The 55903-nt window shown below is 72.4% G+C and carries 53 protein-coding genes and 2 pseudogenes (2 of these 55 only partly in view); 24 read left to right on the top strand and 31 right to left on the bottom strand.

The features are described 5' to 3' along the window. The 7 genes from AB0K05_RS38780 to AB0K05_RS38750 form a co-directional block, all read right to left on the bottom strand. Positions 1 to 842, bottom strand: the 5' portion of a protein-coding gene (locus AB0K05_RS38780) for a pyridoxal-phosphate dependent enzyme (RefSeq protein WP_364236127.1). The gene continues 217 nt to the left of window position 1, outside the view; only the first 842 of its 1059 coding nucleotides appear in the window; it begins with the start codon at positions 840 to 842; the stop codon falls past the left edge of the window. A 17-nt stretch (positions 843 to 859) separates the two neighbouring features. Then, a complete protein-coding gene (locus tag AB0K05_RS38775) occupies positions 860 to 2467 on the bottom strand; it encodes an FAD-dependent oxidoreductase (RefSeq protein ID WP_364236125.1) in 1608 nt (535 codons plus the stop codon). An 83-nt stretch (positions 2468 to 2550) separates the two neighbouring features. Beyond that, positions 2551 to 4173: a SulP family inorganic anion transporter gene (locus AB0K05_RS38770; RefSeq protein ID WP_364236199.1), complete on the bottom strand. Its 1623-nt coding sequence runs from the start codon at positions 4171 to 4173 to the stop codon at positions 2551 to 2553. Between the two features lie 56 nt (positions 4174 to 4229). Further along, positions 4230 to 4574, bottom strand: coding sequence for a metalloregulator ArsR/SmtB family transcription factor (locus tag AB0K05_RS38765; RefSeq protein ID WP_148031654.1), 345 nt, complete (start codon positions 4572 to 4574; stop codon positions 4230 to 4232). Next, entirely contained in the window at positions 4571 to 4756 is a 186-nt protein-coding gene (locus AB0K05_RS38760; RefSeq protein ID WP_148031653.1) for a hypothetical protein, read from the bottom strand. Before AB0K05_RS38760 ends, AB0K05_RS38765 begins: the two co-directional genes overlap by 4 nt. A gap of 73 nt (positions 4757 to 4829) precedes the next feature. Further along, positions 4830 to 6065: a sigma-70 family RNA polymerase sigma factor gene (locus AB0K05_RS38755; RefSeq protein ID WP_364236121.1), complete on the bottom strand. Its 1236-nt coding sequence runs from the start codon at positions 6063 to 6065 to the stop codon at positions 4830 to 4832. Beyond that, entirely contained in the window at positions 6062 to 6472 is a 411-nt protein-coding gene (locus AB0K05_RS38750; protein WP_246640304.1) for a YciI family protein, read from the bottom strand. Before AB0K05_RS38750 ends, AB0K05_RS38755 begins: the two co-directional genes overlap by 4 nt. 121 nt (positions 6473 to 6593) lie before the next feature. Between AB0K05_RS38750 and AB0K05_RS38745 the strand changes: the two genes are divergently transcribed. Continuing rightward, positions 6594 to 10097 (top strand): BTAD domain-containing putative transcriptional regulator, encoded by a 3504-nt coding sequence (locus tag AB0K05_RS38745; protein WP_364236119.1) that lies wholly within the window; start codon positions 6594 to 6596, stop codon positions 10095 to 10097. 637 nt (positions 10098 to 10734) lie between these two features. Here AB0K05_RS38745 and AB0K05_RS38740 read toward each other — a convergent pair. Continuing rightward, positions 10735 to 11322: a TetR/AcrR family transcriptional regulator gene (locus AB0K05_RS38740; RefSeq protein ID WP_364236116.1), complete on the bottom strand. Its 588-nt coding sequence runs from the start codon at positions 11320 to 11322 to the stop codon at positions 10735 to 10737. A gap of 60 nt (positions 11323 to 11382) precedes the next feature. On the opposite strand from AB0K05_RS38740, the gene AB0K05_RS38735 reads away from it, so the two are divergent. After that, positions 11383 to 12870 carry an ABC-F family ATP-binding cassette domain-containing protein gene (locus AB0K05_RS38735; RefSeq protein WP_364236196.1) on the top strand — a complete coding sequence of 496 codons (1488 nt, stop codon included), beginning with the start codon at positions 11383 to 11385 and terminating at the stop codon, positions 12868 to 12870. Next, on the top strand, positions 12864 to 13700 hold the full coding sequence (locus AB0K05_RS38730; protein WP_271276531.1) for a virginiamycin B lyase: 837 nt from the start codon (positions 12864 to 12866) through the stop codon (positions 13698 to 13700). The genes AB0K05_RS38735 and AB0K05_RS38730 overlap by 7 nt, the downstream gene beginning before the upstream one ends. On the opposite strand, the gene AB0K05_RS38725 is transcribed toward AB0K05_RS38730, so the two are convergent. Further along, the gene (locus AB0K05_RS38725) at positions 13688 to 13924 is read right to left on the bottom strand and encodes a DUF3224 domain-containing protein (RefSeq protein WP_271276532.1); all 237 of its coding nucleotides are present in this window, start codon (positions 13922 to 13924) and stop codon (positions 13688 to 13690) included. The two genes, AB0K05_RS38730 and AB0K05_RS38725, sit on opposite strands and share 13 nt — an antisense overlap. A gap of 583 nt (positions 13925 to 14507) precedes the next feature. Next, positions 14508 to 14873, bottom strand: a complete 366-nt coding sequence (locus AB0K05_RS38720; RefSeq protein ID WP_148034591.1) for a glyoxalase superfamily protein — start codon at positions 14871 to 14873, stop codon at positions 14508 to 14510. A gap of 44 nt (positions 14874 to 14917) precedes the next feature. Between AB0K05_RS38720 and AB0K05_RS38715 the strand changes: the two genes are divergently transcribed. Both AB0K05_RS38715 and AB0K05_RS38710 read left to right on the top strand, forming a co-directional pair. Further along, entirely contained in the window at positions 14918 to 15193 is a 276-nt protein-coding gene (locus tag AB0K05_RS38715; protein WP_148031648.1) for a metalloregulator ArsR/SmtB family transcription factor, read from the top strand. A 151-nt stretch (positions 15194 to 15344) separates the two neighbouring features. After that, positions 15345 to 15707: a nuclear transport factor 2 family protein gene (locus AB0K05_RS38710; protein WP_261808557.1), complete on the top strand. Its 363-nt coding sequence runs from the start codon at positions 15345 to 15347 to the stop codon at positions 15705 to 15707. Between the two features lie 48 nt (positions 15708 to 15755). Here the strand turns inward: AB0K05_RS38710 and AB0K05_RS38705 are convergent, their stop codons facing one another. Further along, positions 15756 to 16961 carry an alpha/beta hydrolase gene (locus AB0K05_RS38705; RefSeq protein WP_364236112.1) on the bottom strand — a complete coding sequence of 402 codons (1206 nt, stop codon included), beginning with the start codon at positions 16959 to 16961 and terminating at the stop codon, positions 15756 to 15758. Here AB0K05_RS38705 and AB0K05_RS38700 point away from each other — a divergent pair. Further along, positions 16936 to 17883 (top strand): WYL domain-containing protein, encoded by a 948-nt coding sequence (locus AB0K05_RS38700; protein ID WP_364236110.1) that lies wholly within the window; start codon positions 16936 to 16938, stop codon positions 17881 to 17883. The genes AB0K05_RS38705 and AB0K05_RS38700 overlap by 26 nt on opposite strands. Before the next feature lie 75 nt (positions 17884 to 17958). Here AB0K05_RS38700 and AB0K05_RS38695 read toward each other — a convergent pair whose 3' ends face one another. The 3 genes from AB0K05_RS38695 to AB0K05_RS38685 all read right to left on the bottom strand — a co-directional run bounded on the left by AB0K05_RS38695 (position 17959) and on the right by AB0K05_RS38685 (position 22236). Further along, a complete protein-coding gene (locus AB0K05_RS38695; RefSeq protein WP_364236107.1) occupies positions 17959 to 20958 on the bottom strand; it encodes a BTAD domain-containing putative transcriptional regulator in 3000 nt (999 codons plus the stop codon). A gap of 159 nt (positions 20959 to 21117) precedes the next feature. Then, positions 21118 to 21597 carry a hypothetical protein gene (locus tag AB0K05_RS38690; RefSeq protein ID WP_148031645.1) on the bottom strand — a complete coding sequence of 160 codons (480 nt, stop codon included), beginning with the start codon at positions 21595 to 21597 and terminating at the stop codon, positions 21118 to 21120. Between the two features lie 66 nt (positions 21598 to 21663). After that, entirely contained in the window at positions 21664 to 22236 is a 573-nt protein-coding gene (locus tag AB0K05_RS38685; protein WP_364236105.1) for a hypothetical protein, read from the bottom strand. A gap of 318 nt (positions 22237 to 22554) precedes the next feature. On the opposite strand from AB0K05_RS38685, the gene AB0K05_RS38680 reads away from it, so the two are divergent. From AB0K05_RS38680 to AB0K05_RS38670, 3 genes are read left to right on the top strand one after another with little or no spacing between them, the layout of a single operon-like run. Beyond that, complete coding sequence (locus AB0K05_RS38680; RefSeq protein ID WP_261808556.1) at positions 22555 to 23688, top strand: fused response regulator/phosphatase; 1134 nt, start codon at positions 22555 to 22557, stop codon at positions 23686 to 23688. Continuing rightward, positions 23685 to 25295, top strand: a complete 1611-nt coding sequence (locus tag AB0K05_RS38675; RefSeq protein ID WP_271276537.1) for a sensor histidine kinase — start codon at positions 23685 to 23687, stop codon at positions 25293 to 25295. Before AB0K05_RS38680 ends, AB0K05_RS38675 begins: the two co-directional genes overlap by 4 nt. Beyond that, complete coding sequence (locus tag AB0K05_RS38670) at positions 25292 to 25738, top strand: response regulator (protein ID WP_148031643.1); 447 nt, start codon at positions 25292 to 25294, stop codon at positions 25736 to 25738. Before AB0K05_RS38675 ends, AB0K05_RS38670 begins: the two co-directional genes overlap by 4 nt. A gap of 6 nt (positions 25739 to 25744) precedes the next feature. Here AB0K05_RS38670 and AB0K05_RS38665 read toward each other — a convergent pair whose 3' ends face one another. Then, positions 25745 to 26143 (bottom strand): VOC family protein, encoded by a 399-nt coding sequence (locus tag AB0K05_RS38665; protein WP_148031642.1) that lies wholly within the window; start codon positions 26141 to 26143, stop codon positions 25745 to 25747. Positions 26144 to 26225: 82 nt separating this feature from the next. Here AB0K05_RS38665 and AB0K05_RS38660 point away from each other — a divergent pair, with 82 nt between their 5' ends. Continuing rightward, complete coding sequence (locus AB0K05_RS38660; RefSeq protein ID WP_271280249.1) at positions 26226 to 27185, top strand: YafY family protein; 960 nt, start codon at positions 26226 to 26228, stop codon at positions 27183 to 27185. A 110-nt stretch (positions 27186 to 27295) separates the two neighbouring features. Here the strand turns inward: AB0K05_RS38660 and AB0K05_RS38655 are convergent. From AB0K05_RS38655 to AB0K05_RS38645, 3 genes and pseudogenes are all read right to left on the bottom strand, one after another. After that, positions 27296 to 27951, bottom strand: a pseudogene (locus tag AB0K05_RS38655) (response regulator transcription factor). Continuing rightward, complete coding sequence (locus AB0K05_RS38650) at positions 27948 to 29021, bottom strand: sensor histidine kinase (protein WP_364236100.1); 1074 nt, start codon at positions 29019 to 29021, stop codon at positions 27948 to 27950. The pseudogene AB0K05_RS38655 and the gene AB0K05_RS38650 overlap by 4 nt, the downstream one beginning before the upstream one ends. Position 29022: 1 nt before the next feature. Then, a complete protein-coding gene (locus tag AB0K05_RS38645; RefSeq protein WP_364236097.1) occupies positions 29023 to 30438 on the bottom strand; it encodes an alpha/beta hydrolase in 1416 nt (471 codons plus the stop codon). Positions 30439 to 30499: 61 nt separating this feature from the next. On the opposite strand from AB0K05_RS38645, the gene AB0K05_RS38640 reads away from it, so the two are divergent. Further along, positions 30500 to 30682 (top strand): hypothetical protein, encoded by a 183-nt coding sequence (locus AB0K05_RS38640; RefSeq protein WP_271280246.1) that lies wholly within the window; start codon positions 30500 to 30502, stop codon positions 30680 to 30682. A gap of 65 nt (positions 30683 to 30747) precedes the next feature. On the opposite strand, the gene AB0K05_RS38635 is transcribed toward AB0K05_RS38640, so the two are convergent. From AB0K05_RS38635 to AB0K05_RS38615, 5 genes are all read right to left on the bottom strand, one after another. Then, positions 30748 to 31965 (bottom strand): sigma-70 family RNA polymerase sigma factor, encoded by a 1218-nt coding sequence (locus AB0K05_RS38635; protein WP_364236093.1) that lies wholly within the window; start codon positions 31963 to 31965, stop codon positions 30748 to 30750. After that, complete coding sequence (locus tag AB0K05_RS38630) at positions 31962 to 32300, bottom strand: YciI family protein (protein ID WP_148031639.1); 339 nt, start codon at positions 32298 to 32300, stop codon at positions 31962 to 31964. The genes AB0K05_RS38635 and AB0K05_RS38630 overlap by 4 nt, the downstream gene beginning before the upstream one ends. A 135-nt stretch (positions 32301 to 32435) precedes the next feature. Further along, positions 32436 to 32870, bottom strand: coding sequence for a nucleoside deaminase (locus tag AB0K05_RS38625; RefSeq protein ID WP_148031638.1), 435 nt, complete (start codon positions 32868 to 32870; stop codon positions 32436 to 32438). Next, positions 32867 to 33682, bottom strand: coding sequence for an LLM class flavin-dependent oxidoreductase (locus tag AB0K05_RS38620; protein WP_364236088.1), 816 nt, complete (start codon positions 33680 to 33682; stop codon positions 32867 to 32869). The genes AB0K05_RS38625 and AB0K05_RS38620 overlap by 4 nt, the downstream gene beginning before the upstream one ends. A gap of 9 nt (positions 33683 to 33691) precedes the next feature. Then, complete coding sequence (locus AB0K05_RS38615) at positions 33692 to 35383, bottom strand: right-handed parallel beta-helix repeat-containing protein (protein ID WP_364236085.1); 1692 nt, start codon at positions 35381 to 35383, stop codon at positions 33692 to 33694. An 18-nt stretch (positions 35384 to 35401) separates the two neighbouring features. Here AB0K05_RS38615 and AB0K05_RS38610 point away from each other — a divergent pair. The 3 genes and pseudogenes from AB0K05_RS38610 to AB0K05_RS38600 form a co-directional block, all read left to right on the top strand. After that, positions 35402 to 35632, top strand: a pseudogene (locus AB0K05_RS38610) (helix-turn-helix domain-containing protein); the annotation flags it as partial. Next, the gene (locus AB0K05_RS38605; protein ID WP_271280068.1) at positions 35618 to 36463 is read left to right on the top strand and encodes a TetR/AcrR family transcriptional regulator C-terminal domain-containing protein; all 846 of its coding nucleotides are present in this window, start codon (positions 35618 to 35620) and stop codon (positions 36461 to 36463) included. The pseudogene AB0K05_RS38610 and the gene AB0K05_RS38605, both read left to right, overlap by 15 nt. A 43-nt stretch (positions 36464 to 36506) precedes the next feature. Further along, positions 36507 to 37463, top strand: coding sequence for a winged helix-turn-helix domain-containing protein (locus AB0K05_RS38600; protein WP_364236082.1), 957 nt, complete (start codon positions 36507 to 36509; stop codon positions 37461 to 37463). A 3-nt stretch (positions 37464 to 37466) separates the two neighbouring features. On the opposite strand, the gene AB0K05_RS38595 is transcribed toward AB0K05_RS38600, so the two are convergent. Next, positions 37467 to 37766, bottom strand: coding sequence for a hypothetical protein (locus tag AB0K05_RS38595; protein ID WP_148031634.1), 300 nt, complete (start codon positions 37764 to 37766; stop codon positions 37467 to 37469). A gap of 35 nt (positions 37767 to 37801) precedes the next feature. Then, entirely contained in the window at positions 37802 to 38389 is a 588-nt protein-coding gene (locus AB0K05_RS38590) for a TetR/AcrR family transcriptional regulator (RefSeq protein ID WP_219546336.1), read from the bottom strand. Between the two features lie 80 nt (positions 38390 to 38469). On the opposite strand from AB0K05_RS38590, the gene AB0K05_RS38585 reads away from it, so the two are divergent. From AB0K05_RS38585 to AB0K05_RS38545, 9 genes are all read left to right on the top strand, one after another. Continuing rightward, on the top strand, positions 38470 to 39462 hold the full coding sequence (locus AB0K05_RS38585) for an alpha/beta hydrolase (protein ID WP_271280065.1): 993 nt from the start codon (positions 38470 to 38472) through the stop codon (positions 39460 to 39462). A gap of 76 nt (positions 39463 to 39538) precedes the next feature. Next, positions 39539 to 40180, top strand: a complete 642-nt coding sequence (locus tag AB0K05_RS38580; RefSeq protein ID WP_148031631.1) for a GntR family transcriptional regulator — start codon at positions 39539 to 39541, stop codon at positions 40178 to 40180. After that, positions 40177 to 41373, top strand: a complete 1197-nt coding sequence (locus AB0K05_RS38575) for a CoA transferase (RefSeq protein ID WP_364236076.1) — start codon at positions 40177 to 40179, stop codon at positions 41371 to 41373. Before AB0K05_RS38580 ends, AB0K05_RS38575 begins: the two co-directional genes overlap by 4 nt. Positions 41374 to 41389: 16 nt before the next feature. Continuing rightward, positions 41390 to 43393, top strand: a complete 2004-nt coding sequence (locus AB0K05_RS38570) for a hydantoinase/oxoprolinase family protein (RefSeq protein WP_364236074.1) — start codon at positions 41390 to 41392, stop codon at positions 43391 to 43393. Continuing rightward, a complete protein-coding gene (locus AB0K05_RS38565) occupies positions 43390 to 45234 on the top strand; it encodes a hydantoinase B/oxoprolinase family protein (protein ID WP_246640292.1) in 1845 nt (614 codons plus the stop codon). The genes AB0K05_RS38570 and AB0K05_RS38565 overlap by 4 nt, the downstream gene beginning before the upstream one ends. Next, positions 45231 to 45818 carry an isochorismatase family protein gene (locus AB0K05_RS38560; protein ID WP_364236071.1) on the top strand — a complete coding sequence of 196 codons (588 nt, stop codon included), beginning with the start codon at positions 45231 to 45233 and terminating at the stop codon, positions 45816 to 45818. The genes AB0K05_RS38565 and AB0K05_RS38560 overlap by 4 nt, the downstream gene beginning before the upstream one ends. Positions 45819 to 45944: 126 nt before the next feature. Next, entirely contained in the window at positions 45945 to 46364 is a 420-nt protein-coding gene (locus AB0K05_RS38555; protein WP_364236069.1) for a hypothetical protein, read from the top strand. A 2-nt stretch (positions 46365 to 46366) separates the two neighbouring features. Beyond that, entirely contained in the window at positions 46367 to 46591 is a 225-nt protein-coding gene (locus AB0K05_RS38550; RefSeq protein ID WP_219546342.1) for a helix-turn-helix transcriptional regulator, read from the top strand. A gap of 9 nt (positions 46592 to 46600) precedes the next feature. Beyond that, positions 46601 to 47617, top strand: coding sequence for an NAD(P)-dependent alcohol dehydrogenase (locus AB0K05_RS38545; RefSeq protein ID WP_364236067.1), 1017 nt, complete (start codon positions 46601 to 46603; stop codon positions 47615 to 47617). 7 nt (positions 47618 to 47624) lie between these two features. On the opposite strand, the gene AB0K05_RS38540 is transcribed toward AB0K05_RS38545, so the two are convergent. Together AB0K05_RS38540 and AB0K05_RS38535 are read right to left on the bottom strand one after the other, a co-directional pair. After that, a complete protein-coding gene (locus tag AB0K05_RS38540) occupies positions 47625 to 48269 on the bottom strand; it encodes a response regulator transcription factor (RefSeq protein WP_364236065.1) in 645 nt (214 codons plus the stop codon). After that, positions 48266 to 49405 (bottom strand): histidine kinase, encoded by a 1140-nt coding sequence (locus tag AB0K05_RS38535; protein ID WP_364236063.1) that lies wholly within the window; start codon positions 49403 to 49405, stop codon positions 48266 to 48268. The genes AB0K05_RS38540 and AB0K05_RS38535 overlap by 4 nt, the downstream gene beginning before the upstream one ends. Before the next feature lie 110 nt (positions 49406 to 49515). Here AB0K05_RS38535 and AB0K05_RS38530 point away from each other — a divergent pair, with 110 nt between their 5' ends. Further along, positions 49516 to 50652 (top strand): alpha/beta hydrolase, encoded by a 1137-nt coding sequence (locus AB0K05_RS38530; protein WP_364236061.1) that lies wholly within the window; start codon positions 49516 to 49518, stop codon positions 50650 to 50652. Between the two features lie 68 nt (positions 50653 to 50720). Here AB0K05_RS38530 and AB0K05_RS38525 read toward each other — a convergent pair whose 3' ends face one another. The 4 genes from AB0K05_RS38525 to AB0K05_RS38510 form a co-directional block, all read right to left on the bottom strand. After that, complete coding sequence (locus AB0K05_RS38525) at positions 50721 to 51533, bottom strand: VOC family protein (RefSeq protein ID WP_364236059.1); 813 nt, start codon at positions 51531 to 51533, stop codon at positions 50721 to 50723. Between the two features lie 87 nt (positions 51534 to 51620). Further along, the gene (locus AB0K05_RS38520) at positions 51621 to 52517 is read right to left on the bottom strand and encodes a hydroxymethylglutaryl-CoA lyase (RefSeq protein ID WP_148031622.1); all 897 of its coding nucleotides are present in this window, start codon (positions 52515 to 52517) and stop codon (positions 51621 to 51623) included. 82 nt (positions 52518 to 52599) lie between these two features. Further along, the gene (gene cydC, locus AB0K05_RS38515; RefSeq protein ID WP_364236055.1) at positions 52600 to 54339 is read right to left on the bottom strand and encodes a thiol reductant ABC exporter subunit CydC; all 1740 of its coding nucleotides are present in this window, start codon (positions 54337 to 54339) and stop codon (positions 52600 to 52602) included. Further along, positions 54336 to 55903, bottom strand: partial view of an ABC transporter ATP-binding protein gene (locus AB0K05_RS38510; protein ID WP_364236053.1) — the 3' portion only. 91 nt of this gene lie beyond the right edge of the window; only the last 1568 of its 1659 coding nucleotides appear in the window; its start codon lies off the right edge, out of view; it ends in the stop codon at positions 54336 to 54338. Before AB0K05_RS38510 ends, cydC begins: the two co-directional genes overlap by 4 nt.

The raw sequence follows: 55903 nt of genomic DNA, 5'->3' as shown, positions 1-55903 counted from the left end.
ACGGCGACGGCCGCGTCCAGGCCGTCACGCAGGTACGGCCAGGCCAGGCTGGACGGGGTGCCGCAGTTGAGCCCCGCCATGATGGTGTCGCCGGTCTCGACGCGCACCGGCCGCCGCTCCAGCAGGCTGGCCAGCACGCACGCGGCGGTCTCCGGCTCCACGGTCATGACGGCGGTGCCGCCCGGCCGGGCCCGGTAGTGGGCGACCGCCGCCTGGGCCAGGGAGCCGACGCCCGCCGGGACCGCCACCAGCCCGGGAGCCTCCCCGAGCTGCTCGTCCAGCTCCGCGAAGAGGGTCGCGTACCCTTCCACGATCCAGCCGGGCGTCTCCTCGTACCCGGCCCAGGCCGTGTCCTGCACGAGCACCGCGCCCGGCTCCCCGGCGGCCGACGCCGCCCGCTGCACCGCCTCGTCGTAGCTGCCGCGCACCTCGGTCACCTCGGCGCCCTCGGCGGCGATGGCCGCCACGGCCTCGGGGTGCACGCCGCCCGGGGTGAACACCCGCGCCCGCTGCCCGAGCAGCCGGGCCATCCGGGCGACGGCCCTGCCGTGGTTGCCGTCGGTGGCGGTGACCAGCGTCAGCGGCCCCTCCCGCCGTTCCAGGATGCGGTGGATCGCCCAGGACGCCCCCAGCGCCTTGAACGCCGGCAGCCCCAGCCGTGACGACTCGTCCTTGACCAGCACCCGCCCCACGCCCAGGTCTCCGGCCAGCGCGGGCAGCTCGGTGAGGGGGGTGGGGGAGTAGCCGGGCAGCTTGGCGTGGAGTTTCCTGGCCTGGTCCGACGGGAGCGCACAGCTCCAGTGGCGGGCGGCGGGATTGGCGTACCAGAACGATGTGAGCACATCTCATGGTCGCGTGATCATCGGCCCGGGTCCAGTCGGCGGATCTTGAGCACGTTGTCGGTGCGGGTGCCGGGGGTGCCGTCGGGCGCGTCCTGGGCGCGCTCGAACTCCTCGCACAGCTCCACCTCCCACTCGCCCTCCGCCAGCTCCAGCGAGTCCAGCACCTCCCGCGCGGACGGTAGGTGCACGTCCGGGTGGTCGTCCTGCCAGGACGGCCACCCGGCGTGGCCGACGATCAGCAGCACACCGCCGGGCGCGACCGCACCGGCTGCCGCGCGCAGGATCCGCTCGCGCGGCAGATCCTGGTACGAGTGCAGGTAGTGCGCCGAGACCAGGTCGTAGGTGCCCGCGGGGAAGGACGCGCCGAAGTCGTGCCGCTGGAAGTCGATCGCATCGGCCACCCCTGCCTCGGCGGCGAACCGGGCCGCGCGCTCCAGCGCCACGCCCGAGATGTCGGCCGCGGTGACGCGCCAGCCCTGACCGGCGAGCCAGATCGCGTCGCCGCCCTCACCGCACCCCAGGTCGAGCGCGGTGCCGGGGGTCAGCGCCGGGACCTCCCTGGAAAGGATCATGTTCGGCCGGCCGCTCCAGACCCGGGTGCTCCCGCTGTAGCGGGCGTCCCACCACTGCTGACCGGACATCTCCTGGTCCGCCGCGTACCTGTTGTGCAGGCGCCGCTTCTGCACGCCTTCGGAGACCCCGCGCTCCGCCTCGGCGGAGAACGGGACGGGACGGGTCTCGGCCGCGTGGCGGGCCTCCTCGGCGATCAGGTCGGCGTTGACCGCACGGGCCGCGCGGACGCCCGCGGCGGCGGCGCCGAGCGCGGTCTCGGTCACGTCGGTGACGCCGCCCGCCGCCCACACCCCCGGCACACCGGTCGCGCCCGTGGCGTCGGCGGCCAGCCGCACGCCGGCCGGGACGCCGGCCACCCGCTGCTCCTCGGTCTCCAGGCCGAGCCCGGCGAGGAAGCCGGCCTGGGCGGATGCGCGCGGGGCGACCACCAGCACCTCGCAGGCGATGACCCGCCCGTCGGCCATGGTGACGCCGGTGAGCGCGTCTCCGGTCACCTCCAGGCCGGTGACCTTCCCGTTGACCAGGGCGATGTCACGGGCGGCCAGCCGCTCGTACTCCTCGCCCGCAGGCTCGGGGGCGGTGTGCAGGAACAGCGTGACGTCCGCGCTCCACTGCCGCCACGTCAGCGCCTGGTGCGCCGCGATCGGGCCGGTGGCGAGCACGGCGACGCGCCGGTCACGCATCTCCCAGCCGTGGCGGTCCGGGCAGTGCACGACGTCCCGCCCCCACCGCCCGGCCAGGCCGGGCACGCCGGGCAGTTCCTCGCTCACCCCGGTGGCCACCAGCAGCCGCCGCGCCACCACCGAGGAACCGCCGGCCAGCGCGACACGGAAGCCGCCGTCCACCCGCCCGACCTCGGTGACCGTCCCGTCGGCGACCTCGCCCCCGTACCGCGCCACCTCTTCCCGCCCCACGCCCGGGATCGCGGGCTCCTCGCGCGACCGGCCCGAGTCCACCACCAGCACCGTCCGCCGCGCCCTGGCCAGCGTGACCGCCCCGCTCAGCCCGGCGACCCCACCGCCGACCACGACCACCTCGTACGTACGACTCATGACACCTCCCCTTCCGGGGAAATGGTCTGCCCGCACCCCACCTGATCGCAAACATCTTTGCCATAACGGCAACCCGTGGGGCCTCAGCCGGTGGTGGCGGGGATGACGCCCTTGTGGTGGAGGTGGTCGCGGGCGGCGGCGATGGCCTCCGGGGTGGTGGCGAACACGCGGCCCTCCTCCGCCAGCCGTTCGATCACGCCCAGCGCGCGCAGCGGCTTGTGGTGCCCGTTCCTGATGCCGGAGACGTACACGGTGATGCCGCGGTGCCGCAGGCGCGCGATGGCGTCGCCGAGGACGAGCGCGCCGCTGGCGTCGATGGTGGTGACGCGGGACATGCGCAGGATCACCACCGACACGTGGGCCACCTCTGACAGCTCCAGCAGGAAGCGGTGCGCGGCGGCGAAGAACAGCGGCCCGTCCAGCCGGTAGGCGACGATGTGCTCGGCCAGCAGGTCGAGCTCCTGGTCGGTGTGGTCGCCGGTCAGGTCGTTGTGGATCGGCATCGCGTCCAGGCGGACGTTGCGCGCGATCGACCGCAGCGCCAGGGCCCCGGCCACGAGCAGGCCGAGGATGACGGCCTGGACCAGGTCGAGCGCCAGCGTGGCGATCGCGGTCAGCACCAGCACCACCGCGTCGCCGCGGGTCGAGCGGACCATCGCCTTGACGGAGCCGACCTCGACCATCCGCACGGCCGTGGCCAGCAGCACCCCGGCCAGCGCGGCCAGCGGGATCTTCGCCACGAGCCCGGCCGCCGTGTAGACGATCACGGCCAGGATGCCGGCGTGCGCCAGGGACGCCAGCCGGGAGGAGGCGCCGGAGCGGACGTTCACCGCCGTGCGGGCGATGGCGCCGGTGGCCGGGACGCCGCCGAACATGGGTGAGACCAGGTTGGCCAGGCCCTGCCCGAACAGCTCGCGGTCCGGGTCGTGCTTGTGGTTGACGCTCATGCCGTCGGCCACCGCCGCCGACAGCAGCGACTCCAGCCCGGCCAGCGCGGCGACCGCGATCGCCGGGGCGATCAGGGACGACAGCGCGGCCGGGTCGATGAAGCCGATCGACGGCGCGGGCAGCCCGGCGGGCAGCTCGCCGATCGTCGCCACCGGCAGGTCCGCCAGCGCGACGGCGACGGTGGCGGCGGCCACGGCCAGCAGCGAGAACGGCACGGTCGGCCGCCAACGGGCACCCACGATCATGATCGCGGCGACGGCCAGCGCGATGCCGACGGCCCACCACTGCGGCCGGGCCGCGAAGTCCCGCACGGCCTCCCAGGCGACGACGACGACCTTCTCGCCCTCCGGCGTGGGCACGCCCAGCGCGGCGGGCACCTGCTGGAGCCCGATCACGCAGGCGATGCCGATGGTGAAGCCCTCGACCACGGGGGCGGGCACCAGCGCCATGTACTTGCCGGCCTTGGCCAGCGCGAGCGCGATGAGCATGAGGCCGGCCAGCACGCCGACGGTCAGCACGCCGGACGCGCCGTGCTGGGCCATGATCGGCACCAGCACCACGGTCATCGCCCCGGTCGGCCCGGACACCTGCAGCCCCGAGCCGCCGAACACGGCCGCCAGCGCGCCGGCGACCACTGCGGTCGCCAGGCCCGCCTCCGCGCCCATGCCGGACGAGATGCCGAAGCCGAGCGCCAGCGGCAGCGCCACGATCGCGACGGTGAGCCCGGCGAGCAGGTCGCGTCGCGGGCGGCGGGTCATCGCGACCAGGTCGGCGCGGGCGGGCAGGAGAGAACGCACCGAGGAGAAGAACTGGTTCACCGGGTCTTGGTCTCCGCCTGCAACAGCTCGCTCAGCAGCTCGTGCTGCCCGGTGAGCAGCTGGGTCAGCAGCTGGCGGGCGGCCCGCAGCAGCTCCGCCACGTCGCCGCCGGCCAGGGAGTAGACGACAGTGGAGCCGTCGCGCTGGGCGGTCACCATGCCGGAGCGGCGCAGCACGGCCAGGTGCTGCGAGAGCCCGGTCGGCTCGACCTCGATGGCGGCCAGCAGGTCGCGCACCGGCATGGGGCGCTCCTGCAGCAGCTCCAGGACGCGGATCCGCACGGGATGACCGAGGAGGCGGAACAGCTCCGCCTTGGCCTCGTAGAGCGGCACCGACCTCACTCGGCCACCGTGCCTTCCGGGCCGAGCTCGATGTCGTGCTCGCGGGCCATCCGCCTCACGTCGTCCCACTCGCCCTCGGCGACGATCAGCGCCTCCGGGTCGTCTTCGGCGCGCGCCGTCTCCAGCGCCGCGTGCGCCTGGCGTGCCCGTTCCCTGATGGCGGCGGCGAAAGGCCCGCTCACATCTCACCCCATATCTACGTCCGACATGAGGAAGGGTACCTCAGCAATTGCGAACATTCGCAATTGAAGTCATTCACTCAAGCCGGGCAGCGCGCCCGTTCAGGTACCGCTGCTGGGGCAGACTGCCGGCGCGGCGCGCCGCCTCCTCGTACGCCTCGCGCGCCGCCTTCCGGTCACCCGCCATCTCCAGCAGGTGGGCGCGGACGGCGTGCGTCCGGTGGTCGCCGGCGATGCGCTCGTCGGCGGCCAGCTCGCCGAGCAGCTCCAGCCCTTCGTGCGGGCCGCGGGCCATGGCGACGGCGACGGTGTGGTTGAGCCTGACGACCGGGGTGTCGGAGACCCGCAGCAGCAGCTCGTACAGGGCCACGATCTGCGGCCAGTCGGTCTCCGCGGCGCTGGGCGCCTCGTCGTGCACGGCGGCAATCGCCGCCTGGAGCTGGTACGGGCCGGTCGGGCCGCGCGGCAGCGCCTCGGAGACCAGCGCGACGCCCTCGGCGACCAGCCCGGCGTCCCACCGGTCGCGGTCCTGCTCGGCCATCGGGACCAGCGCCCCGTCGGGAGAGGTACGGGCCGGGCGGCGGGCGTCGGTGAGCAGCATGAGCGCCAGCAGCCCGGTCACCTCCGGATCGTCCGGCACCAGCCGGCGCACGACGCGGGTCAGCCGGATGGCCTCCGCCGACAGCTCGTCCCGCCGCAGCCGGGGGCCCGACGTGCTCGCGTACCCCTCGTTGAAGATCAGGTAGAGCACGTGCAGCACCGCCCGCAGCCGCTCGGCCCGTTCGGCGGCGGGCGGCAGGCCGAACGGGATGCCGCTCTCCCTGATCTGCCGCTTGGCCCGGGTGATGCGTCTGGTCATGGTCGGCTCCGGCACCAGGAACGCCCGGGCGATCTCCGCCGTGGTCAGGCCGCCCACCGCGCGCAGGGTCAGCGCGATCTGCGAGGCCGGCGACAGCGACGGGTGGCAGCACATGAACAGCAGCACCAGCGTGTCGTCGGCACTCTGCGGCGGCCGGTCGGCCGGCGGGGCCAGCCACTCCTCGGGCAGCCGCCACGCGGCTACGACGTCCTCGCGGCGCCGCCGCGCCTGCTCGGCCCGGAGCAGGTCGGTGAGCCTGCGCGCGGCCACGGTGATCAGCCAGCCGCGCGGACTGTCCGGCACGCCCTCCGCCGGCCACTGCCGGGACGCCGCGAGCAGCGCCTCCTGGACGGCGTCCTCGGCCGTGTCGAAGTGGCCGTAGCGGCGCACGAGCGCGCCGAGGACCTGCGGCGCCAGCTCGCGCAGCAGGTCCTCGACCCCGCCTGGAGTCACTCGATCTCGTCCACCCCGCCGTGGATGGGCCGCACGTCCACATGCCACTCGGAGTCGAGCGCGGCGTAGGGGTACGGCGCGCCGGCCAGCCTCGCGGCGACCTCCGTCGCCCGGTCGAAGCTGTCGCACTCCACGATCGTGTAACCGGCCAGGACCTCCTGCGTCTCGGCGTACGGGCCGTCGGTGACGACCGGTACCCCGTCCTTCAGCCGCACCCGCCGGGTGAGCATCGGGGAGTTCAGCCCCTGGGCGTCGACGAACTCGCCGGACTCGACCAGGTCGCCGTTCCACTTGCCCATGAACGCGTGCAGGGCGCCGATCTCCTCCTGCGTCCAGGCGGGCCTGCCGTCGACGGCCTTGCCGGTGAGCATGTCGTAGTCCCGCTGCGAGCCGTACAGCATGATCATGTACTTCACGGGTTTCTCCTTCTCTCGATGCCTTTCACCGGAGACGTCGGAGCCGCCCGCCCCGTCCGGACACATCCTTCTCGGAAGTTTTACCGGGCGCCAGGGCACTACGTTGGAGGGCATGCGGGTGCACATTCTCGGGCCGGTCGAGGTCGTGGCCGGCGGGGAGCGGGTGCCCGTCGGCGGTGGACGGCTGCGTACGCTGCTGGCCCGGCTCGCGCTCGACGCCGGGCGCACCGTGACGGCGGGGGCGCTCGCCGAGGCGCTGTGGCCCGAAGGGGCGCCGGGCGATCCGGTCAACTCGCTGCACTCGCTGGTGTCCCGGCTGCGGCGGGCGCTGCCCGCCGGGCTGCTGGTGTCGGCGGACGGCGGCTACCGGCTCGACGTCGAGGCGGACGCGGTGGACGCGCGCCGGTTCGAGCGGCTCGCAGGAGAGGGGCGGCGGGCCCTGACCGGCGGCCGGCCGGAGGCGGCGCTGCGGCTGCTGGGGGAGGGGCTCGGGCTGTGGCGGGGCGACCTGCCCGGCGAGGTGCCCGAGCCGGTGCGGCGGCGGCTGGAGGAGCTGCGGCTGGCGGCCCGCGAGGACCACGCGCAGGCGTCGCTCGCCGTCGGACGGTCCGAAGGGCTGGTCGCCGAGCTGGAAGCGCTCGCGGCCGCGCACCCGCTGCGGGAGAGGCTGCGCGGTCTGCTCATCAGGGCCCTGCACGCGGAGGGCAGGCGGGCCGAGGCCCTGTCCGCGTACGAGGACGTCCGCCGGCTCCTGGCCGACGAACTGGGCACCGACCCCGGGCCCGAGCTGCGCGAGATCCACCTGGAGCTGCTGCGCGACGAGCCGCGTCCGCGCTCCGGCAACCTGCCCTCCCCGCTCACGTCCCTGGTGGGACGGGAGGACGACGCGGCGGCGACGGCCGAGGCGCTGCGTGCCGGTCGGCTGGTGACGCTCACGGGGCCGGGCGGCGTCGGCAAGACCCGCCTGGCCATCGAGGTCGCCGGCCACACGCCCACGGCCTGGCTGGTCGAGCTGTCCCCCCTGGGCGAGCCGACGAGCGACCCCACCGCCCCGGAACGCGCACCCACGGCACCTTCCGAGCCCGGCACAGCGGGCTCCCCTGACCTCGCCCGGCCCGCAGCGGGCGGCTCTCCGCCCCACGACGGCTTCCGCGACACCCCCGAGCCCGGCGCGGCCGGCGGCTTCCCGTCCCATGACGTTTCCCATGACACCCCTCAGCCCAGAGAGAGCAGCGCGGCCGGGGGCGCCCCTCGATCCGTGGGGGACCTTGCGGCCGAGAGCTCTCCGTCTCAGGCCCGCGAGGCTCTTCGGTCCCACGGGAGCAGCGCTGCCGGATCCGCTGGTGCTTCGCCTCCACCCGAGCGGGGGCGTGCGGGGCCCTTCCCGGATGCTGGGGAGGGCGGGGTCGTGGTCGCTCTCGCGCGGGTGGCCGGGGTGCGTGAGGGGGCGTTCGGCGGGGGGCGGTTGCTCGATCGGGTGGCCGAGGCGTTGTCGGGGTCGCTGCTGGTGCTCGACGGTTGTGAGCGGGTGGCCGGCGAGGTGGCCAGGGTGGTCACGTACCTGCTGGGCCGCGCGCCGGGGCTGCGCGTGCTCGCCACCAGCCGGGAGCCGCTGGGCGTGCCGGGGGAGACCGTGCTGCAGGTGCCGCCGCTGGAGCCGGAGGCGGCGGCGCGGCTGTTCGCCGAGCGGGCGGCGGCCGCGCGGCCGGGGTTCACGGTGCGCGACCCGGGACTGGTGGACGAGGTGTGCCGGCGGCTGGACGGCCTCCCGCTGGCGATCGAGCTGGCCGCGGCCCGGCTCCGCTCGTTCCCGCTGGACGAGCTGGCGGCCCGGCTGGACGACCGGTTCGCCCTGCTCTCGGGGGTCAGCAGGGCCGCCGAGCCGAGGCACCGTACGCTGCGCGCGGTGGTCGCCTGGACGTGGGACCTGCTGGACGAGGACGAGCGGCGGCTGGCCCGCAGGCTGGCGGCCTTCCCCGGCGGCATCACCGTGGAGAGCGCGGAGGCGGTCGCCGCCGCCCGCCCTGACCTGCTGGCGGCCCTCGCCGACCGGTCGCTGCTGCGGTTCGACGGCGAGCGCTACCGGATGCTGGAGACGATCAGGGAGTACGGGCTGCGCGAGCTGGTCGAGTCCGGGGAGCTCGCCCGGGTGCGCGCCGCGCACGCCGCCTACTTCTCCGGCCTGGCCGCCCGCGCCGAACCGGAGCTGCGCGAGGCCGGGCAGCTCCGGTGGATCACCCGGCTCGCCGCCGAACGCGGCAACCTGCTCGCCGCCCTCCGCTTCGCGCATGAGACCGGCGACGCCGCGGGAGCGCTGCGGCTCTGCGTGGCGCTGGGGGTGTTCTGGCTGGTACGAGGCGACCGGGCGGCCATGGAATCCTGGACGCGCCTGGCCCTGGACACCCCCGGCCGCGCCCCCGCCGAGGCCAGGGCCGTGACGGCCGCCCTCCACCTGCTGGCGTCCACCACCTGGGCGGGCCTGGAAATGGACGCGCGGGACGCCGCCCACGTCCGCCACCTGCTGCCGGAGGAAGCACCCGGCCACCCGGAACCCGGCCTGATTCCGGAGCAGGGGGAGCGGCGTCCCGGAGCCGAGTCCGGGTGGTTTTCGGGGCATCCGCTCGTCGTCCTGGTCGAGCCGGTGCTGGCTGCCGCGTGCGGGGACGAGGCGGCGGCGCTGGACGCGATCGAGCGGCGGCTGTCGCATCCCGACGCCTGGACGAGGGCGATGCTGCGGCTCGTCAGAGCCGTTCTGCGGGGAAATGCGGGCGACGCCGGGGGCATGGGCCACGATCTGGAGGTGGCGGTCGCCGGGTTCCGCGCCGGCGGGGAACGGGCCGGGCTGGCGTGGGCGCTGACGTCGCTGGCCGACGTGCTGACGAACGGGGGCGCGTACGGGGAGGCGGTGGCCGCGCTGGAGGAGGCGGTGCGGCTGCTGCGGGAGCTGGACCCGTCCGACGAGGCCGCGTCCCAGCGGGTGTGGCTGGCCGAGGCCCGGGCCCGCGCGGGCGACACGGCGACCGCCCGCGCCGAGCTCGAAACGCTGGCCGCGCTGCCGGGCGTTCCCGACGGCCTGCCGGTCTACATCCGGGTCACGCTCGGCGACCTGGCCCGCCGAGACGGCGACCTGGCGGGCGCGGAGGCCCATTACGAGCAGGCCGAAGCGCGTCTCCGGCCGTCCGAGGACCCCGTCTTCGCCGTCACGCTCGCGTGCGCGCGGGCCAGACTGGCCATGGAGCGGGACGACCCGGTGCGGGCCGGGGAGCGCTTCGCCCGGGCCTTCGACGCCTGCGCAGGAGAGCCGTCACTGGCCGCCATCACCGCCGCCCACCTGGCACACCTCCTGGCGTTCCAGGGCCGCCGGATCGAGGCGGCTGAGCTGCTCGGCGCCGCCCACGTCCTGATCGGCGCCCTCGAAGCGCTCGACCACGACCTCGTACGCCTCGCCCCCGAACTCCGCGCCGCCCTCGGCGCGCGGCGGTACGAGACCGCCTACGCCCGCGGCCGCACCCCGGACGAGGCGCTCGCGCTGATCAGCGCCAGGGTGGAGGAGCTGATCCGTGTCCCGCGCGCGGCGGAAGCCTCCGACGACCCAGGCGGGCGCCCGGCCCCCTAGGGAGTGCCTGACAATTCGGTGTGGCGGACGCGGGCTTCGACGAGCAGATGCAGCTTGGTGGTCAGTCCGCTGCGGGATCGTCCGAGCGCCTGCCGGTTTTGCGATTGCTTCGTATCGATCGTCCCGCCGTCGTCCCCCTTTTGCGGGCTCCGGCCGCGTGTTGATGGGCGCAGCCGCCACAAAATGCCGTCGACCACCTGCCGGTGATCGCGCCAGGGACAACCCGGCCATCGGTCACCGGCAGCAACGGCTCGATCCGCGACCACGCCTTGTCGGTCAGCTCACCACGTCGCACCACGATCAGTGAGGCTTTTCCGTGCGTCCAGCAGAGCAGGAGGTGAAGCCGTGACGTACTGGTGGATCCGGTTGTTCGTGGGCTCGTCGTCGCTCGCCGGTGGAAGTCCGGCCCGGGTAGCTGCCAGGAGGCCCGGCCGTAGTACCGCTATCAGTCGGCCGGACAACACGACCGGCGGTGAGGGAAGGGCCGCTGCTTCGTCGATGCGCAGCGACTGACCAGGGAGGGGCCCGGTGAGTGCCGCGTGTTCGCCACGCATGCGAGCCTGTCCGGACGCGCAACGGCCCCCGTTGCGGCTTCCTTTCCACCCCTGAAGCTTCTCCACCCCCTGCGTATCGGGCGTCAGGAGTGCAGAACGCCGGCGCGGGCGGCGGCGAGGGCAGCATCCGCCGCACGTTCAGCGTCGCGTTCGGTGACCGGTTCGTGGGTGATGAACAGCCGGTAGTAGATGGGCGCGACGGCCGTTCTGATCACGTCTGCCACGTCAGTGTCCGCAGGGAGCTCGCCCCGCGCGACCGCCCGCCGCACCACTTCGGCTGCCTGTTCGTGGCGGGCGGCGAAGAAGTCGTGCAGCGCCTGCGCGGGCCCGGTGCTCTGTACGGCGGCCGACACGAATGCGGCGGAGATCGGCCCGGCGACCGGATCGGCGAACCCGCTTCGCACCAGCCCGGCGATCTCCCGCAGGTCCTCGCGGAGTGAGCCGGTGTCGGGCAGCGGCCACGGCTCCTCCCTGGCCAGTTCGAGCGCGTCGGCGATCAGGCCCTCCGCGCTGCCCCATCGCCGGTACACGGTGGTTTTGTGCACGCCCGAGCGGATCGCCACGTTCTCCACCGTCAACCTGCTGTAGCCGTGCTCGGCCAGCTCGGTGAGGGTCGCCTGTCGTACGGCGTCGCGCACGCGGGCGCTGCGACCGCCGGGACGTTTGTCCAAAGTCTACTCCAGTTGCGTTAGGAGGGATTTCCATGCTAGCTTAAAGCAACAGTAGTTGCGATTGGAGTACCTCTGACTACACAGCTTTCCCTCCGGGGAGTCTCGAAGTCCTACGGCGAGCACCGCGTCCTTGACCAGCTCACCTTCAGCATCCGGCCCGGCGAGCGCGCCGGAGTCGTCGGCGAGAACGGCTCCGGCAAGTCCACGCTGCTCAAGATCATCGCCGGGGTGGACCAGCCAGACGACGGTGAGGTGACGGTAGCGGCCGCCGGCGGCGTCGGCTACCTGGGCCAGACCCTCAACCTGCCCGACGACCACACCGTCCAGCAGGCCGTCGACGCCGCGCTGGCCGAGCTGCGCGCACTCGAGCGCGACATGCAGCGCGCCGCCGAGGAGCAGGACCTGACCCTGTACGGCGAGCTGCTCACCGCCTTCGAGGCCCGTGACGGATACGAGGCCGACGCCCGTGTCGACAAGGCCATGCACGGGCTCGGCCTGGCCCAGATCGAGCGCTCACGCGAGCTGTCGACCCTGTCGGGCGGCGAGCAGGCCCGGCTCGGCCTGGCCTGCGTGCTGGCCGCCTCACCAGAGATCCTGCTGCTCGACGAGCCCACCAACCACCTGGATGAGGCGGCGCTCACCTGGCTGGAGGACCGGCTGCGCGCCCACAAGGGCACGGTGGTGGCAATCTCACACGACCGGACCTTCCTGGACCGGGTGGCCACGACGATCCTCGAGGTCGAGGGCGGCACGATCACCAGGTTCGGCGGCGGCTACACCGGATTCCTGACCGACAAGGCGGCCGCCCGGCAGCGCTGGGAGCAGGCCTACGCCGCCTGGCGGGAGGAGGTTGAGCAGGTCAAGGAGTTCGCCGCGACCACGGCGCGCCGCGTCGCGCGGGGCCGCGAGATGAAGGACAACAACAAGATGGCCTACGACCGCAACGCCGGCCGCGTGCAAAGCTCGGTCGCCTCGCGGGTACGGCAAGCCACAGAACGCCTGCGCCGCCTAGAAGCCGACCCGGTACCGCGACCGCCCAAGCCTTTGTGTTTCCGCGGCAGGTTCGCGGGCGCCGGCACGCACGTCGACCACGGCAGGTTGCGGATCGAACCGGGCGACCGGTTGCTGATCACCGGGCCGAACGGCGCGGGCAAGTCGACGCTGCTGGCGGCTATCGCGGCCCAGGCCGGTCGGCGGGCAGGTTACCTCGCGCAGGAAGTCACCTTCGACCCCGAAAAGACGGTCATGGAGACCTACGGCGGCGACCCAGAAGCCCTGCTCGCGACGGGCCTGTTCCACCGCGAGGCGCTGCACCTCAAAGTCGGCGCACTGTCCGAGGGCCAGCGGCGGCGACTGGCGCTGGCCGAAGTGCTGGCGGGCGAACACGACCTGCTGCTGCTGGACGAACCCACCAACCACCTCTCGCTCACCCTGGTCGAGGAGCTCGAGCAGGCGCTCGGCGACTACCAGGGCACGCTCGTGGTGGTCACGCACGACCGGGCGCTACGGCGTCGCTTCACCGGTAAGGAGATCGCTCTTTCATGTTGATCGACGGTTCACCGTACGGCATCACCTGCGGCCCCGACGGCGCGCTCTGGTTCACCCTCGTCCATCAGGGCCGCATCGGCCGGGTCGTGCCGGGTGCGGAACCCACGCTGTTCCCTCTCGATCCGGCCGACGGTCAGCCCACGGTCATCACCCCGGGACCGGACGGCGCGCTGTGGTTCACCGAGTTCGCCGGCGGCCGGATCAGGCGGATCACCGTGGACGGCGTTGTCACCACGTTCGATGTGGCCTCGCCGTACGGCATCGCCGCCGGCCCTGACGGGGCCATGTGGTTCACCCAACTGCAGGACGACCGGATCGGACGCATCACCCCAGACGGGCAGGTGTCGTCGTACCCACTGCCCGGCACCGGCGCGATGCCCTCCGCGATCACCGCAGGGCCGGACGGCGCGCTGTGGTTCACGCTCAACCAGGGCAACGCGATCGGCCGCATCACGACCGGCGGCGAGGCGTCGACGTACCCACTGCCCACACCGGGCGCGGCACCGGTCGGCATCTCCGCGGGACCGGATGACGCGCTGTGGTTCGTGGAGATCGGCGCCGGCCAGGTCGGCCGGATCGACACCTCGGGCGCGATCACCGAGTTCCCGCTGCCCGACCGCGCCGCCCGGCCGCACGCCATCGTGGCCGGGCCGGACGGCGCGCTCTGGCTTACCGAGTGGGGTGCCAGCAGGCTGGCCCGTGTCACGACCGACGGGAAGATCGAGGAGTTCCCGCTGGAGGGCGCGGAACCTCACGGCCTCGCCGTCGGTCCGGACGGGGCGATCTGGGTCGCGATGGAGTCCGGTGCCCTGACGCGTCACAGCTTGTAGGCGAGCGTGAGCACCTGGAGCTCGAACTCCATCACCTGGCCGGAGATCCCGGCCAGGTCCCCGGTCCCGGAATTGGGGATGATGTTCCCGTAGCTGGACTGATCAGGGCCGTCGGCCAGGCCGCCGTGCTGGATGACGATGGTGCCGTGCCGACCGTCCAGCACGCCCTCGATCCTTTCGGAGGCCACGTAGCCCCCGCCCGCCGTCGACGCCCGTGATGTCATACAGGGTTCGGGCCATCTCGACGCCGTGAGTGTCCAGGGCCGGTGGACGGCCACCGACCGCGGCGGCAGGCACAAGGACCCCGACCACGTATGCGCGCGACCTACACCCGCACCGAGGGGGTACGGCACCTGTTCGCCGCCCTGAACCTGGGCCGCAACAAGATGTACGGACACATCAAGAGGCGCAAGCGGCGCGGTGAGTTCCTGGAGTTCTGCCGCTACCTGCGCAGCCTCTACCCGACCGACGTCCGGATGGCGATCATCTGTGACAACTTCAGCCCGCACAAGCACCAAGAAGGACGAGCGGCTCGGCGGGTGAGCGCAGGCGAACAACGTCGAGATCGCCTACACGCCGACCGATTCCTCGGGGATGAACCGAATCGAGGACCAGTTCACCGCGCTGCGGGCGTTCACTCTCAACGGCACCGGCCACGCCCGCCACCGCGAGCAGGGCAGCATGGTCCGCCGTTGCATCGCCTGGCGCAACCGCAACACCGACAATCCCCGCCTGTGCCGGATCGTCAGGAGGGCGAACGATGCGGTAGCAGGCCACTCTCTCGATCGCCGTTGGGCGTCAGGGGCCTTAGCTGCCGGCCTGCCGGAGGCTGATGAGATTGCCATCGGGGTCGCTGAGGATGGCGAAGACACCGCCGGGCTGCTGACTCGGGGGGCCGAGGAACGCAACGCCGCGCTCGGTGAGAGCGCGGTACTCTTTGTCAAGATCTTCGCAATCGATGACCAGGCCGCGCAGCGACCCGGGCGGCATCTCATCGAACCAGGTCACGAGGGTCAGGCTGGTCTGAGCGCCGGGGATGCCGACCTGAATCCAGCGCATCTCATCGCCGAAAGTGGACTCGGCGATGAGGTCGAAGCCTAGCTTGTCGAGGTAGAAGCTCTTGGCTCGGTCCTGGTCGCTGACCGGCACCGACACGACGGAGATGAACTGCACGGCGCTCCTTCTATCGGGTTTCGCCGATACCCTATCATTGAGGGATGGGGCGACCACAGGCTGATGGAGATCCGTTTCGAGCGATCGCCGATCCGACCCGACGGAAGATCATCGAACTGCTCTTCGAACGGCCGCGCACGGCCGGGGAGCTCGCGAACAGCTTCACCACCTGCCAGTCGACCGTCTCAGAACACCTGGGCATCCTGCGTCGGGCCGCTCTGGTGAGCTACACCGAGCACGCCGGTCGCCGCATCTACACCCTCGCGCCTTCTCCGCTTGCCGAGATCGCCACGTGGTCCGCGCAATACGCCCGGCACTAGGCCGCCCCAGGCGGGCGCCGGGGTCAGTGCGGGTGCCTTCTGAACCCGGCACCCGCTCACCGACGATCGGAGTCCCTGGATCGGACTGCGAAGATCAGCCGAGCGTGAACGTCCTGGCGCGGGTACGGCGCCGGCTGGGAGGGTGGACCTCATGATGGAGGACTTGCGGGACGCCGAGCGCCGACTCCAGGCCGCGCAGCTCGCTGGAGATGCCGAGGCGCTGGATCGGCTTCTGGATGATCGGCTGATCTTCACCTTCGGTGGGAACGTCGCGACCAAGGCGGACGACCTGGAGCTGCACCGCACTCGGGCGCAGGTGATGACGAAGGTGGCCGAGGAGGAGTTGACCGTGCTCGCCGATGGGCACACCGGGGTGACGTGGTTTCTCGGCACCGTCGAAGGGACCGTCTCCGGTACGCCGTTCGCGGCCAGGATGCGCTACACCCGTACGTGGCTGTACGGCGAGGAGCACGGCTGGCGCATCATCGCCGTGCACGCCGGCACGACCGATTGACCTAGCCGACCACCTTCAGTTCGCGTGAAATCTGGGCCTTGTCAAGATTCACTCATGGTGGGTCCGAGGCTCATGCGTGCTGGAGGGCGACGAGCTTCCGGTGACACGAACCGGGTCGCGAGACACTACATCCTGCTGTTCCAGCCACTTGAGGATCGCTTGGTTCGTGTCTTCGGGCTTTTCCTGCTGGATCCAGTGACCGCAGTCCAGGCCGACCACTTCCACGTTGGGCACGAACTCTGTCAGGTTCTCGGACCTCGGGATCGCCAGGTCCCGGTCGCCGTAGATCATGAGGGCGGGCTGTTGGATGATCGGGTTCACGTCCGCCAGCAGACGCCAGTTGCGGTCGAGGTTCCTGTACCAGTTGATGCCGCCCGTGAATCCCGATGATTCGAATGCCGAGACGAAGACGGCCAGTTCGCTGTCGCTCATGACGGGCTCGCCGAGTGGTGTGTCCGCCCTGGCGAGATTCATCAGCGCCATGCCCGGCTCAGGGGCCGCGAAGGGCACGTTCTTGCGGTACATGTTGCGAAGAAATTGGAAGGTGTTGTCGTCGAATACGGCGTCCGCGACGCCCGGCCGCCGATTGAAGTGGACGAAGTAGAAGTCGCCGCCGAGCATGTCTTCCATGAACTCGATCCACGGCCTTTCTCCGCGCTCCTGGTAAGGCAGGCTCAGGTTGATCACCTTGTTCACACGGTCGGGGTGCAACAGGGTCAGTCCCCAGACGACGAACGCACCCCAGTCATGGCCGACGAAGGTGGCGTCTTGGTATCCGTAGTGGTCGAGAAGCGCGACGAGGTCACCCGACAGGTGTTCGATGTCGTAATCCGTCACCTCCGTCGGGCGGGACGAGTTGCCGTAACCCCGCTGGTTCGGTGCGATGACGTGGTAACCGGCCGCGGCGAGGGCGGGCATCTGGTGACGCCAGGAGAAGGCGTGTTCCGGCCAGCCGTGGCAAAGCACGACAGGCTTTCCCTCGTTTTCTCGGCCTGCTTCGAAGACTTCGAGTTCCACACCGTTGACCGGAATAAGGGTGGGCTCGGGAAAATCGGTTGGATTGAGCATCGCGGGTTCCTCATTGTCTCTGCGGATGATCGGGCGCCGGCGCACCCCTGACAGGCCCGGGTGTTCGCTTGCGGTCGACCTCGCCGGTGAGGTCATATCGCCATCCTGCCGACCGAAACCGGTCACCCCACGACCGGTTTCGTGTGAGAGTTTTGTCGGCGTGCGAACCGACCGGCTGGTGGCCATCCTTCTGATGCTGCAGCGGCGCGAGCAGGTGACAGCAGCAGAGGTCTCCCGAGAGCTGGAGGTCTCCGAGCGCACCGCCCGCCGCGACCTCGACGCCCTGGCCATGGCCGGGGTGCCCGTCTACTCGGTGCAGGGCCGAGGTGGCGGCTGGCGCCTGGTGGGCGGCGCCCGTACCGACCTGTCCGGATTGACCGCGAGCGAGGCCCGCGCCCTGTTCCTGGTCGCCGGCCCGGCCTCGGCTGCGACGCCGGCCGTGAAAGCGGCTCTGCGCAAGCTCGTCCATGCCCTGCCGGAGCCCTTCCGGACGCAGGCCGAGGCGGCAGCGTCGTCATTGGTCATGGACCCGCAGCGATGGGGGTCGAGCCCGGTCGAGCGCCGACCGCCTCGCTTCCTCGACGAGCTCCAGGACGCGGTGATCCGCGGCGTCCAGGTGCGGCTCGGCTACGTCGACCGCGACGGCGCCGAAACCGAGAGAACCGTCCACCCGCTGGGCATCGTCGCCAAAGGCCCGTCGTGGTACCTCGTCTCCACCACCGAGACCGGCCGGCGGACCTTCCGGATCGACCGCGTGTCATCCGCCGACCCGACCGGCGATCCCGTGCACCGGCCCGAGGACTTCGACCTCGCCGAGAGCTGGCGCGAGATCGCCGACGAGGTCGACCGCAGACGAACACCGGTGGAGGTCCAGGCGGTCTGCGTTCCCCACGGGATCGGCATACTCCGGATGGGGCTCGGTGCTCGGCTCGAGGTGGGAGGTTCCACGGCCGACGGCCGCATCGAGGTCGTGATCCGCGGCTACGACGAGTACACGCTCGCCGGCGAGCTCGCCGGGCTGGTCGAATGGCTCGAGGTGACCGGCCCTCCGGGTGTCCGAGACCACCTGGCCTCGATCGGCAACGCGCTCGCCGAACGCTACCGCTGAGACCGTCACCTGACCAGACCGAGTACGTCAGAACCGTAGGGTGGTTTGCTCCAATGATCACATCAGGCGGCGGTCTCAGGGTGGTCGGTCGGCGTCGGGTCCTGCGATGTCGGCCGCTTCGGGCGCGCCCACCGAGGTGAACAGGGTGAGGGCGCGTTTCCTGGCGGCGTCGGCGGCGGTCCGGTCGCCGTGGGCCTCGTGCGCGTCGGCGAGCGCCCGGTACGCCCGCCCGCTCCACAGGGGGATGCCGATCGCGTCGAAGATCCCGGCGGCCTCCGTGAGATGGCCGATCGCCTGACGCGGCTGGCCGTTCCGGCAGTGCAGGATGCCGAGAGCGGTCCGGATCAGGCCCTCGGTCAGCGGTTCGCCGAGGGGCCGGTTCAGCGCCAGGGCCTGCCTGAAGAGGCCGGCCGCGGCGCCGAGCGCCCCGGTGTTCAGGCGGACCAGGCCGAGACCGTAGCGGGCCTCGGCCTCCTCGCGCGGGTCGGCGAGGTCCTCCGCGATCGCGAGCATCTCCTTGAACGCCGACTCGGCCGGTCCCACCTCAGCGGCGGCGAGGTGGAGCTGCCCCAGCCAGTACAGGACCTCGGCGTGCACCCGCCGGTCACCGTCGCGTCCGGCCAGGAGCGCCCGCTCCAGGTGCGGCCTGGCGTGCTCCAGGCGGCCTATCTCCACCAGGAGCTGCCCGAGCGAGCGCAGCAGCAGGACCTCGGCGCCGAGGTCGCCGGAGGCGCGGTGGACCTCCAGCGCCTCCTCGTGCAGCGCGACCGCGTGGTCGTAGCGGCCGAGCATCCCGTCCACGTGCGCCGCCACGCCCAGCGCGTACACCAGGCCCTGCCGCTCGCCGATCTCGCGGAAGAGGCGCATCGACTCCTCCAGCGCCTCGGCGGCGCCGGCGTAGTCGTGCCGGTAGGTGCCCAGCAGCCCGAGCCCCATGAGCATGGTCGCCGTGCCGCGCGCGTTGCCCGCCAGACGGGTGCACGCCAGCGCCGCCCTGAGCGTCTCCTCCCAGTCGTCGTTGTGCCCGCGGGTGAGGAAGAGCGTGTAACCGCTGGCGACCAGGTCCCAGCACAGCTCGTCGAGGCCCGCGGCGGCGGCCTGGTGCACCGCCGTCATCAGGTTGAGCCGCTCCAGGTCGTACCAGGCCAGCGGATCCGCGGGCAGGTCCGGCAGGCCCGCGGTCCAGCGGGGCGCGTCGCTGTGCAAGGTGGCGAAGTCGCCGCCGGACACCGCGATGTGCGCGCGTTCCGTGAGCGCCAGCCAGCCGCCGAGGGCCCTGGCGATCGCCGGCCGCGGATCCTCGCTCCCCGACCCCCTGGCGAACAACCGGACCAGGTCGTGCAGCCGGTATCGGGCGCGACCGGTTCCGGACGGCTGCAGGAGCTGGGCCGCCACGAGCTCGTCGAGCAGGGGGCCGATCCCGTCCGTCGTGGTGTCGAGCAGCGCGGCGCACACCCAGGACGCGAACTCCGGCGCGTACAGGTGTCCCAGCAGGTGGAACAGCCGCCGGGACGCCGCGCTGAGCCTGGCGTGGCTGAAGGACAGGCCGGCCCGCACCTCCAGGTCGCCGTAGGTGAGCTCGTCCAGCCGGCGGCGCTCGTCGGCCAGGCGCCGCACCAGCTCCGCCAGCGGCCAGTCGGGGCGGGTCGCCAGCCTGGCGCCGGCGATCCGCAGCGCGAGCGGCAGGTGCCCGCAGAGCCGGGCGAGGTCGCGGGCGGCGTCGGCCTCCGCCTCGACGCGGCCGGTTCCGACGATGCGCGCGAGCAGGTCGACGGCCTGCCCGCCCTCCAGGACGCCCAGCTCGACCAGGATCATGCCGGGCAGCCCGGCCAGCCTGGACCGGCTGGTGACGAGCACCGCGCAGCCCGGCGTGCCCGGCAGGAGCGGCCGGAGCTGGGCCTCGTCCACCGCGTTGTCGAGCACCACGAGCATCCGCAGGCCGGCCACCGCCGAGCGGTACTGCTCCGCCCGCTCCGCCAGGCCCGGCGGGATCTCCTGCCCGTGCGCGCCGAGCGCGCGCAGGAACCTGGCCAGCACCTCGACGGGCTCCGCGGGGCGGGCCTGGCCGCCGCCCAGGTCCACGTACAGCTGCCCGTCGGGGAACGATGCGGACACGCGGTGGGCGACGTGCGTCGCGAGCGCGGTCTTGCCGACGCCCGCCTGGCCCGCGACGGCCGCGACCACGACGCCGGTGGCGGTGCCGGCCGTCCGCAGCAGGGTCTCCAGCCGGTCGGCGAGGTCCTCCCGTCCCGTGAAGTCGGTGATGTCCGGGAGCAACTGGCGCGGGCGGGCCCGATCCGCCCGCGGCGCGGGCGGTGCGTCCAGCGCGCCCGTGAGGATCGCGCGCTGGAGGTCCCGCAGCTCGGCCCCGGGTTCGAGGCCCAGCTCCGTCACGAACGTCGCGCGGGCCCGGCGGTACTCCTCCAGCGCCTCCGCCGTGCGCCCGGCCCGGTGCAGCGCCGTCATCAGCAGCGCGCGTGGCCGTTCCCGCAGCGGATGCTCCTCCACCAGCGTCTTCAGGTCGCCCATGACCTCGTGATGACGGCCGAGCCGCAGCTCCAGGGCCACGCACTCCTCCAGGACGGCGGTCCGGTCCTCCAGCAGCCGTCGCGCCTGCGCCACGGCGACCGGGCTGTCCAGCTCGGCGAGCGGCCGGCCGCGCCACAGCGCCAGCGCGGCGCGCAGGCGGGCCGCCGCGTCGTCGGCGCGGCCGTCCGCGGCGAGCCGCCGGCCCGACTCGACGTGCCGGGCGAAGGAGAGGGCGTCGAGCTCGCCGGGCAGGACGCGCAGCAGGTAGCCGCCGCGCCGGGTCTCCAGCGTCGTGGCCGGGACGCCGCCCGCGACGAGCGTCCGGCGCAGGCGGCCGATGCTGTTCTGGATCTGCCTGCGGGCGGAGGGAGGGGAACGGCCCGGCCACAGCGAGTCGATCATGAAGTCGACCTCGACCGGCCGGTTGGCCCTCAGCAACAGCACGGCCAGCAGTTCGCGCTGGCTGCGCCCGGCCACGGTCACCGGTCGCCCGGACGCCGTCACCTCCAGCGGGCCGAGTATGCCGAACCAGACGACGCCGTCCACGCTGTCCTCCGAACCGCAGCGGCACCGAGGAAATCGATCACGGCGAGTGTAACGTGTTCTGCCTCACAGACCTCCGGCTTGTTGACAGATCAGTGGCGATAATTGACAGGCGCGGAAAATGGCGCGCACCGGCGGCGCGCGCCATTTTCAGGCCGTCGCTCAGCCGGGCCTGCAGTGCCGGTCCGTACGGGGACGCCAGGTCCAGTTCGGTGTCGTCCTGCCGCGGATGGAAATGGTGAGGCACCCGCCCCTGTTGTGGTCGATGTCCACGAGCGCCCCACGGAAGTCCGACCACCGGCCGCCGCCGGTCGCCTCGTTGCACTTGGCCCTGATGGCCTGGTTGCGGATGTCACGGCACGCGGGCCGCAGGATGTCGCTCAAGGTCTTCCTGGCGGCGGATTCGACGGAGCGGCCCCGGGCCCGCAGGTTCTTGTAGTGCCCGAGAATGATCGAGGAGACTCCGAGATAACGGCCGCTGCCGTTCCTGTAGAGCGTGATGTCGTATGACTGCGGATCGCCGTACCGCAGGGTCCACTCCCCGACGCGTTTGCCGCCGACGAGGACGTACGACTCGTCCCACTTACACGCCGACGCGACCAGCACCGTGACCATGAGCAGGGGAATGAGTAATCGCTTCATGGCGCCTCCTCAGGGGGTTTCCCCCAGTGTCCGCAGCGGCGTCATAAGCGAGTCATACGACGGCGGTCAGGTGGCGGCCTCCTCACGGCGGCGCTTGGCGAAGTGGCCGCGGCAGTGGGGGCAGCAGAACCCGTACGTGTGTCCGTCCAGCTCCAGCGTGACCGCCTTCTCCTTCTCCACCGTGGCCCCGCACACGGGGTCGACGTAGGTCCCCGGTGGCGCCTCCGCGGGCGCTTCCCGCTTGGCGTCCTCGATCATGGTGAGCACGTCGGACGACCGGCGCACCCGCCCCCCGATGCCGTACCCGCCCTGAGGGACGCCGAAGACGTGCACGATCGCGTCGCCGCCCGGCACCGCGGCGGTCACCTCGGAGATGAGGTGCTCGCTCATCTCCTTGGCCCAGGCCGCCGCGTACACGTTCACCACGCACCGCGCCGGACCCGCGGTCACCCAGATCGCGGGCTCGTGCACCACCACGTGGCCGAGCGAGTCGAACAGGGCCAGCACGCCGGGGTCGGCGGCCTCCTCGTCGCCCTCGGTCGCGGCGAAGATCCGGCTGGGCGCCAGCCTGGCGGCGATCTGTCGCAGCTCCTCCTGACCGAACGCGCCCCGGCGGGCGTAGACCTCGATGAAAAGCATGATTGTCCTTCCCGGTGTGGTGTCGTCTCCGAGGCTGCGTGGACGCGCTGTCAGATCACGCACAAGCTCCTGTCAGCCGGCTCCAGAGCGTCCTCCAAGGGACCGTCAGCAGCTCAGAGGAGGATGAACAGGTACGAACAGCCCTTATGCTGAGTCCAGATCGTTACCGGATGGGCCCGCGGTTCACGTGTGATGACCCCTGCTGCGGGCACTGTCCATCGACCGGAAGAGGACGACAGCCACACGGCGCTGTCTGGAGAGGGTGGCGGTGCCGGAATGATCGCTGGGGATCCCCCCGCTCTTCCGCTGGTGCTTTTGGTGGAGGACGACCCCCAAGACGCGTTCATCGTGCGGGAGCTGCTGGAAGACGGCGACCTGTCGGTGCGGCTGGAATGGGCGCGATCGCTGGACGAGGCGCGGCACCTGCTCGCGCGGCAGCGGGTCCAGTGTGTGCTGCTCGACCTGGGCCTGCCCGACGCGCGCGGTCTGTCGGCGCTGGCCGCGATGCGGGAGGCGAGCGGCGACGCCGCGGTGGTCGTGCTGACCGGGCTGGCCGAGGAGCAGGCGGGCCTCGCCGCGGTCACCGCGGGCGCCCAGGACTACCTGGTCAAAGGGCGCGTCGAAGGCGAGTGGCTGGGCCGCACCCTCCGTTACGCGATGCAGCGCAAGCAGGCCGAGCAGGCGGCGGTGGCGCTGCACGCCGAGCGGCTGCGCGCCGAGGAGAACGCCCGCCTGGAGCGCGGCCTGCTGCCGACGCCGCTGCTGCAGCAGATGCCGATCCAGGTGGCCACCCGCTACCGCGCCAGCCGCGTGTCGGGCACGCTCGGCGGCGACTTCTTCGACGTGGTGGAGGACGACGACAAAGTCGTGCACGCGATGATCGGAGACGTGTGCGGCCACGGCCCCGACGAGGCCGCGCTCGGCGTGTGCCTACGCATCGCCTGGCGCACGCTCGTGCTCAGCGGCGTGACGGGCACCGCCCTGCTGCGCCAGCTGGAGCGCGTCCTGCGGGCCGAGCGCGGCGGCGACGAGATCTTCGTGACCATGTCGACGCTCGCGCTGGAGTCCGACCAGCGCACGGTCCGTGTGTGGCGGGCGGGCCATCCGGGGCTGCTGGTCCACTCCGGCAGCTCGGTCACCTGGGCCGAGCCGGGCATCGGCCCGGCGCTGGGGCTGCCGCTGGAGTCGGAGTGGGAGCCGACCGAGCTGGAGCTGCCCGCGGGCGGCGGGCTGACGTTGTTCACCGACGGGCTGTTCGAGCGCCGGCTGCCCGGCGACGGCATGCGACTGCTGGGTGAGGAGGGCCTGCTCGCGGTGGCGCGCAGGCACGCCCACCTGAACGGAGAGGAGTTCGTGGACGCGTTGATCTCCGGCACCGAGCAGGCCACCGCGCCCGACGCGTCCGCCGACGACGTCGCCGTCGTCCATCTGCGCTGGAAGGAGGAGCAGTGAACGCCAGCACCGCGTGGCGGCGGCTCACCGTCCATCAGTGGTTCCTGCTCGTGCTCGCCGCGATCATGATCGTGGTCATGATCTTCGGTGTGATCGCCGCGGTGATGCTCCAACGCACCACCGACCTGGCGGACGACCTGGTCGACCGCATCTCGCCGGCGCGGATCGAGGCCGCCGAGCTCCAGGGCACCCTGCTCGACCAGGAGACCGGCGTGCGCGGGTTCCTCCTGACGGGGAACCGGCAGCTACTCGAACCGTACGAGCGCGGCATGGCCGACGAGCAGCGCCAGTACGAGCGCGTCGAGGAGCTCGTCCGCGACGAGCCGGAGATCCTCTCCCACCTGCGGCAGATCAGTGAGGCGTCCGCCGCCTGGCGGCGCGACTACGCCGAGCCGCTCGTCGCGGAGCGGCAGGCCGCCAGCCCGATCAGCAACGCGCAGATGGAGAGCGGCAAGCCCGCGTTCGACCGCATCCGGGCGCTGACCGAGACCTTGAACGACAGCCTGGCGCAGAGCCGTCAGCAGGCGCGCGACGAGCTGATCCAGGCGCAGACCCTGCGCAACTGGATGTTCGTCGCCATGATCACGACGTTCCTGGTGGCCGGGCTGGCGATGGCCGTGCTGCTGCGCCGGGCCGTGGTCCGGCCGCTCGACGAGCTGCGCATGGCCTCGCGCGAGGTGGCCGAGGGCAACTTCGACCACCCGATCCCGGCCCACGGACCGGCCGACATCCGCGAGGTCGCGCTGGACGTGGACGCGATGCGTACCAAGCTCGTGGCGGCGCTGGAGACCTCCCGCGAGCACGAGGCGACGCTGAGCACGCAGGCCGCCGACCTCGACGCGCAGGCGGTCGAGCTGCGCCGCTCCAACGCCGAGCTGGAGCAGTTCGCCTACGTGGCCTCGCACGACCTGCAGGAGCCGCTGCGCAAGATCGCCACCTTCTGCCAGCTGCTGGAGAAGCGCTACACCGACGCGCTCGACGACCGCGGCCGGCAGTACATCCGCTTCGCCGTCGACGGCGCCACCCGCATGCAGGGCCTGATCAACGACCTGCTGAGCTACTCGCGGGTGGGCCGGCTGTACGACGCGCGCCGGGCGGTGAACCTCAACCTGAAGCTGGACAAGGCGCTGGACAACCTGGCCACCGGCATCGAGGAGTCGGGCGCGACGGTCGAGCGGCCGGACGACCTGCCGCAGATCACCGGCGACCCGATGCTGCTGACCATGCTCTGGCAGAACCTCATCGGCAACTCCATCAAGTTCCGCCACCCGGACCGCCCGCTGGTCATCCGGATCGACCATGAGCAGGTGGAGGAGAGTGAGTGGCGCTTCTCACTCACCGACAACGGCATCGGCGTCGACCCGGAGTTCGCCGACAAGATCTTCGTCATCTTCCAGCGTCTCCACAGCCGCGAGGCCTACAGCGGCACCGGGATCGGCCTGGCGATGTGCAAGAAGATCGTGGAGAACCACGGCGGACGAATCTGGCTGGACACCGCATACCAGGACGGCGGAATCCGGATCTGCTTTACGCTTCGTTCTGACACGCTCTCCTCGGAGGCCCGCTTCGCGGCCGCCACAGCCAGCTCAGAAGGATCCCGTACATGAGCTCCATCGGACAACCCATCGAAGTGCTCCTCGTCGAGGACGACCCCGGCGACGAGCTCATCACCCGGGAGGCCTTCGAGGACAACAAGATCGGCAACAACCTCCACGTGGTCCGTGACGGCCTGGAGGCGCTCGACTTCCTCTACCGGCGGGGCGGCTACGAGGGCAAGCCGCGCCCCGACCTGATCCTGCTCGACCTCAACCTGCCCAAGTACGACGGCCGTCAGGTGCTGGAGAAGATCAAGGGCGACCCGGAGCTGCGGGCCATCCCGGTGGTGGTGCTCACCACGTCCTCCGCCGAGGAGGACATCCTGCGCAGCTACAAGCTGTTCGCGAACGCCTACGTGACCAAACCCGTCGACCTGAGCCAGTTCATGGCCGTGATCCGGCAGATCGACGAGTTCTTCGTCACCGTGGTGCGGCTGCCGGGCCGCAGCCACTAGCCCGGATCAGCCCACCTGCTCCAGGTAGTGCGGGTTGTACATGACGCCCAGGATGTTGCCGAACGGGTCGACCACGGACCCGGTCACGAAGCCCGCACCCCGTTCGGTGATCTCATGGTGCTCCTTGGCGCCCATCGCCAGCAGCCGCTCGTAGGCCGCCCGCACGTCGTCGACGTGCCAGTACGCGACCACCCCGGCCTGTTCCCCGCCGTGCGGGCGCCAGGCGCTGTCCACGAGGCCGAGCTCGGCCTCGTGGTCGCCGATGCGGAACTCGGTGTAGCCGAGCCGCCCGTCGGGCCCGTTCCGGTGGAAGTACGGCTCGACACCGAGGAGTTCCGTGTACCACCGCTTGGCCGCCTCCAGGTCGTCGGCCCAGTAGCTGATCGTCGCGAGTCCGCGCAACATGTGTTGCCCCTTTCGTTCGGTAGGTACCACGCTAGGAGTCGTTGAGGAACGTGCGTTTCCTCAAGGCTGGCATCATCGGGTCATGCTGGAAACCTCGGTACGGCTGCTGCGGCTGCTGTCGCTCTTCCAGGCCCGCCCCGGCTGGACCGGCGCCGAGCTGGCCGGGCGGCTCGGCGTGACCACCCGCACCGTGCGCAACGACGTCGAGCGGCTGCGCCTCATGGGCTACGAGATCTCCTCCACCACCGGCACCGCGGGCGGCTACCGGCTGGGGGCGGGGGCCGCGCTGCCGCCGCTGCTGCTCGACGACGAGGAGGCCGTCGCGGTGGCGGTCAGCCTGCACGCCGCCGCCGGCGGCACGGTCACCGGCATTGAGGAGACCTCGCTGCGCGCGCTCGCCAAGCTGCGGCAGCTGCTGCCGTCGCGGCTGCGCCACCGCATCGAGGCGGTACGGGACGCGACGGTCTCGGTCACCGGCCGCGGCCCCACCGTGGACGCGGCGACCCTGACCGCCGTCGCCGACGCCGTCCGCGCCAGGGAGACGCTCCGCTTCGACTACCGGGGCCATGACGGGACCGTCAGCACCCGGGCCGCCGAGCCGCACCGGCTGGTCCACACCGGCCGCCGCTGGTATCTGCTGGCCTGGGACACCGCGCGGGGCGACTGGCGGACGTTCCGCGCCGACCGCCTCACCCTCCGCGTCCCCAACGGCCCCCGCTTCACCCCCCGCGAGCTGCCCGACGAGGACGCGGCGACCCGCGTGGTCCGCGGCGCGGGCTCCACCGCCTGGCGCCACCAGGCCAGGGTCCGCCTGCACGCCCCCGTCGGGGTGGTGGCGGATCGGCTCACCCCGGCCGCCGGGCTGCTCACCGCGGACGGCGACGGCGCCCTGCTGGAGACCGGCGGCGACTCGCTGCACGACCTGGCGGGCTTCCTCGGCAGCCTGGGCGTCGGGTTCGAGGTGCTGGACCCGCCCGAGCTCCGCGCCCACCTGCGCGAACTGGCCGCCCGCTACGCGAGCGCGGCCGGGGTCAGCGGCTGAGCGCCGCGCGGGACTCCTGCAGGAACGCCCGTTCCGCCCCGTACGCCCGAGCCGGACGGCCGGGCGGCCCGACGTTCGTCCCACGGGACAGGGCTCAAGACGGCGGGCGGTCAAGGAGCTTCGCGGGCGACAAGGCCGTGTTCGTGGGCATAGATCGCGGCGTGCACGCGGCTCCGGAGGCCGAGTTTGGTGAGGATTCGGTTGACGTGTGTCTTGACCGTGCCTTCCCCGATGGTGCACGCGGCGGCGATCTCGCCGTTGCTCAGTCCTCGGGCCAGGAGGCGTAGCACGTGGTGTTCGCGCGGGGTCAGTAGGTCGAGTTCGGGGGTGGCGGGGCGCGGGGACAGCGCGGCGAAGCGGTTGATCAGGCGGCCGGTCACCTGCGGGTCGATCAAGCCCCTGCCCTGGTGCAGCTCGCGGACCGCCGCGACGAGCACGTCGGGATCACTGTCCTTCAGCAGGAAACCGGCGGCCCCGGCGCGCAGCGCGCCGAACAGGTACTCGTCGAGGTCGAACGTGGTCAGAGCGAGCACGCGGGGGCGGATTCGGCGGCGGCGAGGCGGTCGATGGCGGCGATGCCGTCCATACCCGGCATCCGCAGGTCCATCACCACCACGTCCGGCCGGCGCGACAGTGTCTGGTGCACCGCCTCGGCGCCGTCGGCGGCCGACGCGATCACGTCGATGTCGGGTTCGCCGTCGAGGATGAGTCGCAACGCTTCCCGCGCCGCCTCCTGATCATCGGCGACCAGCACCCGGATCGTCACCACGCGTTATCCCTGGGCAGGTCGGCGCGGACCCGCCAGCCGCCCGTTTCGACCGGTCCCACCGACAGGGTGCCGTCGAGCAGGCGCACCCGTTCGCGCATGCCGCGGATTCCCCGCCCCTCGGCCTGGGGCGCTGCGGCCGGGGCGCCGTTGTCGAGGACCTCGATGCGCAGGCCGCGTTCGTCCTGCCGCAGGTGGACGGTGACCTCGGTCGCGTCCGCATGTCGTACGGCGTTTGTCAGCGCCTCCTGGACCAACCGGTAGGCGGTGTGATCGACGGCCGGCGGTAACGCGTATCCGGTCCCGGAGCGGCGCACGGTGATCGTCCGCTCTGAGCAGGTGAGCCGTCCGGCCAGCCGCTCCAGGTCGGCGGCGCCGGGCTGGATGGCGGCCGGGTGCTCGTCGAGTGTCCGCAGCAGGCCGCGTACCTCGGTGAGCGCCGACTGCGACAGGTTCGAGATCGTCCGCAGGGCTTGCTTCGCGGGCGCGTCGCCGGGCGCCCGCCGGGCCGCCGCGGCCTGCAGCCGGATCGCGGTCAGGTGGTGGCCGACGCTGTCGTGCACGTTCCTGGCCAGCCAGGTACGCTCCTCGGCCAGCACGCGCTCCGCCTCGGCCCGCTGCCGCCGCAGTGACTGGTCGGCCTGATCCCGGTGCAGTCGCAGCGCGTAGCCGGTGGCCACGGGCGCGATGCTCATGATCACTATGCTGGTCAGCTCCGGGACACCCTCGCCCCCTATCGTCGCCAGGGTGCCGAGAACCCAGCACGAGGAGACCGTCAGCACCAGGCCCGGACGCCGCGGGCGGTGGTAGACGGCCGCGCAGAACAGGGACATCGCTATCAGCATCCCCTCCCAGCGGTGCAGTTGCGCCATCCCGACCAGCGCGATCATCGCCGATGTCGCGGCGGCGGTCAGCGGCAGGACCCGCCGAATCAGCAGAGGGAGGCTTACCCCGGCGCTGAAGAGGACCAGGAGCGGCAGGTCGACCGGGACTCGCCGCTCCAGTACGGTCAGCAGCGCCGCGGCGGCCGCGGCACCGGCGACGAGCAGAACCTCCCTCAGCCAGTGCATGTCACGATGATGCCGGACCGCAGGTCGTGCCCGCCGGCGGGAGTTGCCCGGTGGTCAGGTAGCGGTGCACCTGGTCGCGTACGCAGAGGTTGCCGCTCCAGTAGAGCGCGTGACCGCCCTTGGCCGGGAGGTAGCGGGCGCCGTCGAGCTGCACGGCGATTCGGCGTCCGTACGCGGGCGTCGATGTGTCGTCGTACTCGCCGTTGGCGATGAGGATCGGCGGCAGGCCGCGTGGGCGAATGGGATGGGGCGGGTAGGACGTCTTCTTCGGGAGTCCGGCGCACAGGGCGGCCATCGGCCAGGCCGAGGTCCAGCCGATGCGTGGCGTGGTCTTTCTCAGCCGCGCCTCCATGGCCTCGACCTCACGGTATGTGCTCGGGAAGGGGAAGTCGGCGCACATCGTGATCCTGCTGAGGTCCGGGTCAGGAGCCCCGGCGAACGGCTCGGCGAACCGGCTGGCGTCACCCGCGTCCGCCTCGGCCAGGGACTTGGCCAGTCCGGGCCATGTCGCATCGAACGAGACAGCCGCGCGGGACGCGATCAGGGCCGCGTCGGCCGTGGCACCCGCTCCGGCACCGGGTGCGGGAATGGGCCGCCTGGCGGCGCGGGCCATGACCCCGTCCCACACCTTGAGCACGTCGCGACCGTACAGCGCGCAACTCCGGTCGGTGGCGCACCAATCGGCGAAGCGGTGCAGGTTGTCTTCCTTGACCTTCGCCCTGACCAGGACCCACTCATCCCACGACCGGTTGGTGTGGTCGATCAGACTGTCCAGGTACATGCGGCCGACGTGGGACGGGAAATACTCGGCGTAGGCCACACCGAGGACGCCGCCATAGGAGTTGCCGAAGTAGTTCAGCTTCCGCTCGCCCAGCGCCACCCGGACCGCCTCCAGGTCGCGGGCCCCTTGCCAGGTGTCCAGGTTGCCCGCGAGCGGGCCGGCGGCTTCGGCGCATCCCGAGGCGAAGCGATGGTTCTGCTTCGTGTACCGGGCGAAGGCGGCGCGACTGGTGAACACCCACTTCCCGTTGGCGGGATACGGCGCCGGATCGGGGCAGCGCACCTCGGTGCTCGCCTCGAACCCGCGCGGGTCGTAGAGCACCACGTCGAACCATCGGGTCAGGTCGGCGAAGGTGCCCTTTGCCTGGCGCAGGATCGAGATCTGCTGGGCGGGACCGCCCAGGTTGAGGACAAGCGTGCCCTTCCTGGTCGCCGGGTCACGTGCGGGAAGCTTGGCGAGCCCCAGCGTGATCTGCTTTCCTCGGGGCGCGGCCCAGTCGGCGGGCACGATGATCCGGCCACATCGCAGGCCGTCTCCGCAGTCCTGCCAGGACAGCCCCGTATCCGCCACTGCGGGCGTCGCCATCGCCACGGGAAGCAGCATGGTGCCGAGCACGGCAATGATCGCCTTCTTCATGGCCCTCAGCTTCGCCGAGAGGGCTGCCGCCGGTCGTCCACCTTTCGATAGATCCTTACGCGTGCGCGACGACGTCGAGCGGCCGTACGTCATGGACTACGAGGTCTCCTCGACCACCGGGGACGCAGGTCCAGACGGGCGAGAGGGCGGCGTACGGCAGGCGCGGCGCTGCCTGAACGCGGCGAGGAACGTCTCGGAGACGACGTCGTCGGCCGTCTCGTCGCCGAGCCGGCGGGCCACATGACAAGGACGGCGTCTGCGACACCGGACTGCCCGGGACACCCGCCGTCGCCCCGGGCACGTGGTCGATCACTGCCTTGAGGAGGGGGACTCCGCGTTCGTGAGCGCCTCGCGGGCCTGGCTCAGGAACGCCCGTTCCGCCCCGTTCTCCGTACGGGCGATCGCCTCCTCGTACGCCCGAGCCGCCTCCCGCGTACGGCCGAGCCGCCTGAGCAGGTCGGCGCGTACGGCGTGGAAGAGGTAGTAGCGGTCCAGATCGAGGGCCTCGACCAGGCCGAGAGCCTCTCGCGGGCCGGACACCTCGGCGACCGCGACCGCGCGGTTGAGCGCCGCCACCGGGCTCGGCGCGACGGCCATCAGCAGGTCGTACAGCGCCACCACCTGCCGCCAGTCGGTCGGCGGCTCGCTGTGCACGGCGTTGATCGCCGCCTGGATCTGGTACGGCCCCGGCCGGTCGCGCCGCAGGCAGCGGCGCACCAGCTCCCGCCCCTCCTCGGCCAGCGCGCCGTTCCACAGCCGCGGGTCCTGGTCGGCGAGCCGGACGAGCCGGCCGTCGGGGGTGGTGCGGGCCGGGCGGCGCGACTCCAGCAGCAGCATGAGCGCCAGCAGGCCGAGCACCTCCGGCTCGTCCGGCATCAGCTCCGCCAGCAGCCGCCCCAGCCGGATCGCCTCCGCGCACAGGTCCTCGCGCACCAGCCGCTCGCCGGACCCGGCCGCGTACCCCTCGTTGAAGATCAGGTAGAGGACGGCCAGCACCGGTCGCAACCGGTCCGGCAGGTCCGCCTCGCGCGGGATCCGGTACGGGATGCGCGCGTCGCGGATCTTGCCCTTGGCGCGCACCAGCCGCTGCGCCATGGTCGTCTCCGGCACCAGGAAGGCACGCGCGATATCGGCGGTGCCGAGGCCGCCGAGCAGCCGCAGCGTCAGCGCCACCTGGGCGGGCCTGGACAGGGCCGGATGGCAGCAGGTGAAGATCAGGCGCAGCCGGTCGTCGCGCACGGGCCCCTCCTCGGCGGGTTCGTCACGGGCGTGCAGCAGGGCCGCCTGGGCGTGCTTGCCGGCCCGCGCGGACTCGCGGCGCAGCCGGTCGACGGCGCGGTTGCGGGCGGTGGTGATGATCCATCCGGCGGGGGAGGGCGGCGGCCCCTCCTCGGGCCACCGCCGGACCGCGACGGCGAACGCGTCCTGGACCGCATCCTCGGCGAGGTCGATGTCGCCGAGGATGCGGGTGAGCACGGCCACGGCCCGGCCGTACTCCTCGGCGAAGACGCGTTCGACGTCGGTCATCGGAACGGGCGGACCTCGATCGGCAGCCCGACGGCCTCGGCCAGCCTGCCGCCCCAGCCGAGCGCCGCGTCGAGGTCGGGCGCCTGGATGACGGTGAAGCCGCCCAGGTGCTCCTTGCCCTCGGTGTACGGGCCGTCGGTCATCAGCACGTCGCCGTCCTTCGCCCGCAGTACGGTGGCGGTGCTCGGCGGGTGCAGGGCGGCGGCGAACACCCACGCGCCGGCCGTCCGCATCTCCTCGTTGAGCGCGTCCAGCTTCCGTATGACCGGCTCCAGGACCTCGGGCGGCGGCGGGTCGCCGTCAGGCTGGTAGATGCTGAGCAGATACTGCTTCATCGGCTTTTCCTCTCTCTCACCCGTTATACGAACGGCCGCCGCCGGGATCGACAGGGGGCCGGCCCGTTTTCCGGCAGCGGTCAGCGTGACGTCAGGCGAAGTGGAGGATGGAGACCGTGAGCGGGCCGCCGGTGGTTACGGACGTGGACTGTAGTAGCCCTCGACCGGGGCCCGTGCCTCCTGCGGCAGCGCCGGGCCTTCCTGGGGCACCGGCGGGAAGCCGCCGCCCGGCTTCATCGCGTCGAGCTGCTCGCCGGAGAGGGCGAACACGACGCGGCCGAGGCCGGAGCGCTCGATGGCGCCCGCGCACATGCCGCACGGCTGGCAGCTCGTGTACATGGTGGTGCCGGCCGCCGTGGCGGGGTCGAGCTCGCGCGCGGCCCAGCGGGCCAGCTTCAGCTCCGGGTGGGCGGTGATGTCGCGGTCGGCGACGGTGGTGTTGCGCTCCTCGGCCAGCACGGTGCCGTCGGGGCCCACCAGCAGCGACCCGAACGGCGGGTTGCCGGCGTCGCGGGCGGAGGCGGCCAGCTCGATGGCCCTGCGCAGGCGGCGCTCGTCGTCGTGGTTCACCGGAGTTCCCTTCGGGCGGCGACGGCGGCCAGCGCGTGCCAGGCCGTCTCGGGGTGCGCGGTCTCGGCGGGGTCGCCGTTGAACGGGTCGAGCACGACCGTGGCGGCGCCGAGGTCGCGCAGCTCGGCGAGGTCGCCGATGATCTGGTCGAGGGTGCCCTCGCCGGCCAGCCGGTCGGGGCCGGTGACGGGGGTGTCGGTCATCCGGAGGGCGATGCGCGGCACCAACTCCGGCACCTCCGCCCGGCCGAGCGTCTCGCGCAGCCAGGGGAGCCGGAAGCGCAGCGGGTGCCAGGCGTCGCCGAGCCGGGCGGCCCGGCGCAGGGCGGCGTCGCTGTTGCCGCCGACCCAGATCGGGATGCGGCCGGGCCCGTAGTCGCGCTCGTCGGCCCAGGCTGTCCGCATCGCCTCGACGTACTCGTCGGTGAGCGCGCCGCGCCGCCCGAACGGCACGCCGAGCGCGTCGAACTCCTGCCGCGCCCAGCCGACGCCCACGCCGAGCACCAGCCGCCCGCCGCTGAGCTGCTGCAGGTTGGCGGCCATGCGGGCGGTCAGCAGGGGATGCCGGTACGGCACCACCAGCACGGTGGTGCCGAGCCGGATCCGCCGCGTGACGCCCGCCAGCCAGGCCAGCGTGGTGAACGGCTCGTAGAACGGCGCGGGGTACTGTCCGGCCACGTCGGGGGTGATCACGAGGTGGTCGGAGAGCATGAGCAGGTCGTAGCCGAGCCCTTCGACGGTCAACGCCCAGCGTTCGAGCGTGCCGGGATCGGTGCCGGGTCCGAAGTTGGGAACGTTCACCCCGAGGCGCATCGGATCAGCTTAGGGCCTGATCGCCGGAGCCTCCAGCGGCCCCGGCGGATCGAGGCGGCGGCCCGCCCGCGCCCGGATGTGCGCGGTGGCGTCCTCCAGCGCCTCCCCGGTGAGGGTGGTGTTGTCCTCGTACGTCACTCCCGGTGGGACGGCGTCGCTGCCGACCGGGTCGGCGTCCCAGAAGTTGCCCCGGTACGTGACGTTCTCCAAGGGCGGGAAGACCTGCAGGACCGCGGTGTTGTCGGCGCGCGCCACGACGTTCCCCTCGACCGTCACCCAGGCGGCGCCGTAGTCGGTGTAGAGGGCGAAGTGGTACGGGGTGCGGGTGTCGGTGATGACGTTGCCGCTGATCAGCGCGGCGTCGGCCGCGCTCGCGCCCTGCGGGCCGGAGACGTAGACGCCGCCGCCGTCGGCGAGCACCCGCATCGCGCCGGTGACCAGGTTGCGCAGGATCCGGGTGCCGTTCGCGGGCCCGGCGGCGATGCCGCAGTGGGCGGCGTCGGTGATCTCGTTGTGCGCGATGGTGCACCCGGTGGCGCCGGACACGGCGATGCCGGGGGAGCCGGGGTAGTCGAGGCCGGGGCGTTCGATCAGGTTGTCCTCGATGACGACGCCCGCGCCGCCGTCGACGGAGACGGCCGAGGCGGAGAGGTCGTCGAAGACGCAGGCCCGGACCGCCAGGCCGGAGCCGCCGGACAGGCCGAGCGCGGTGGCGCCCATCCGGGTGAACCGGCACCGCTCGAACGTCACGCCCGCGCAGCCGTCGAGGGTGACGGCGGCGGGGATGCTCTTCGACTCTCCCGGTACGGTGACCCACGCCTGGTCCTCGACCACGACGACCTTCTCGACGGGGCCGCCGTCGTAGTAGCCGGTGCTGTGGTAGTGCAGGAAGCCCCCTGGTGAGCCGGGCCTGGACCAGGTCGTGTCGGCGAAGGTCAGGCCGCGCACGGTGACGTTCCTGGCTCCGGTGGCGCGCAGCACGGTCCCGGCTTCCGCGGCGACGGCCGTTCCGGGCCGCTCGCCGCGGTACAGGAGCCTGCGGCGGGAGCGGTCGAGGACGAACGTGCCCGGCTCGGTGAGGAAGGACGGGTCGTTCTCGATCCTGGTGGGCAGGCCGGGGCCCGACTGGGTCTGGCCGTCCCAGGCCGAGTTGTACAGGTCGAGCGCCCAGCCGAAGGCGGGCTGCGCCATGACGACCTCGGTGCCTCCGGCGGTGACGGCGGCGACCGGGCATCTGGCCTCGGTCCAGGGATAGACGCCGCGGTAGACGAACTCGACGCCGGCCGGGTTCTCCCAGGCGAGCGGCTCGGACGTGACGTAACCCGTGACGGTCTGGGTGGCGTCGCCGGGGAAGCCTTCGATGCCCGCGCGCTCGGCCCTGCGGCCGTCGACGTGCAGCCCGCGGGTGTCGAGGTCGCCCGCGTCGGCGGCCCACACGCCGTCCTCCCAGGTCCAGCCGGTGATCGTCCGGCCGCCGCTGATGACGGCCTCCTCCTGGTCGTGGGGCTGGAGGGTGAGGTCGCGGTCCTGGTCGGTGAGCTCGAACGGCGGGTACGAGCCCGCCCTGAGGTGGATGACGGCCTCGCCGCCCTTCCTGGCGGCCTCGAGCGCGCGGGGGATGGTGGCGAAGGGCCGGTCGAGGGTGCCGGGGGCGTCGTCGTCGCCGGTGGGGGACACGAAGATGTCGTTTATGGCGTACACAGGTATATACCATAAACCATGGCGTACGTAGATCCGGTGGAATTGCTGTGGCGGGACGCGGCCGGCGATCCGCGGCAGGGGCTGAGCGTGGACGCGATCGTGCGGGCGGGCATCGAGGTGGCCGACGCCGAAGGGCTGTCGGGGCTGTCGATGCGCAAGGTGGCCGAGCGGCTCGGCTTCACCACGATGTCCCTCTACCGCCACGTCCCCAGCCGCGACCACCTCGTCGACCTCATGCGCGACGCCGCCATCGGCGCACTCCCACCCCCCGCCACCTCCGCGCCACCCCTCGGCACCTTCACGCCGCCACCAGGCGCTGCCGCGCTGTCCCGCAGCGCCGCTGCGCCGTCTCCAGACGCCGCGGACCCAACCCCCAGCGCCGCTCGGTCGCGCGCCGGTGGAACGGGCGCCGCTGGGGAGGAGACGGACGAGGGAGCGGACGCTGTTCCGGCGACGTCCGCCGAGAAGGCAGACACCGTTGCGGCGAAGGCCGCTGAGAGGGTGGGCGTCCGAGCGGCCGGCGGCTGGCGGGAGGAGTTGGAGGCCTGTCTGCGGCAGGGCTGGGAGCTGCGCAAGCGGCATCCGTGGCTGGCAGAGGTCCGGGGCACCCGGCGCCTTCCCGGCCCGAACGCCGTCGCGTTCTACGACCGCCTGCTCGGCATACTCTCCGGCGCCGGCCTCACCCCGGCCCGGACGGTCGCGGCCGCCGACCTGCTGGGGAGGTTCGTGGACGCCGAGGCGTTGCGCCTGGTCGAGGTCGCCGCGGCCGAGCGGGCCAGCGGCGTGGGCGAGGAGGAGTGGTGGGGCGCGCGGGACTCGCTCTACGAGCGTCTGGGCGCCTACCCGGTCGTCACCGCCCTGTGGGAGGCGGGCGCCTGGGACGAGCCGGCCGACCCCTTCGAGTTCGGCCTGGCTCGGCTGCTGGACGCCATCGAACTCCTCGCGGGTGACGAAACGCGTGACGAAACCTGCGGTATGTGCGGGACTCCTCTGCCGGGCGCCATGACCGGCCGGCCGCGCGCGTACTGCTCCAGGGCCTGCCGCCAGCGCGCCTACCGGGAACGGCGGGCCCGGCGATGACGGCACGCCCCGAGCCCGCGCGGGCGTGCGAAAATCAACCCCCGTGCTGAGACTGGCGTTCACCGAAGCCGATCTGCGCAGGATCACCTTCGCCCCCGAGCCGAACGCCGTGTTCGAGACGGCGCTCAGCGTGCGACTGCTGTCCAGTGCCCGCGGCGGAGGCCGGTGGCGGCCCGGCGCACGACGCCCGCCCCGCGGCGACTTACCGGCCCGGTCGGGCGTCATCATGGAGCTGGTCCGCGCCGACGGCTTCGTGCCGGACTTCCTGCTGCAGCCGGACTGCCACGATTTCGCCGCCGCAGTGGAGCGGATCGGCCAGATCCCCACCGACCGGATCGCCGCCGAAGTGGGCCTGTTGTCCGCCCGCGACCCGAGCCGGGGATTACGGGAGCTGGCCGCCGGGTCGGAAGCGGGGCGGCGGACGCTGGCGACCGACCTGCGCGCCTATTTCGCCTCGTCGCTGGCGCCCATGTGGCCGGCGGTGCGGGCGGCCGCCGCCGCCGACCGCTCGGTGCGCCTCGAAACCCTGCTCCGCGGCGGGCTCGACGCCATGCTGGCCACGCTCAGCGTCACGTGGCGCTGGGACCCGCCCGTCCTGCACATCCCTTCGGCTCACACGTACGACGTCCGGCTGTGCGTGCGCGGGCTGCTGCTGATCCCCTCGTACTTCGCGCCGTCGCCCGTACTGACGTACCGGCCCGACGACTCCACGGTGCTGGTGTACCCGATATGCCGCGGCGAGGAGTCGTCGGGTTCCGCGGACGCGCTCGGCCCGCTGCTGGGCCGCACCCGGGCGGCGGTCCTGGCCGCCCTGCGCGTTCCGGCCACCACGACGGCGCTGGCGGAGCGCGTCGGGATCTCCCTCCCCTCCGCCAGCCAGCACGCCACCGTGCTGCGCAACGCCGGCCTGATCCGCACGTCCAGGATCGGGGGAGCCGTCCTGCACACGCTGACCCCGTCGGGCGAGTCACTCCTGCGGGGGGACCCGGCGGCCCGATGAGGGTCAGTACGGGTGATGGTCCTTCCGCCACGGGTCCCGCAGTGGCGTCGAAGTCCTGTCGGCCCCGGGCTTCGTGTAGAGATCCAGGAAGACCATTCCCCCGCTGCCGGGTTCGAGGGCCAGGGACGTGGATCGCCACACCCCGTCGCACTCCTTGGTCGACGTTTCCTCGATCTTCCAGCTGTTGATCGACGTGTGCAGCCCGAAACGGGCGCAGTAGCCGTCACCGGGGCCGGAGTCGCGGAGCCGGCCGCTGACCGTGACCCAGACCCGCCGGTCGGCGCGGTCCCTGCGCCAGGTCACGCGGATGTTCTGGAGCTCGAAAGGGGCGTCCGCTCTCAGGCGAAGGCCGCCGACTCCAGCATCGCGACGAGCGCTTCGGCCGCGGCCCCGGCGTCATAGGCGGGGTCCTGCAGGCGCTCGCCGACGATCGCGTCGATCGCCCCGCCGGTGATGATCGCGAGCGTGCGCAGGTCGGGCCCGGGGCCGAGACCGCGCGCTTCGCGGGCATGACCCAGGAGGGTGGCGAGCGGCTTCCAGCGGGCCGAGGAGTCGGGGCGGTGGTCGTGGATCATCGCCTCGATGATCATCCGGGCGTGGTCCGGCCGCTCGGCCAGGTGCCCGACCATCCGCCGCACGTACGCGGCCGGCGCCCCGTCGGCCGGCGCGGCATCGACCGCCGCCCCGATGTCGGCCACGAGCGCGTCGAGCACGTGCGCGTGGGCCGCCGCCACGACCGCGTCCTTGGAGGCGAAGTGGTAGAGCACCGCGCCCTTGGTGATCCCCGCCGCCTCCGCGATCCGGGCCAGCGAGGCGGCGGCATGACCGTGCTCGGCCACCACGCCGATGGTGACCTCCACGAGCTGGTCGCGCCGCGCCTGCTCGATGAAGCTGAGCGGCCGGTCCTCGGTTCGCCTTCCTGCCATGGCCACCACCGTACCCGCCCCTCGCGTATGCTCTGACCGTGTGGTCAAAAAATTGACCCTTGTTCAGCAGGGAGGGAAGGATGACCGAGCAGACCGTCGGAACGACACCGCCGAAGCGCCGTCGCCGGAGATTGAAGATCGCGGGTGTCGTGGTCGCCGTGGCGGCCGTCGCCCTGGCCTTCACCTTTCGCCAGCCGTCACCGGTGGGACACTGGAACAGCGCCGAGGGCCACGCCCGCTTCACGGCCGCCTACGACAGGGCGATGGCCGACATGCCGCGGGCCGCCGAGACGATCGACGTGCGCACCGGCTTCGGGTTCGTGCGGGTCCACCGCTACCAGGGCGCCTCCGGCCGGGCCGGGCCGCTGGTGCTGCTGCCCGGCAGGGCGTCCGCGTCGCCGGTCTGGGCCGACAACCTGCCGCACCTGCTCAAGATCGGTGACGTCTACGCCATCGACCTGCTGGGCGAGCCGGGCAAGAGCGTGCAGGAGGCGCCGATCACCTCCGACGCCGACCAGGCGGCCTGGCTCGACCAGGTGCTCGCGCAGCTTCCGGAGGAGTCCTTCCACCTGGTCGGACTGTCCATCGGCGGCTGGACGGCCGTCAACCTCGCCGTCCACCGGCCGCGGCACGTCGCCACGCTGACCCTGCTCGACCCCGTGTACACCTTCTCGGGCATCCCGGCCGGCACCGCGATCCGCGCCATCCCCGCGTCCGTGCCGTGGCTGCCGAAGTCCTGGCGCGACTCGTTCAACTCCTACACCGCCGGCGGCGCTCCCGTGGAGGACGTGCCGGTGGCGGACATGATCGAGTCCGGGATGGAGAACTACACGCTCCGCCTGCCGCAGCCCTCGCTCATCGGCGAAGGAGCGCTGAGCGGCCTGACGATGCCGGTGCTGGCGATCCTGGCCGGCGAGTCCGTGATGCACGACCCCGGCGTCTCCCGCGAGGTAGCCGGGCGCGTGCTGCGGAACGGCACGGTGAAGGTCTACCCGGACGCCTCGCACGCGATCAACGGCGAGCACCCCGAGGAGGTCGCCGCGGACATCGCCGCGTTCCTCGACGCCCACTGAACCAGATGTATGCAAAACCTTGCCATTACTCCTCGCCACTCCCCATAATCGGGGAATTCGGCGTGAGGATGTATGCATGTCCGTCATCGATGATCTTCGGTCCCTGATACTCGGCGGCCGTTACGCGCCCGGCGACCGGCTGGGCGAAGTCGAGCTCGCCCAGCTGCTCCAGGTGAGCCGCACCCCCGTCCGTGAGGCGCTGCGCCAGCTGCAGTCGGAGGGCCTGGTCGAGGTCACGGCCAACAAGGGCGCCAGGGTCATCGAGTATCCGGCGGCGGACCTGGAGACCATCTTCGAGCTGCGGGCCAGGATCGAGGGCCTGGCCGCGCGGCAGGCCGCCGCGACCGCCACCGACGAGGACGTCGAGCGGCTGCACGAGGTGGCCGTGTCGCTCGGCGAGCACGCCGGCAGGCGGGAGCTCGACGCGGTCTACCGGCTCAACGCCGAGTTCCACCAGGAGCTGGTGCGCCTGGGCGGCAGCACCGTGCTCGCCCAGTCGATCAGCGCCCTGGTCCACTCGCCCGTCCTGCTGCGCACGTACAGCGCCTTCGACGAGGAGGCGATGCGGCGCAGCGTCAACCACCACATCGAGATCGCGGCGGCCGTACGGGCCGGGGACCCCGAATGGGCGGAGGCCGTCATGCGGGCCCATCTGTTCTCGGCCCGCGCGTCCCTGCTCGGCCCGAGGAAGCCCAGGAAGCCGAGGAAGCAGGCATGACACATCTCCCGTTGGACGACGTCCGGGTCATCGAGCTCGGCCAGCTGCTGGCCGGGCCGTTCTGCGGGCAGCTGCTCGGCGACTTCGGCGCGGAAGTGATCAAGGTTGAGGACCCGGGCCGCGGCGACCCGATGCGGCAGTGGGGCAGGGAGAAGCCGCACGGCAAGTCGCTGTGGTGGCCGGTCGTGGCGCGCAACAAGAAGTCGGTCACCTGCGACCTGCGCACCCCGCAGGGCCAGGACCTGGTCAGGAAGCTGGTCGCCGAGGCGGACGTGCTGCTGGAGAACTTCCGCCCCGGCACGCTGGAGCGCTGGGGCATGTCGCCGGAGGAGCTGCACGCGGTCAACCCCCGGCTGGTGATCACGCGGGTGACCGGGTTCGGGCAGACCGGCCCGTACGCGCCGCGCGCCGGCTACGGGTCGATCGGCGAGGCCATGGGCGGCATCCGCTACGTCACCGGCGACCCCAGCCTGCCGCCGTCGCGGGCCGGGATCTCGATCGGCGACTCCCTGGCCGCCACCCACGCGTGCGTCGGCACGCTGGTGGCGCTGCACGAGCGCGAGCGCAGCGGCCGCGGCCAGGTGGTCGACTCGGCGATCTACGAGGCGGTGCTGGCGATGATGGAGTCGCTGCTGCCGGAGTGGCAGCAGGCCGGCTACCAGCGCGAGCGCACCGGCCCCGTGCTGCCGAACGTCTCGCCCAGCAACGTCTACCCCACCCGGGACGGCGACGCGATCCTCATCGCCGCCAACCAGGACAGCGTCTTCACCCGGCTGGCCCAGGTCATGGGCGCCAAGGAGCTGGCGGACGACGAGCGGTACGCCACCCACGGCGCGCGGGGCGAGCACATGGCCGAGCTGGACGAGCTCATCTCGGCCTGGACCGTCACGTATCCGGCCGACGAGCTGCTCCGCCTGCTGCACGACGGCGGCGTGCCGGCCGGGCGGATCTACACGGCCCAGGACATGTTCGCCGACCCGCACTTCGAGGCCCGCGAGGCCATCGTGCGGGTGCCGCATCCGGACTTCGGCGAGGTGGCCATGCAGAACGTGGTGCCGAAGCTGTCGGGCACCCCCGGCCGGGTGCGCAGCGCGGGCCCCGCGCTCGGCCAGCACAACGACGAGGTCTACGGAGGACTGCTCGGTCTCTCCCCCCAGGAGATCGCCGGCCTTTCCACGGCCGGAATCATCTAGAAGCGAGGAACCCCCCATGCGCTACCGGCTCGGGGTGGACGTCGGAGGGACGTTCACCGACATCCTTCTCATCGATCAGGAGTCAGGGCAGACCTACCGCGCCAAGACTCCGTCCACTCCCCATGACCAGTCGATCGGTGTCCTGGCCGGCATCCGGAAGGCGTGCGCGGTGGCGGACGTCTCCCCGGACGAGATCGGGGAGATCCTGCACGGCACCACCGTCGCCACCAACGCCATCCTGGAGGGCAAGGGCGCCAGGGTGGGCCTGGTCACCACGGCGGGCTTCCGCCAGGTGCTGCAGATCGCCCGCTCGTTCGTGCCCGGCGGCCTGGCCGGATGGATCATCTGGCCCAAGCCGGAGCCGCTGGCCGCGCTGGAGGACACCGTCGAGGCCGTGGAACGGGTCGCCGCCGACGGCTCGGTGGTGACGCCGCTGGACGAGGACGACCTGCGGGCCAAGCTGCGCTCCCTGCGCGGCGTGGAGGCGCTGGCCGTCTCGCTGATCAACTCCTTCGCCTTCGACGGCCACGAGCGCCGCATCGCCGAGCTGGCGGCCGAGGAGCTGCCGGGCGTGCCCGTCTCGATCTCCTCCGAGGTGCTGCCGGAACTGCGGGAGTACGAGCGGACCGTCACCACGGTCGCCAACGCCTACGTCCAGCCGAGGGTGGCCAGGTACCTCGACAACCTGGGCCTGGACCTGTACGCGCTGCGCAGCGACGGCGGCCTGGCCTCCCAGGCGAGCGCCAAGGCGGCGCCGGTCAACATGCTGCTGTCCGGCCCGGCGGGCGGGGTCGCGGGCGCGACCTGGGTCGCCGAGCAGGCCGGATTCACCGACTTCCTCACCTTCGACATGGGCGGCACCTCCACCGACGTGGCGCTCGTCCAGGACGCCCGGCCGCGGGTCGGCCGCGAGACCAAGGTCGGCGACCTCACCGTCCGCTCGGCCTCGGTCGACGTGCGGACCGTCGGCGCGGGCGGCGGCTCGGTCGCGCACGTCCCCGAGCTGACCCGGGCGCTGCGCGTCGGCCCGCAGTCGGCGGGCGCGGAGCCCGGACCGGCCGCCTACGGCAAGGGCGGCACCGATCCCACCGTCACCGACGCCAACGTGGTGCTCGGCTACCTGCCGTCGCGGCTGGCCGGCGGCGAGATCGTGCTGGACCGGGAACGGTCCCGTGCGGCCGTGGCCCAGGTCGCGGACGCGATGGGGCTGTCGGTCGAGGCCGCCGCGCAGGGCATCGTCGACATCGTCAACGAGAACATGTTCGGCGCGCTCCGCCTCGTCTCCGTCCAGCAGGGCTTCGACCCGCGCGACTTCGCGCTGGTCGCCTTCGGCGGCGCCGGGCCGCTGCACGCCAACGCGCTGGGCCGGCTGACCGGCTCGTGGCCGGTGATCATCCCGCCGTCGCCCGGCGTGCTCTGCGCGTACGGGGACGCCACCACGTGCCTGCGGGACGAGGCGTCCAGGACCAGCATCAAGCGCTTCTCCCAGCTCACCGACGACGAGCTGCGGCAGATGCTGACCGAGCTGGCCGAGCGGGCCGCCGCCACGCTGGAGGCCGAGGGGGTGGGCCGCGCCGACCAGACCGTCACGTACCAGGTCGACGTGCGCTACCACGGCCAGGGCTTCGAGATCCCCATCGACCTCGGCCTGGACACCGGGCTGGAGGCGCTGGGCAAGGCGTTCGACGCCGAGCACGAGCGGCTGTTCTCGTTCCTGCTGAGCAACGAGCACGAGGTCGTCAGCGCCCGCGCCTCGGTGAGCGGGCCGCGCCCCGACGTCCGGCCGGTCCGCCTCGACCAGGGCGGCCCCGCCGCCGAGCCGGTCGACAAGCACGAGGTATGGATCGACGGCGGCTGGGCCGAGGCCTCGATCTACGACCGCGGCACCCTGCTCGCGGGCAACCGGATCGAAGGTCCCGCGATCGTCACCGAGATGGACTCCACCACGCTCGTCCTGCCCGGCCACGTGGCCGACGTGCACGAGAGCGGCAGCCTGCTCATCCGGCCACTGGAGGCATGATGGCCCAGATCATCCAGACCGCGACGGGACCCCTGGCCGAGACCGAGGTCGACCCCGTCACGCTCGACATCATCGAGAACGCGCTGCGCAACGCCCGCTACGAGATGGACGAGGTGCTCTTCCGCACCGCCCTGTCGCCGGGCATCCGCGAGCAGCACGACGAGTTCCCGCTCATCGCCGACGCCGAGGGGCGGATGGTCGCCGGGCAGTTCGGCCTGTCGATCCCGGCCCTGCTCGACCGGTTCGACGGGACGGTGGAGGAGGGCGACGTGCTGCTCACCTCCGACCCGTACTCCTGCGACGGCGCGATCAGCCACGCCAACGACTGGCTGGTGGTCATGCCGGTGTACGTGGACGGGCGGGTGGTCGGCTGGGCCTCGATGTTCGGCCACATGTCGGACGTCGGCGGCAAGACCGCCTGCTCGATGCCCACCGACGCGCGCACCATCTTCGAGGAGGGCGTGGTCATCCCGCCCTTCAAGCTCTACTCCAAGGGCGTGCTGAACGAGGACGCGCTGCGGATCATCCTCAACCAGGTGCGCAGGCCCGACTGGAACCGGGCCGACCTCAACGGCATCGTGGCGGCCTGCCGCACCGCCGGGCGCCGGATCCAGGAGCTGTGCGCCCGTTTCGGCGCGGACACCTACACCTCGGCCCTGCGGGCGCTGCTCCAGCGCAACCACGACGCGATGCGCGTCCTGCTCACCACGCTGTTCGAGGACGGTGAGACGCTCACCTTCAAGGACTACATCTGCGACGACGGCGTCGGCAACGGCCCGTACGAGCTGTCGCTGTCGCTGACGCGGACCGGCGACAAGGTGCTGCTCGACTTCACCGGCAGCTCCGAGCAGGCCGAGGGGCCGATCAATTACTACCTGAACGAGAACCTCGCCCGGATGTTCTTCGGGATCTACCTCATCACGGTGGCCGACCCGCAGATCCTCTGGAACGATGGCTTCTACCCGCTGGTCGACGTGCGGATCCCGGAGAAGAGCTTCTGGAAGCCGGAGTATCCGGCCGCGCTCAACGCCCGCAACCACGGCATCGGCCGCATCTTCGACCTGTTCGGCGGGCTGCTCGGGCAGAAGACGCCCGACCTGCTGAACGCGGCCGGCTTCTCCTCCTCACCCCACTTCATGTACGCGGGCGAGGGGTTCCAGCTGTACTCCATCGGCTTCGGCGGCATCCCCGGCAGGCCGATCGGCGACGGCCCCGACGGGCACTCGCTGTGGCCGTCGTTCACCAACATCCCGTGCGAGTTCCTGGAGTCGTACTACCCGCTGCGTATCGAACGCTGGGAGACCGTCGCCGACACCGGGGGAGCGGGCCTGCACCGGGGCGGCAACGGCGTGGACGTGGCGTACCGGTTCCTGAAGCCGGGCACCATCGCCATCCACGACGACCGCTGGCTGACCTACCCGTGGGGGGTCAACGGCGGCGAGCCGGGCGCGCGCGGCCGCAAGTGGATCGAGCGGGCGGACGGCGGCAAGGAGATCCTGCCGAGCAAGGTGCACGACGTGCCGGTCCGGCCGGGCGACGTCCTGCACTTCGTCACCTGGGGCGGCGGCGGCTGGGGCGACCCGCTGGCCCGCGACCCCGCCCTGGTCGGGCTGGAGGTACGGCGCGGCCTGCTGACGGCCGGCGGCGCCCGCCGGTACGGGGTGGTCTGCGCGGCCGACGGCACGGTGGACGAGGCGGCCACCCGCGACCTGCGGGCGGAGCTGGAGGGCACCAGGCCGGAGCTCAAGGTGTTCGACATGGGCCCGCCGATGGCGGAGATCCTGGCCAGGTGCGAGGAGGAGACCGGCCTGCCCGCCCCCCGGCCCCCGGCCAGGGCGTGAACCCGTTCGACGGGACGCTCCCGTTCGGGGAGCGTCCCGCGCTCATCCTCATCGACCTGATGCGGGCCTACTTCGAGCCCGGGGCGGATCTCTACATGGGGTCGCGCGACTGCCTCGACAGCGCCGCCCGGGTGCTGTCGGCGGCCCGCGCGGCCGGCGTGCCGGTGGTCCACACCCGGGTCGCGTTCGGCGCGGGCGGTCTCGACGGCGGGCTGTTCTACCGGAAGGTGCCGCCGCTGCGGCACCTGGCCGGCCCGCTGGGCGAGCTGATGCCGGAGGTGGCGCCCGCCGACGGCGAGGTGGTGATCGTCAAGCAGTACGCGAGCGCGTTCTTCGGCACCACCCTCGCCTCCACGCTGACCTCGCTGCGGGTGGACACGCTGCTCATCGCCGGGGTGTCCACCAGCGGGTGCGTACGGGCCAGCGCCGTGGACGCGGTGCAGCACGGCTTCGTCCCGGTCGTGGTCCGCCAGGCGGTCGGCGACCGGGACCCGGGGCCGCACGAGGCGAACCTGTTCGACATCGGCGCCAAGTACGGCGAGATCTGGGACGAGGAGGCGGTGCTCCGGCGCCTGGACGCCTAGAAAGCCGGGTGCCGGCTCGGCCGGCACCCGGCTTCGGCATGCCGCCTCGTGTTAAAGATTATTGACACCATGTCTGCGCTGCTTTACCTTTGACCTTGTAAAAATTTCTTTACATGGGAGCAGGGCATGTCCTCCGAAGAGAAACGCTCGTGGATCTACCTCGTGGTGGGCGTCGGCGTCTACGCGGTCTACTTCGTCGTCGTCCTGTCGCAGGTGCCGGGAGCGGACGTCGCGCGGATCGCCTACGTGCGGCCGATGCTCATCGCGATCGCCGCCGGGATCGGCCTGGGCATCGTCGCCAATATCGCGGCCGCCGTCGCCTCGCCGAAGGAGGCCGGCCGGACCGACGAGCGTGACCGGCAGATCAACCGGCTGGGCGATTACGTCGGCTTCTACGTCATGAGCATCGCGGCACTCGTGCCCATGGCCCTGGCCATGGCGGAGGCCGCCCACTTCTGGATCGCCAACGCGCTGTACCTGGCGTTCGTCCTGGCCACCGTCGTCTCCTCGGCCGTGAAGATCGTCCTGTACCGCCGGGGCTTCTGACCATGGTCAAGCCCACGAAGGTCACGAACTCGATCCGGGCCCTGCGGTTCGCGCACGGCGAGATGACGCAGGCACAGCTGGCCGACCGCATCGGGGTCACCAGGCAGACCGTCATCGCCATCGAGCAGGGCCGCTACTCGCCGTCGCTGGAGGTGGCGTTCCAGATCGCCCGGGTGTTCGGGGTGCCGCTCGACGACGTCTTCCAGTACCCGGACTCCCAGGAGTAACCACACCCCATGACCACCCCGGCCAGGATCGAGACGACCATGACGAAGAAGACGATGACCGCGATCGCCCGCGACGCCTACTGCGCACCGGCGCAGCTCCAGCTGCGTGACATGGACGTCCCGGCCGTCGGCGCCGGCGACGTGCTCGTCCGCGTCGAGGCCGCCGGCGTCGACCAGGGCGTGTGGCACGTCGTCACCGGCCTGCCCTACGTGGTGCGCGCCGCCGGTTTCGGGCTGCGCCGGCCCAGGAACCCCGTCCCCGGCATGGACGTGGCCGGCCGCGTCGCGGCCGTCGGCGCCGACGTCACCCGGTTCCGTCCCGGCGACGAGGTCTACGGCACCTGCGACGGCGCCTACGCCGAGTACGCCCGCGCCCACCAGGACAAGCTCGCCCCCAAACCGGCCTCCCTCAGCTTCGCCCAGGCCGCCACCGTGCCCATCTCCGCCTGCGCCGCCCTCCACGGGCTGCGCGACGCCGGCCGGCTCGCCGCCGGGCAGCGGGTCCTCATCACCGGCGCGGGCGGCGGCGTGGGCAGCTACGCCGTCCAGATCGCCAAGGCCGACGGCGCCCACGTCACCGGCGTGTGCCGCACCGCGAAGACCGACGTGGTCCGCTCCCTCGGCGCCGACCACGTCATCGACCACACCCGCGAGGACTTCACCACCGGCGCCGACCGGTACGACCTCATCCTCGACACGGCCGGCAACCGCCGCCTGGGCCGGCTGCGCCGCGTCCTCGCCCCCCGGGGCGCGCTCGTCATCGTGGGCGGGCCCGGAGGCGGGCGCGTGCTCCAGGGCGCCGACCGCCAGATCCGGGCGATGCTGCTGTCGCTCTTCGTCGGCCAGCGCCTGACCGGCCTCATGTCCACCGAGTCCGCCGCCGACCTGGAAACCCTGACCGGCCTCATCGACTCCGGCGCCCTCACCCCGGCCCTCGACCGCACCTACCCCCTCGCCCGGACGCCCGACGCCTTGGCCTACCTCACCACCGGCCAGGTCGCCGGCAAGATAGCCATCACCATCTGAGCCGCCCCTAGAGGTCGGCGTCGTGGACGAGGATGGCGGCCTGCACCCGGTTGGCCAGGCCCAGCTTGGCCAGCACCCGGCTGACATGCGCCTTCACCGTGGCCTCGGTCAGCCGGAGCTGGCGGCCGATCTCGGCGTTCGACAGGCCGCGCGCGACGGCCCTGATCACGTCCTCCTCCCGGGCGGTCAGCGCGGCCAGCCGCTCGCGCGCGGACACGGCCCGCGAGGGAGCCTTGCCGGCGAACGAGCTGATCAACCGCTTGGTGACGGCGGGGGAGAGGATGGCCTGGCCCGCCGCGACCGTGCGGACCGCGGCGGCGAGGTCCCGCGGCGGGGTGTCCTTGAGCAGGAAGCCGACGGCGCCCAGCCGGAGCGCCTCGTGGACGTACTCGTCGAGGTCGAACGTGGTGAGCATGATCAGCTTCGGCGGGCCGGGCAGGGCCAGGATGCCGGCGGCGGCGGTCAGGCCGTCGGTGCCCGGCATGCGCACGTCCATCAGCACGACCTGCGGCCTGAGCCGGGCCGCGGCGGTCACCGCGGCCTCGCCGTCGCCCGCCTCGCCGACCACCGCGATGTCGCCGGACGCCTCCAGGATCATCCGCAGTCCTGACCTGACCAGCGCCTCGTCGTCGACGACCAGTACGCGGATCATGCGGTGGGTATCCCGGCCAGCACCCGGAACCCGCCCTCCTCCTGCGGCCCGGCCTCCAGCCTGCCGCCGAGGAGCTCGACGCGTTCGCGCAGCCCGACCAGCCCCCAGCCGGCGCCGGGCAGGCCGCCGTCCGCCGCCGTGGCGGGCCGGTTGCGGACGAGGACCTCCAGCTCGGCGCTCCGGAACCGCAGGTGCACGTCGGTCTCGGCGTCGCCCGCGTGTTTGTGCACGTTCGTCAGAGCCTCCTGGACGACCCGGTACGCTGTGCGCTCCGCGGTGGGCGGGAGCGGGCGGGCCTCGCCCTCGTCGTGGCGGTTGACCACGATGCCCAGGGCCCGGGACTGGTCGAGCAGCCGGTCCAGGTCGGCCAGCGTGGGCTGCGGGCCGCTCACCGGATCCGGCGAACGCAGCACGCCGAGCACCTCCCTGAGGTTCGTCAGGGCCTCCCTGCCGACCTGGCCGATCAGCGCGGCGGCCTCCGCCGTACGGGCGTCGGAGGCGTTGACCTCCAGCGCCCCGGCGTGCAGGACCATCAGCGACACCCGGTGGGCGACCACGTCGTGCATCTCCCGCGCGATGCGCGACCGCTCCTGCTCCCGCGCCTGCCCGGCGCGGAGCACCTGCTCGCGCAGCAGCTGCGCGGCCTGCTCGCGCGCGGCGTCGAGCACCTGCCGCCTGGCGCCCACCCACAGCCCCGCGACCAGCGGAAGCCCGAGCATCGCGCCGCCCATGAGCAGCGCGTTGAGCGGGGTGCCGGCGACCAGGGCGCGATAACCCTCGCTCCAGTACGAGACGAGCCCGGCGAGCGCGTGCACCACGACCGCGCCGGCGACGTAGAGCCACAGGTCGCGGCGGCGCAACCGGATGCCGGCGTAGTACGAGGCCACGACGGCGGCCGGCCACATCACCAGCCAGAGGTGGGCCACGGCCGCCACCGCGACGAGCGGCCACAGCGCCCGCCCGGCGAAGGCGGCGGCCACACCGCAGCACGCCGCCACGGCCACGAGCACCGGCGCGGGCAGCGCCGAACGCACGCCCATGGACCCGGTGACCGCGGCCATGGACAGCAGGAACACCGTCAGCCCCAGAGCCCAGGGGGTGACCCGTTCGGCGATCCTCGATGCCCGGTCAAGCATGGCCAGAGACTACAAGGCGCACCGATCCAGACATCCCCTACGAAAGTCGCAGACACCGCGCAGCTTTCGTCGGGGACGGTACGGCGGGACCACCCGGCACGGTGGGACGCATGAGGAAAACCGTTGCCACGCTCGCGCTCTCCGCATCACTCACCACCCCGGCCATGGCCGCCCTGCCGGCAGAAGCCGTCCCCGTGGCGAACAAACCCGTGACCGCCCTGCCGGCGCCGACCGGTGACCACCCGGTCGGCAGGACGGACCTGCACCTGATCGACTCCAGCCGCCCCGACCCCTGGGTCCCCAGCCGGAAGGCGCGCGAGCTGATGGTCTCGATCTGGTACCCGGCGCGCAAGGCCACCGGGAAGCCCTCCCGGTACCTCACACCACGGGAATCAGAACTGGTCATCAGAAGCGTGCCGCAGCTCAAGGACGTACCGGCGGACACCCTCGCCAAGACCAGGACGCACGCCCGCGCCGACGCTCCCGCGTTGCCGCGCAAGGGCGGCCGGCCCCTGGTGGTCCTGTCACCCGGCATGACGATGCCCCGCGCGACCATGACCTCGCTGGCCGAGGAGTTCGCCAGCCGCGGTTACCTGGTGGCGGGGATCGAGCACACCTACGAGTCGCTGGCGACCACGTTCCCCGGCGGCCGGACCGTCACCTTCGAGGCCGGAAAGGCCGGTCAGACCCCCGAGACGGGCGCGAAGGTGGCCCGGGTACGGGCCGCCGACACCGAGTTCGTGCTGGACCGGCTGGCCGGGAGCAAGCGCTGGAACCGGCTGATCGACGAGAGGCGGATCGCGATGGTCGGGCACTCGGCGGGCGGCCAGAGCGCCGCGCACCTGCTGCCCTCCTCCAAGCGGATCAAGGCCGCGGTCAACCTCGACGGCACCTACCACCCCGGCACCCCGGCCAAGCCGCTGGACAAGCCCTTCATGATGATCGGCAATCCCCGGCACGCGCCGGGACACGGCGGGAGCGACGGCTCGTGGGACACGTTCTGGCCGCACGTGACCGGCGACTGGAAGCGCTGGCTGACCGTGACCGGCGCCGAGCACGCGAGCTTCACCGACTACGCGGTGCTCCAGCCCCAGCTCGGCCTGCCCGCGGCGCCGATGGACGGCGCGCGGTCGATCGGGATCACCCGCGCGTACGTGACCGCCTTCCTCGACCTGCACCTGAAGGGCGAGCGCCGGCCCCTGCTGGACAAGCCGTCGAAGGACTATCCCGAGGTGCGGTTCTGGTGATGGTGGAGTTCGTCGTCTCGGAGATCGCCTGGGAGGCCGACGACGCGATGGACACCGGCTCGTGGGGCTCAGTGCGTCACTTGCCACCAGAAGCCGTCCGGGTCGGTGAAAAAACCGGAATATCCCTCGGTAGTCCGCGTGGCGGCGACGGTGGTCCGGCCTCCGGCAGCGGCGGCCGCTGACAGGAGGAGATCGACTTCTTCCCGGGACCCGGCCCTGTGGGTGAGGACCATCGAGGGGAAGCCGTCGCCGTCCTTGGCCGTGCCCGCATCCCTGGCCAGGACCCCGCCTTCCATCAGGCACAGCCTGGCTGCGCCTGCTGCGGGGTGGAAGTCGATGTACTTGCTGCCGTAGTCCCGGTCGACCGACATGCCCAGGGCCTCGTAGAAGGCCTTCGACGCCTTCGGCGCGGAAACGCCGAGAATGAGGGTGGTCTCAGTCGGCAGCGGACTTTCCGCCGCGGGGCCGGTGTCCTTGCCGGTGGCCGCCGCCAGCTTCCAGATGGCGCCGTCCGGTGCCCGGAACACCCCGGAGAACGAACCGAAGAGGGCCTTCTTGGCGGGCTTGAGAACCTCCGCGCCGCCGCGGACGGCGGCGTCCATCAGCGTCTTGACCTCGGTGGGCTGGTTGACGACATAGGTCAGCACGTAGCCGCGGAATCCCGGCGTCGCCGGTTCCGCGCCCGTGGCGAGCCTCTCGGCCGCGGACAGAGTGAGTCGCCCGGTCCCGTGCAGGTCGAGGTGCACCGAGTCATCGTCGTCGGCGACGGTGGGAGAGAGCGTCGTGCTGTAGAACCTGCGCGCGGCCTCCACCTCGGGCGTCCCGAGGGTGATGACGTCGAGCGTGAGGCTCATGGAAGCTGGGGTGGCTGTGCTGTTCACGCGGGCAAGGCTAGGTCCAGCCTGGAGGGCGACGCTTCTCGATTCCTGACCACTTCGGGATCGCGCCCTCGTCGCAGGGCGGGGCCCTCAGGCCGGGAAGTCGCCGGCGCGGCCGAGCAGGGCGGGCACCGGCGCGCCCAGCCGTTCGCCGATGTAGGCCGCGGCCTCGGTCAGCCGGCCCAGGTCCACTCCGGTACGGACGCGCGACCGGCGCAGGGCGTAGGCCAGGTCCTCGGTGGCGATGTTGCCGGTGGCGGCCGGGGCGAACGGGCAGCCGCCGATCCCGCCGCTGCTGGCGTCCAGCGCGCTCGCGCCGGCCTCGACGGCTGCCAGCGCGTTGGCGTACCCGGTGTTGCGGGTGTTGTGGAAGTGGAAGCGCAGGGGCAGGCCGGTGACGGCGCGCACCGCCTCGACCAGGCGGCGCACGTCGGCGGGCACGCCGACGCCGATCGTGTCGGCGAGCGCGATCTCGTCGGCGCCCGCCTCGGCGCAGCGCCGCACCATCGCGGCCACGTGGTCCGGCGACACCTCGCCCTCGAAGGGGCAGCCGAACGAGGCGCCGACCGTCGCGGTGACCGGCAGCCCGGCGGCGTGCGCGCGGGCCGAGACGGCGGCGAAGGAGTCGAGCGCCTCGGCGATGCTCATGCCCTGGTTGCGCCGGGAGAAGGTCTCGGTGGCGACCACGGTCATGTTGACCTCGTCGACTCCGGCGTCCAGCGCCCGGTCGAGGCCGCGCGCGTTGACGATCAGGCCGATGTAGCTGAGCCCGTCGCGTCTCGGCACCCGGGCCATCACCTGCTCGGCGTCGGCCATCTGCGGCACCAGGCGCGGGTGGACGAAGCTGACCGCCTCGATGCGGGTCAGCCCGGCGTCGGCCAGGGCCTCGATATAGGCGACCTTGTCATCGGTGCCCACCAGGACGGACTCGTTCTGGAGCCCGTCCCTGGGGCCGACTTCGACGAGGTTCACTTCGGGGGGATGCATGCTTCCTGGATACCAACATGTATGCAAAAAATCCAGACATAAGGTCATAAAGGGAGATATCTGGAGTTGATGCATACAATCGTCAGCCGGCCGCCCGGTCCAGGTCGTCGGCCTGGCGGGCGTACAGGCGGGCGTAGGCGTCCTGGCGGGCCAGGAGCTCCTCGTGGGTGCCCTGCTCCACCAGGCGGCCGCGGTCCAGCACGAGGATGCGGCCTGCGCCGGTCACCGTGGCCAGGCGGTGCGCGATGACCAGGAGGGTCCTGCCCTCGGCCAGGTCGTCGATCTGCCGCTGGATCTCGGCCTCCGTGTGCGTGTCGAGCTCGGAGGTCGCCTCGTCCAGAACGATGATCGGGGCGTCCTTCAGCAGGGCGCGGGCGATCGCCAGCCGCTGGCGCTGGCCGCCGGACAGCCGTTCGCCCATCTCGCCGATCACGGTGTCGTAGCCCTCGGGCATCGCCGTGATCGTGTCGTGCAGGGCGGCGCGGCGGCAGGCGGCCTCCAGCTCGTCCTGGGTGGCGGCCGGCCGGGCGAGCCTGAGGTTGGCGGCCACGGTGTCGTTGAACAGGTAGGTCCGCTGGCCGACCACGGCCACCAGGTCGCGCAGGTCGCCGAGGCCGAGCCGGTCGACCGGGACGCCGCCGACGCGCACCCTGCCGGAGTCCGGGTCCCAGAACCGGAGCAGGAGCGAGACCAGCGTGGACTTGCCCGAGCCGGACGCGCCGACGACGGCGTACCGCTCGCCCTCGGGGACGGTGAAGGAGACGTCCCGCAGCGCGGGAGCCGGCCCGCCCGGGTAGGTGAAGGTCACCGACTCGAAGGCGATCGACCGGCCGGCGGGCCGGGGCTCGGGGGAGCCGGGGTCGACGACCAGGGGCGGCCGGTCGGTGATCTCCCAGAGGCGGCGGGCGGCGGCGAACGCCTGCTCCAGGTCGGCGACGAACTCCTCCACGCCCAGCACCGGCCCGAAGGCCGCCAGGCCGATCGCGACGGTGATCGCGATGTCCTGCCAGCCGAGGCCCTGCGCGTGGCCGGTGAACAGGACCGCGATCATCCCGGCGGCGACGAGCAGCTCGTTGAGGCCCCGGCGCAGCGCGATCAGGCGGCCGAGCCGGCCGACGGCCGACGCGCCGGCGCCGCCGAGCGCGCCCAGCTCGGCCAGGCGGCGCGGCCCGTACCCGAAGGCGAGCACCTCCCTGATGCCCTGGACGCCATCGGTGAGGTGCTGGGAGACCTCGCCGCGCGAGCGGCGCAGCTCGGTGGCGGCGGTGGCGGCGGCGCGGTGGCTCAGCCACGGGACCCCGATGCCCACCCCGAGCAGGAACGGCGCGAGCACGAGCGCCACCACCGGGCTGAAGACCGTCCCCAGCACGGTCAGGGAGATCACCGGCACGACGGCGGCGGCCAGCGCCGGCGCGATGGTGTGGGCGTAGAACACCTCGATGCGGTCGATGTCCTTCATCACGCGGGCGAGCAGGTCGCCGGAGCGGCCGCCCTCGGTCCCGGCGGGCGCCTGCGGCTCGATCCGCTCGTAGAAGTCGTCGCGGAGCAGGGCGAGCAGCTTGAAGGCGACGAAGTGCCCCGAGTACTGCTCGACGTAGCGGAACAGGCCCTTGGCGAAGGCCATGACGACCATGGCCACGGCGATCCCGCCGATCACCTCCGGCTCGCCGGACACGACCCTGACCACGCCCCAGGCGCTCACGCCGTACAGGGCGATGCCCAGGCACTGCTGCAGCACGCGGAAGAGGACCGAGACGGCGAGCGGGACCAGGAGGGGCCGGCCGAAGGCCAGCAGCCGCCGGCTGATCTGGATCCTGGTCATCGTGACCTCACCGCCCTGGCGTAGTGGCCGTCGCCTGTCATCAGTTCCTCGTGCGTGCCCTGCTCGGTGACGGCTCCGTCCTCCAGGACCGCGATCCGGTCGGCGTCGCGGACGGTGGACAGCCGGTGCGCGATCATCAGCACGGTCCGCCCGGCGGTGAGCCGGTCCAGCGCGGCCAGGATCGCGGCCTCGGACTCCAGGTCCACGTTGGAGGTCGGCTCGTCGAGGACGAGGATGGGCGCGTCCTTCAGCGCGGCCCGCGCGATCGACACGCGCTGCGCCTGGCCGCCGGAGAGGGTCAGGCCGCGTTCGCCCACCGGCGTGTCGAGGTCCAGGTCGAGGTCGGCCACGGCGAGCGCCTCGCGCAGCCGGTCGTCGTCGGCGTCGGGCGCGGCGACCTTGAGGTTGTCCCTGAGCGTGCCGGTGAACAGGTAGGTCGTCTGGGCGACGACGCTGATCTGCTCGCGCACCCAGGCGGCGGGCACCGCGGTGACGTCGTGACCGCCGACGCGGATCGTGCCCTCGCCGGGGTCCAGGTTGCGCTGGAGCAGGGCGGCGACGGTGGTCTTGCCCGATCCCGAGGGCCCGACCAGCGCCAGTCTCTCGCCGGGCGCGATGGTGAAGCTCACCTCGCGCAGCACCGGGGTGTCCGGCAGGTAGCCGAAGCCGACCGCGTCGAAGGTCACCTCGGAGGTGGTCCTTGCCGGGTGCCCGGCGTCGGCGTCGGTGACCGAGGGCCGCTCGGCGAGCAGGGTCCTGATCTCCTTGGCGGCGGCCATGCCGCCCATGCCGACGTAGAAGAACTGGCCGACCTTGTCCAGCGGCTCGACGAGCTGGGTGGCCAGCAGCACCAGGGCGACCGCCTCGCCCGTGCCGATCGCGCCGTCGCGGAAGCGGATCATCGCCAGGACCGTCGCGGCGGTGATCATCCCCAGTGAGAAGACCGTGTCGATCACGAAGAGGATGACCTGGTTGCCGGCCAGCAGCCGCATGATCGCCTGGCGCAGGTCCTCCGAGGCCCTGGCCAGGGTCCGGCCGTGCGCGGTGCCCTGGTTGAAGAGCTTGAGCGTGGTCAGGCCCTGCAGGGCGTCCAGGAAGCGGGCGGCCAGCCGGTTGGCGGTGTCGCGGTATCCGTCGCTGACCCTGGCGAAGGCCCGCTGGAAGACGCCGACGGTGAGCGGGATGGCCGGGACCGCGACGGCCAGGACGAGCGCGGTCCACGGGTCGACGAGGATCGCGATGGCGGCCAGCACGAGGATCGGCACGGTCATCGAGGCGAGGATCGGGCCGAGGAAGGTGGCGTAGTAGGTGGCGACGAGCTCGACGGCCTCGGTTCCGGTGGAGACCAGGCGGCCGGTCTGCTCGCTGGAGCGCAGCGGGGCGCCGAGCCGGAGCAGGTGGCGGTAGACCCGGTCGCGCAGGTCGAGCTCCAGCCGCCCGCCGGCCCTGACGGTGATCGCCGGCACCCAGGCGGCGCACAGCGCCCGCGCGACGGCCGCGACGGCCAGCCCGGCGACGACGCCGCCGTCAGGCGGCCCGCCCGCGGCGATCCGGCCGATCGCGT

It is taken from the genome of Nonomuraea sp. NPDC049486, assembly GCF_040676925.1.
In the GTDB taxonomy this organism is placed as follows: Bacteria; Actinomycetota; Actinomycetes; order Streptosporangiales; family Streptosporangiaceae; genus Nonomuraea; species Nonomuraea ferruginea.
Note: the sequence above shows the minus strand (reverse complement) of the source record. Positions and strands in the feature narration are given on the sequence as shown.

Bases quoted from the DNA above. Each gene is read 5' to 3' on its own strand.
- AB0K05_RS38750 (WP_246640304.1), bottom strand. From the start codon at position 6,472: ATGATCATGCTGTACGGCTCGCAGCGGGACTACGACATGCTCACCGGC.
- AB0K05_RS38670 (WP_148031643.1), top strand. From the start codon at position 25,292: ATGAGCTCCATCGGACAACCCATCGAAGTGCTCCTCGTCGAGGACGAC.
- AB0K05_RS38745 (WP_364236119.1), top strand. From the start codon at position 6,594: ATGCGGGTGCACATTCTCGGGCCGGTCGAGGTCGTGGCCGGCGGGGAG.
- AB0K05_RS38775 (WP_364236125.1), bottom strand. From the start codon at position 2,467: ATGAGTCGTACGTACGAGGTGGTCGTGGTCGGCGGTGGGGTCGCCGGG.
- AB0K05_RS38590 (WP_219546336.1), bottom strand. From the start codon at position 38,389: ATGGCAGGAAGGCGAACCGAGGACCGGCCGCTCAGCTTCATCGAGCAG.
- AB0K05_RS38635 (WP_364236093.1), bottom strand. From the start codon at position 31,965: ATGACCGACGTCGAACGCGTCTTCGCCGAGGAGTACGGCCGGGCCGTG.
- AB0K05_RS38520 (WP_148031622.1), bottom strand. From the start codon at position 52,517: ATGCATCCCCCCGAAGTGAACCTCGTCGAAGTCGGCCCCAGGGACGGG.
- AB0K05_RS38540 (WP_364236065.1), bottom strand. From the start codon at position 48,269: ATGATCCGCGTACTGGTCGTCGACGACGAGGCGCTGGTCAGGTCAGGA.
- AB0K05_RS38605 (WP_271280068.1), top strand. From the start codon at position 35,618: ATGCGCGACGCCGCCATCGGCGCACTCCCACCCCCCGCCACCTCCGCG.
- AB0K05_RS38690 (WP_148031645.1), bottom strand. From the start codon at position 21,597: ATGAAGCGATTACTCATTCCCCTGCTCATGGTCACGGTGCTGGTCGCG.
- AB0K05_RS38570 (WP_364236074.1), top strand. From the start codon at position 41,390: ATGCGCTACCGGCTCGGGGTGGACGTCGGAGGGACGTTCACCGACATC.
- AB0K05_RS38585 (WP_271280065.1), top strand. From the start codon at position 38,470: ATGACCGAGCAGACCGTCGGAACGACACCGCCGAAGCGCCGTCGCCGG.
- AB0K05_RS38545 (WP_364236067.1), top strand. From the start codon at position 46,601: ATGACCACCCCGGCCAGGATCGAGACGACCATGACGAAGAAGACGATG.
- AB0K05_RS38710 (WP_261808557.1), top strand. From the start codon at position 15,345: ATGATGGAGGACTTGCGGGACGCCGAGCGCCGACTCCAGGCCGCGCAG.
- AB0K05_RS38530 (WP_364236061.1), top strand. From the start codon at position 49,516: ATGAGGAAAACCGTTGCCACGCTCGCGCTCTCCGCATCACTCACCACC.
- cydC (WP_364236055.1), bottom strand. From the start codon at position 54,339: ATGACCAGGATCCAGATCAGCCGGCGGCTGCTGGCCTTCGGCCGGCCC.
- AB0K05_RS38565 (WP_246640292.1), top strand. From the start codon at position 43,390: ATGATGGCCCAGATCATCCAGACCGCGACGGGACCCCTGGCCGAGACC.
- AB0K05_RS38715 (WP_148031648.1), top strand. From the start codon at position 14,918: ATGGGGCGACCACAGGCTGATGGAGATCCGTTTCGAGCGATCGCCGAT.
- AB0K05_RS38705 (WP_364236112.1), bottom strand. From the start codon at position 16,961: ATGGCCACCAGCCGGTCGGTTCGCACGCCGACAAAACTCTCACACGAA.
- AB0K05_RS38580 (WP_148031631.1), top strand. From the start codon at position 39,539: ATGTCCGTCATCGATGATCTTCGGTCCCTGATACTCGGCGGCCGTTAC.
- AB0K05_RS38685 (WP_364236105.1), bottom strand. From the start codon at position 22,236: ATGCTTTTCATCGAGGTCTACGCCCGCCGGGGCGCGTTCGGTCAGGAG.
- AB0K05_RS38650 (WP_364236100.1), bottom strand. From the start codon at position 29,021: ATGCACTGGCTGAGGGAGGTTCTGCTCGTCGCCGGTGCCGCGGCCGCC.
- AB0K05_RS38630 (WP_148031639.1), bottom strand. From the start codon at position 32,300: ATGAAGCAGTATCTGCTCAGCATCTACCAGCCTGACGGCGACCCGCCG.
- AB0K05_RS38665 (WP_148031642.1), bottom strand. From the start codon at position 26,143: ATGTTGCGCGGACTCGCGACGATCAGCTACTGGGCCGACGACCTGGAG.
- AB0K05_RS38550 (WP_219546342.1), top strand. From the start codon at position 46,367: ATGGTCAAGCCCACGAAGGTCACGAACTCGATCCGGGCCCTGCGGTTC.
- AB0K05_RS38660 (WP_271280249.1), top strand. From the start codon at position 26,226: ATGCTGGAAACCTCGGTACGGCTGCTGCGGCTGCTGTCGCTCTTCCAG.
- AB0K05_RS38620 (WP_364236088.1), bottom strand. From the start codon at position 33,682: ATGCGCCTCGGGGTGAACGTTCCCAACTTCGGACCCGGCACCGATCCC.
- AB0K05_RS38645 (WP_364236097.1), bottom strand. From the start codon at position 30,438: ATGAAGAAGGCGATCATTGCCGTGCTCGGCACCATGCTGCTTCCCGTG.
- AB0K05_RS38535 (WP_364236063.1), bottom strand. From the start codon at position 49,405: ATGCTTGACCGGGCATCGAGGATCGCCGAACGGGTCACCCCCTGGGCT.
- AB0K05_RS38730 (WP_271276531.1), top strand. From the start codon at position 12,864: ATGTTGATCGACGGTTCACCGTACGGCATCACCTGCGGCCCCGACGGC.
- AB0K05_RS38725 (WP_271276532.1), bottom strand. From the start codon at position 13,924: ATGACATCACGGGCGTCGACGGCGGGCGGGGGCTACGTGGCCTCCGAA.
- AB0K05_RS38555 (WP_364236069.1), top strand. From the start codon at position 45,945: ATGTCCTCCGAAGAGAAACGCTCGTGGATCTACCTCGTGGTGGGCGTC.
- AB0K05_RS38770 (WP_364236199.1), bottom strand. From the start codon at position 4,173: ATGACCCGCCGCCCGCGACGCGACCTGCTCGCCGGGCTCACCGTCGCG.
- AB0K05_RS38575 (WP_364236076.1), top strand. From the start codon at position 40,177: ATGACACATCTCCCGTTGGACGACGTCCGGGTCATCGAGCTCGGCCAG.